Origin of the sequence: Archangium violaceum, assembly GCF_016887565.1 — a bacterium.
In the GTDB taxonomy this organism is placed as follows: Bacteria; Myxococcota; Myxococcia; order Myxococcales; family Myxococcaceae; genus Archangium; species Archangium violaceum_B.
Window position 1 is genome coordinate 3271233 of the sequence record NZ_CP069396.1, and the last position, 55008, is coordinate 3326240.

The window sequence follows — 55008 nt, forward strand, 5'->3', positions numbered from 1 at the left end:
CCCGCGCCCCTGGCGCAGGTGGTGGACGGCGCGCGCTACATCCGTCTGGTGAAGGCGGGCTTCGCTCAGCGGCGCAAGACGCTCTTCAACTCGCTCAAGTCGGACAAGTCGCTGGGCACGACGGAGCAGGTGCAGAAGGCGCTGGAGACGGCGGGCATCGATCCGACCCGGCGCGCGGAGACGCTCTCTCCCGAGGAGTTCGCCGCCATCGAGCGCGCGCTGGGGCCGGTGGCGCGGTAGCGCCAATCTGGCGTCCCACGGATCCTGGTGCTAACGAGAGGGGCGTTGGAGAGGATGATGAGACCCCTGCCCCTGGAGGCCCTGGAACCGGTACTCCACCGTTTCGGAGTGGTGTACGCGGTGTTCGCCCGCCCCGATGGGGAGGTGCTGCTGCGTTGGGGTGACTCCAGCCCGATTCCCCTCCTCGACGAGAACGCCTTCGTCGGGGCCACCCGGGACATGGCCCGCGTCTACCGCTCGCTGGAGCGGATGCTGCTGCCGCAGATGGACGTGCAGGGGGAGTACCTCGGCATCCGCTCGAAGGTGGGCGACCAGGTGGTGTACGCGCTCTTCTTCGAGACGCGCCGCTTCGAGGCGGCCACTCCCGTGGAGCGGCTGCGCACCGAGTACGCCTTCTGCAAGTCGCTCGGCAACGCGGTGGACACCGCGCTGCAGTCCTGGGTGGCCGCGCGTTAGCGGCTCAGGACTCCTCGCCGCCGAGCACCTTCAGCAGTCCGCCCTGTTGGGACAGCCAGGCGCGGAAGTCCTCCTCGGACAGCCGCATGCGCGCGAGCACGCCACGGAGGATCTCCTCCGGGGTGCCGTCCTGCCGGCGCTTGAGCTCCAGGGCCGTCTTGAGGAGGGCCACGCCATAGAGCGGATCGGCTTCCACCACCCGCTCGGGGGCCTTCGTCGTTTCGGTGGACGCCGTGCGGCGTGGTTCCAGCTCGATGACCGTCTTCGCCCGCTGCCTTCGATTCATCTCCCTCGGTCCCCGCACGGTCCACCTGTCCCGCACCGCGCGTGAGTCCCTGGTAGTGGACGTCCACCGAGGCGTCAAGGGTGGTGATGGCCTCGCGAGCCGGATCATTGCCCGGTCGCCACTCCCGTGTTCTATTCCGCGCCCCGTTTCTCGCGAGGTGGAGGTCTCGAAGCGGATGGACAACCGCTACATCGTGGTCGAGGGGCCCATCGGCGTCGGCAAGACGAGCCTCTCCAACATCCTCGCCGAGCGCTTCGGGGCCCGGCGTATCTTCGAGATCGTCGAGGAGAATCCCTTCCTCGCCAACTTCTACGCGGACCGGCAGAAGTACGCCTTCCAGACGCAGCTCTTCTTCCTGCTCTCGCGCTTCCGGCAGCAGGAGGAGCTGGTCCAGCAGGATCTCTTCAACTCGGTGACGGTGAGCGACTACCTGTTCGCCAAGGACCGCATCTTCGCGTGCCTGACGCTGGACTCGCACGAGCTGAGCCTCTACGAGCGCGTCTTCGAGGCGCTCACCCCGCGCGTGACGAAGCCCGACCTCGTCATCTACCTGCAGGCCCGGCTGGACGTGCTGCTCTACCGCATCAAGAAGCGCGGCCGGGAGTTCGAGCGTCAGTTCGACGCCGGCTACCTGGAGGAGCTCGTCCACGCCTACAACGACTTCTTCTCCCATTACACGGAGACGCCGCTGCTGGTGGTGGACACCTCGGACATCGACTTCGTCCACAACGAGGGGGACCTCAAGGGGCTGCTGGGCGCCATTGACCGGGCGCGTCAGGGCACCCAGCACTACCTGCCCACGGGCAGCAAGCGGCCCTGAGTGGCGCCCGGATGCCCGCCAGCCTTCACGAGAAGTCCCCGCGGCGCTCCGGAGCGCGTTAGAGTGTCCTGGACGGCTGCTCCCGTCGATCCCCCATGGGGACTGCGAGGGGTGTCCGTCGATTCACCGCGGGACGTTGAACTCTCACTCTCAGAGGAGGTGAACCGTGAAGGACAAGGTCACCATCCATACGCTGAAGCGCCTGAAGCAGAGCGGCCAGAAGATCTGCATGGTCACCGCCTACGATGCCACCTTCGCCCGGGTCTTCGATGACGCCGGAGCCGACGTACTGCTCGTGGGTGACTCCCTGGGCATGGTCGTCCAGGGGCATGACTCGACCCTCCCGGTCACGATGGACCAGATGGTGTACCACTCGGCTGCGGTGGTCCGCGGAACGAAGCGGGCGCTCGTGGTGGGTGACATGCCCTTCATGAGCTACCAGGTGTCGGTGGAGGACGCGGTGCGCAACGCCGGCCGCCTGGTCGCGGAGGGCAAGGTCGGAGCGGTGAAGCTGGAGGGAGGCGCCGAGTTCGCCGGGGTCGTCTCCGCCATCGTCCGCGCCAGCATCCCCGTCATGGGCCACCTGGGCCTCACGCCGCAGTCGGTGCACAAGATGGGCGGCTACGTGGTGCAGGGACGTGACGAGGACGCCGCGCGCCAGATTCTCGAGGACGCCATCGCGCTGGAGCGCGCCGGCTGCTTCTCGCTGGTGCTCGAGGGCGTGCCGCTGGAGCTGGCTCGCACCATCTCGCAGCGCCTCACCATCCCCACCATCGGCATCGGCGCGGGCAAGTACTGCGACGGGCAGGTGCTCGTCTGTTACGACCTGCTGGGGATGAACCCGGACTTCAAGCCCAAGTTCGTCAAGCGCTACGCCAACCTCCACGGCTCCATGACCGAGGCCGTTGGCACCTACTTCTCAGAGGTCCGCGCGGGCACCTTCCCGGACGAGGAGCACTCCTTCAAGTCCAAGCCCATCCGCCTCGTCGCCTCCCACCCCGAGGGCGAGCCCACCACCGCCGAGGGCACGGAGAAGATGGGCCCGGTGTACGGAGCTCCGGTCTAGCCCATGCAGCCACTCGTCCTGCGCACCGTTGCCGAGACCGCCGCCTGGGCGGAGTCCATCCGCCGCTCGGGTCGCCGGCTGGCCCTGGTCCCCACCATGGGATTCCTCCATGAGGGGCACCTCTCGCTGATGCGGGAGGGGCTGCGGCGCGCGGACGTCGTGGCGTCCTCCATCTTCGTCAACCCCACCCAGTTCGGTCCCACCGAGGACCTGTCGCGCTACCCGCGGGACATGGAGGGGGATTTGTCCAAGTGCGGCAGCGCGGGGGTGGAGGCCGTCTTCGCCCCCCTGCCCGCCGAGGTGTATCCCCCGGGGTATCAGACGTACGTGGACGTGGAGCAGGTGAGCCAGGGCCTGTGCGGCGCGCGCCGGCCCGGCCACTTCCGCGGCGTGGCCACGGTGGTGACGAAGCTGCTGTGCATCTTCAGGCCCCACCTGGCCCTCTTCGGCGAGAAGGACTACCAGCAGCTCCAGGTCATCCGCGCCCTCGAGCGCGACCTGAACCTGGGCGTGGAGATCGTCGGCATGCCCACCGTGCGCGAGCCGGACGGGCTGGCCATGAGCTCCCGCAATGCGTACCTCTCCAAGGAGGACAGGCAGCGGGCGCTCGCTCTGTCGCGCGGGCTGTCGGCGGCCCAGTCCCTGTGCCGGAATGGAACCCGCGAGGCCCCGGCCCTGGTGGGCGCGGTGCGCCGTGAATTGGAGGCAGCGGGTCTGCGGGAGGATTATGTGGAACTGGTGGATGCCTCCTCGCTGACCCCGCTGTCCGTCGTGACTCCGGGCCAGCCGGCGCGTCTGCTGGTGGCGGCCTTCGTCGGTACCACGCGGCTGATCGACAACCAGCCCATCGGAGGCTAGAGGCGCGAGCATATGGCGGGTGGAAAGGGCAAGGGCGGGTCGGAGCCCGGCATCAAGATCATCGCGGAGAACCGCAAGGCGCGGGCCGCCTACACCGTGGACGAGAAGGTGGAGGCGGGTCTCCAGCTCTCCGGCAGCGAGGTGAAGGCGCTCCGGGCCGGGACGGCCAACCTCTCGGACGCCTACGCCCTTCCCAAGGGCAGTGAGCTGTATCTGCTCAACGCCCATATCGGCGTGTACAACCCCTCCAGCTTCTTCACCCACGAGCCCCTGCGCGGCCGCAAGCTGTTGATGCACCGTGAGGAAATCGACCGCTGGACCACGAAGGTGCGGGAGCGAGGCTATTCCATCATCCCGCTCCTGCTGTATTTCAAGAACGGGCGGGCGAAGGTGGAGTTGGGGTTGTGCCGGGGTAAGACGCACGAGGATCGACGGCAGGACATCAAGGAACGGGAGACGAAGCGGGAGATGGACCGGGCGATGCGCCGTCGCTGAAACGCCCCCATCTCTCGTCGGCGCACGTCGATGGACAAGAAGGGTCCTGAAAAGAAGGCGCGGCTGCTGGCCGCGCTCGACAAGGGCATGGTGATGATCCACCTGGACGCGCGCCGTCCGGGGGTCCTCGTGCCTTCCTCGCTGCGCAACGAGGCGCACCTGCGTCTCAACCTCTCCTACCGGTTCGAGCCGCCGGATCTCTCGGTGGGGGAGTGGGGCGTCCGCTGCACCCTGAGTTTCTCGGGGAGCCGCTTCATGGTGGCGGTGCCCTGGTCCGCGCTCTTCGCCATCACCAGTCACGTCACGAAGGAATTCTGGATGTACCCGGACGACATGCCGGCCGAGCTCATCCAGCAGACGATGGTGACGTCCAAGGTGCCGGTACCGGTGTCGGAGGCGGAGCCGGCGTCGGAGCAGCCGCCCTCGCCGGTGGACAGGCCCCGGGCCATCCTCCGGGAGGTGGTGCGGCAGGAGGCGCCTCCTGAGCCCGCCGCTCCGGCCGCCGCCGAGTCCGAGGGCCCCAAGGACGATCCGCCCCCGCCGCGGCGCGGTCACCTGCGCCTGGTGAAGTGAGGGCGGCTGTCGCGCGCCCTCAGCGCTTGAGCAGCTTCACGTCCAGGGAGGCCGGCTGGCTTCCGGTGAAGGTGCCCTTCCAGGGCTTGTAGCCCTTGTGCGTCACCTGCACCGGGATGTCCTGGGGTGGGTAGGAGTTGTCGAGCGCCAGGGGCGTGGTGCCCAGCACCGTTCCGTCGATGGTCACGGTGGCGCCCTCGGGCTCGCTCGTGATGAAGAGCGTGGACGCGGGTCGTCCCGCCGCCATCTTGTAGCGGAGCTGGTCGAGCAGGGGCTTCAGGTTCGGCCAGGCCACCACGGCTCCGCCCAGTACGAGCAGCAGCACCGCCACGGTCGCCAGGGAGCGCGCCCACCGCGCGCCGAGTCCGGACCTCGGGCCGGGCTCATCGATCCGTGGGAAGTCGCTCTCCGGACGTACCCGCTCGGCCACCTGCAGCTCCTCCTCGGGCATGTCCAGCACCGAGCGTGGTGGGGCGGCGAAGGTGGCCTCGTATTGCTGCTGGGGCGCGGGCGTGGAGACGTCCTCGGCGAGCATGGAGAGGCCCGGGGCGAGCTCCCGGGCGCAGCGATCGCACGGCGCATGGGCCGAGGGCAGGGGGGCGTTGCACCGGGAGCAGCGGAACTCGCGGGGCCGGGCGGGGGCGGTGGGGGGCTGGATGAGCCGGCCGCTCGCGCTGAGCGCGGCCCCTCCGGGCTGCTCGGTCCAGTCGTCCGAGGGCTGGAGATCGAAGGAGGGCGACTCCACGGGCCGGGTGGCCAGGGTCAGGTGCCGGGTGGTCGTGTCCAGTTCGCCCAGATGGTCGGTGGTGTCGCCCAGCTCGAGCAGGGTGGGGGGCGGGTTGAGGTCGTTGATGAACGCGGCGAGGGACTGGGAGTTCGCGGGCTCGCCGGCCTGGGCCAGGTAGCGGGCCAGCGCCTCGGCCATGTCCTCGGGGCGAGGGAAGCGGGCCTGGGGGGCCTTGGACATGGCGCGCGCCACGATCGCCGCCAGCGGCGCCGGAGTGCCCGTGAGCGGCGGGGGCTCGCGCTGGGTGATGGCCATGGCGAAGGCCAGGGGATCCTGGCTGTCATGGGTGAGGAAGGGGTGCTGTCCGGCGAGCAGCTCGTAGAGGACGATGCCGAGGGCGAACTGATCGCTCAGGGCGGTGGCGGGCTGGCCCTGCAGCGTCTCCGGCGAGGCGTAGGGGAGCTTGCCCTTGAAGGTCCCGGGCTGGGTGCCCATGGACATGCCCTCGAGGCGGGCGATGCCGAAGTCCGTCACCTTCACCTCGCCCTCGCGCGAGACGAGGATGTTGGAGGGCGAGATGTCCCGGTGGGCCGTCAGCACGGGCTGGCCGGCGTGCATGCGGCGGTAGGCGTGGATGAGGCCCGCCAGTACCTGGGCGCCGATGTGGGCCACCAGGTGCGGGGGGAAGCGCTGGACGCGCCGGGCGGCGTGCCGCAGGAGCACGCCCAGGTCCCACCCGTTCACCAGCTCCATCACCAGGAAGAGGCCATTGGGGCCACTGCCCACGTCGTAGACGCTGGCGATGTTCTGGTGGTGCAGGTGGGTGGCCAGGCGGGCCTCGGCGAGGAACATCTTCGCGATGGTGGGCTCGCTGGCGAGGTGCGGGAGGATGCGCTTGATGGCCACGGGCTTCTCGAAGCCCTCCGCGCCGCGAGCCACGCCGAGGAACAGCTCCGCCATCCCTCCCGTGGCGAGGGGGCGCACCATCCGGTACCGGGACTCGTTCACGCGTTTCTCTCCGTGCGCTTCAGCCCTGGGGCTGGGTGATGTCGCGCAGCAGCTTCCAGGGGTAGATGCCGGTGCCGTGTCCGTCGCTGAAGACGAAGGTGAGCGCGTAGTTGCCCACCGGCTGCACCTGGGTGATGCGCAGGTCCGCGGGAACCCTGGCCGGGTCCAGCGTGCGCTTGTTGGTCCACTCGTCCACGCACCCGGCGCACGGGCACTGCTGGCGCAGGTGCTGCGCGGTGGCGTCCGTCTTCACCCCATCTTCCCAGGTGAGGTTGAGCCGGGTCTTCTCCGGCGACAGCTCCACCTCGGTGGCGGACACGGGGCGCGTGGTGGGCTTGATGCGATCCCAGAAGCTCAAGAGTCTCCCCTTTCAGGGCCAGAACGAAAGTGGCCCCTGCTTACCATCCCGGCGGTGGAATGGGGGGAGGGGGAAGCCAGGGCGCCTCACGAGGCCAGCTTGACGGGCAGGCGGTGGCCCTCCACGCGCACGCCCTTCTTCTCCAGCACCCGGCGCAGGGCGGCGACCACGGCCGGATCGAGCTGCTTGCCGCTGAGGTTGTCGAGGATCTCCATCGCCTTCTCCAGCGGCATGGCCTTCTGGTAGGGGCGGGTGGAGGTGCAGGCGTCGAAGGTGTCCGCGCAGCCGACGATGCGGGCCAGCAGGGGAATCTCCTCGCCCTTGAGGCCGTCCGGGTAGCCGGTGCCGTCCCAGCGCTCGTGGTGGTTGCGCACGCAGGAGCGCATGGCCTGCAGGAAGCTGATGGGCTTGATGATGGTGTCGCCGATGGCCGGGTGCTCGCGCATGATGGTCATCTCCTCGTCGGTGAGGCGCGACTGCTTGCAGAGGATGGACTCGACGATGCCGATCTTCCCGATGTCGTGGAGGATGCCGCCGAACTGCAGCTGCTTGAGCTCGCGCTCGGAGAGGGCCAGCTCGCGGCCGATCTCCACTGCCACGTCGCCCACGCGCTGGCTGTGGCCGCGGGTGTACGAGTCCTTGGAGTCGATGGAGTTGGCCAGGGCGACGATGGTCTCCAGGTAGCCCTGCTCGAGGCTCTCGTAGAGGCCGCGGTTCTCGTGGTCGTACGCGAGCAGCTGCTTGCTCATGTAGTTGAACGTCCGGGCCAGCTCGCCCAGCTCGTTCTTCTGGGGGACGTTGACCTCGAGGCCGAACTTGCCCTGGGCCAGCTGGAGGGCGCCCTGGGTGAAGCCCTTGAGGGGGCGGGTGACGCTGCGCGAGAAGACGGCGGCGAGCGCCAGGGCCACCAGGGTGGCGGCCAGCACGGTGAGCAGCAGCCGCCGCTCCATCGTCTCCACCTGCTTGTAGGCGAGCGCCACCGGCTGCTCGGAGACGATGGCCCAGTGCGGGTCGGCCAGGGCGGCGTAGGCGGCGACGACGGCCTCGTCGCCCTCGCCGAAGTTGCCCACGTGGAGGATGTCCGTGTCCGGGCTGCGCGCCAGGCCCTGGAGCAGGTGCGCCACCACGGGCCGCTGGGCCACGTCCTGGTTGGCCACCAGTCCGCCGCCACCGGCGAGCACACGGCCCTTGATGTCGGCGAGGTAGACGAAGCCGGTGCTGCCCACGCGCTCCTGGGCGAGCATGGCCTGCAGTCCGGCCAGGGACATGTCCGCGGCGACGTAGCCCTTCACGGGTTCGCCCACGGGGTAGAGGAACGTCACCACCGCCTCGCCGCTGGGGCGCCACACCACGTCGGCGTAGCGCAGGTCACCCAGGCCCTCCAGCAGCGCCACGGCGCGCGCCTCGTGCTCGGCCAGCGCGGTGGGTGGCACGTCGCTCACGGCGAAGGCCTGCAGCTTCGGCAGCCGCTTTCCATCCGGCCCGAAGAGGGTGATGGCCTGCACCTCTCGGCTCTGGTTGAGCACCGCGCTCAGGTACGTCTGCTGCTGCTCCAGCGGCAGGGCGAAGAAGTTGGGCACGCGCGCCATGCTCAGCACCGCGCGCGTGGGCTCCGCCAGGAAGGCTTCCGTCTTCTGCTTGAGCTGCTTGACGCGCTCCTGCGCCAGCTCCTGGGCATCGCGCACCAGCAGCTCGCGCGTGTCGGAGACGGACAGCCAGCCCACCATCACCGTGGGCACCAGGCTGGCCACCAGCATCAGCAGCAGGATGGTCTTGAAGAGACGCATGGGAGAGCTCCCGTGCTACTTCCACTTCGAGGGCTGCACCTGGAGATGGATGGGCTTGGCCGGCGCTTCCATGAGCTCGAAGCCCTGTTCGGTGGAGGCCTCGGAGCGCACGTCGCGGGCCACGGCGCGCACGCTCCAGCGGTAGCTTCCCGGAGGCAGCGAGGCCTTCAGCTGGGGCGCGGAGGCCGTCAGCACCCGCTTCTCACCCCGGGTGGGCACCAGCTCCACCTCGTAGCCCTCGGCGCCCTCCACCGCCTGCCAGGCGAGGAGGACGGAGCCCAGGCCGCCCTTGGCGAACTGCACGCTCAGCTTGAGCTTGTCGGCCGGCTGGGTGGGGTGGGGCGTGCCCAGCGAGGGCCGGGACGGCGGTGGCGGCTGACCCTTCTCCACGCGCACGCTCTCGCCCACGTAGACGGGCCGGGTGACGCCCTCGGCCTCCACGCGCACCGGCTGGCCGGACCTGGACTCCACCGTGGTGGCGCCCTTGTCGTCCACCGCCACGGTGAAGGCGGTGGGCTGCGATGCGCTCGCCGACAGCAGCTTCCACGCCCCGTCCGCCGCCTGGGCGGCGTCCTCGTAACGCGCGCTCTGGAAGTGGGCCTCGGCCTCCTTCAGCTTGGCCGCCGCCTCCTCGCGCCGCGTCACCTTGGAGTCCGCGTGCTTCACCGCGTTGCGCGCCGTCTCCAGCACGCTCTGCGCCCGCGCCCGATCCGGTCCCGGCAGCTTCAGCTTCGTGCCCGGAGCGACCGCGTCGTCCTTCAATCCATTGAGCGCCTTGAGCTCGCTGGCACCACCTCGGTCTCCCAGCGCGCGCTGGGCCACCTGGGCGAGCGACTCTCCTTCACGCACCACCACCTCGGCGGGCGCCAGCGTGAGCAAGGCCAGCAGGAGGGAACTCTTCATTGGAACACGATCTCCCTTCCGGCCCGAACGGTGGCCGCTGGAGTGGTGACCGAGAGCGACTGGCGGGCCGGATCCTCGAGCTCGGCGTCCACCCGTCCGCGGAGAACGGTCAGGTCCGTACGCACCTGCCCGGGCCTCGCGCGCGTCTCGGCGATGCCGATCAGCGCATCCTGGCCGAGGTTCACCACGCTGCCGTTGGCGAAGACGATCTGAGCTCCCGCGCCCGCCACGGTCCGCACCTTGTCGTTCTCGAAGAGGGGCATGCCCTCCTGGGCGGGGAGCCACTCATCTCCCGCCGCGCGTTTTACCTTCACGTCCCCTTGCAACCCCTTGAGTTGAGCACGCCGCACCGGCTCCGGTACGGCCGGCACATGCACTGCGGCCGCGGGCTTCTCGTCGGCGGGACAGCCCACCGACAGCGCCGCGAGCGCGAGGACGAACACACTATAGGACCAGCGACTGTTCACGAGATGAGTTCCAGTCCCCAGTGTACCGGGGATTGGACCCGGCACCCAGGGGCCCGGTCACAGGCGCTCGGTCGGTTCAGTCCAGTCGTCGATGTTGCAGGCACGGCAGATTCCTGCGGATGCGCGCGAGCAACTCGGGGTCCACCGGGGCGATCGCCAGGCCCTCGCCCTCGGAGGCGCGGGCCGTCACCAGTCCCCAGGGGTCCACCACCATGGCGTGGCCCCAGGTGACGCGCTGCGGGGAGTGCCGTCCGCCCTGCGCCGGAGCGAAGAGGTAGCACTGGTTCTCGATGGCGCGCGCCCGCAGCAGCACCTCCCAGTGGTCCTTGCCCGTCATCAGCGTGAAGGCGGCTGGGACGGCCAGCAACGTGGCGCCCTCGTGCGCCAGGCGCCGGTACAGCTCGGGGAAGCGCAGGTCGTAGCAGATGGACAGGCCCAGCCGGCCCAGCTCCGTGTCGGCCACCACCACGTCGGTGCCCGGCGCCACCGCCGCCGACTCGCGGTAGGGCGTGCCGTCGCCCACGTCCACGTCGAAGAGGTGGATCTTCCGGTACACCGCCAGCCGCGAGCCATCCGGTCCGAAGAGGACGGTGGTGTTGTAGAGGCGACCTCCGGGCGCGCCCGTCTCCAGGATGGAGCCGGCCAGGAGCGTCACCTTCCGCTCGCGCGCCAGCTCGGCCATGCGCGAGAGCGTCGGCCCGTCGAGTGTCTCCGCGGCGCCAGAGCGCTCGGACTCCGGTCCCATCCAGCTGAAGTTCTCGGGGAGGCCCACCAAGCGCGCTCCCAGGTCGGCGGCCCGCCGGACGAGCCGGGTGGCCGAGTCGAGGTTGTGGGCCTTGTCCGCGGTGGACACCATCTGTGCTGCGGCGAGCAGGTACATGATGGGGGCGTTATAACGATTCCCGTCCGTGGAAACCCCGGGAATCCCTGCCCCTGGGAGGACTGTTCGATGTCAGGACAAGGGGTGCGTCATCCTTTACACCCCGAGGTGGCGTGTGCTACGGACGCCGCCGACATTTTTCGACGCAGTTCCTCGAAAAGTGGGCCGTCGTGCCCGCTTTTCGTGTTTTTGGAGTCCGGAGTCTTTTAAGCGGCCTATGGCGGAGAACATCAAGCAAACGGTGGAAGCAAGGGCGCAAGAGCTGCTCGAGCCCATCGTTGCGGGCGAGGGGCTGGAGCTCCTCGAGGTGGAATTCGTCCGCGAGCGCGAGGGCTGGGTCCTGCGCCTGTTCATCGACAAGCCGGGTGGACGGGTGGGTCTGGACGAGTGCTCGCAGGTGTCGCGCGCGGTGGACACGGTGCTGGACGTGGAGGACATCGTCCCCCACGAATACAACCTGGAAGTGTCCAGCCCCGGGGTGAACCGCCCCCTGAAGAAGCTCGCTCACTACGAGCGGGTGAAGGGACAGAAGGTCAAGGTGAAGACCTTCGGGCCCGTCGGGGAGCCGCCGCGCAAGAACTTCACCGGAACGCTCACCGAGGTGGCGGCCGACGCCATCACCGTGGACGTGGAGGGCGCGGGCAACTTCCGCATCTCCCTCAAGGACATCGCCAAGGCCAATCTGGAGTTCGAGTTCTAGCAGTCCACATACAGGGTGCGCTCTCGCGCGAGCGCGCCCGTGGAACCTTTGGAGAAGATGATGCCCACGCCAGCCAACCCCAACATCAACCTCAACCTCGTCCTGGACCAGGTGGCCAAGGACAAGGGCATCGATCGGAGCGTGCTCATCGCCACGCTCGAGGACGCGATGACGACCGCGGCCAAGAAGCACTTTGGCCAGGAGCGCAACCTCGAGGCGAAGTACGACCCGGAGAAGGGCGTGGTCGAGCTCTTCCAGGCCATCACCGTGGTGGAGCAGATCACCGACCCCGTGCAGGCGGTCAACCAGATCTCCCTCGACGAGGCGCACAAGAAGGGCATGGAGGTGGAGCCGGGCGACGAGCTCGTGTTCCAGATCTTCTACCGTGACGAGGACGCGGCGGAGGCCAAGGCGCAGGACGATCAGTACGGGGACATCCTCCGGCTGAAGACGTTCCGCCGCGGCTTCGGACGCATCGCGGCCCAGACGGCCAAGCAGGTCATCCTCCAGCGCACCCGCGACGCCGAGCGCGAGAACGTCTTCAACGAGTACCGCGACCGCAAGAACGAGATCGTCACGGGCATCGCCCGCCGGTTCGAGCGCGGCAACATCATCGTGGACCTGGGCCGCGCCGAGGCGGTGCTGCCGGTGCGCGAGCAGGTGCCGCGCGAGACGTACCGCGCCGGCGACCGCGTCCAGGCCTACGTGCTGGACGTGCTGCGCGAGTCCAAGGGTCCGCAGATCGTCCTCAGCCGCGCCTCCGTGAACCTGCTGACGAAGCTGTTCGAGATGGAGGTGCCGGAGATCGCCGAGGGCATCGTGGTCATCGAGGCCGCGGCGCGCGAGCCGGGTGGGCGCGCGAAGATCGCCGTCTCCAGCCGGGACGCGGACGTGGATCCGGTGGGCGCGTGCGTCGGCATGAAGGGCAGCCGCGTGCAGGCGGTGGTGCAGGAGCTGCGCGGCGAGAAGATCGACATCGTGCCCTACGACGAGGATCCGGCGCGCTTCGTGTGCGCCGCGCTGGCCCCGGCCGAGGTGAGCCGCGTCATCATCGACGAGGCCAACCACGCCATGGAGCTCATCGTCCCGGATGACCAGCTGTCGCTGGCCATCGGCCGGCGCGGGCAGAACGTCCGCCTGGCGGCCCAGCTGACGGGTTGGAAGCTGGACATCAACAGCGAGAGCCGGGTGCGCGAGATGCGCGAGTTCGCCAACCGTTCGCTGGGCGCCCTTCCGGGTGTCAACGAGATGCTGGTCGAGACGCTCTACGCGCACGGCTTCCGTCGGGCCAAGGACATCGCCGAGGCCAATCCGGAGATGTTGTCGCAGATTCCGGGGGTGGACCCGGCGCGCATTCCCGCCATGCAGGAAGAGGCACGTAAGCAGATGTCGGTGGACGACGCGGAGCTGTCCAGGATGGAGCGGGAGCGCGAGCAGGCCCGGCAGGCCGAGGCTCGCCGCCATCCGGACGAGCTCAGTCAGACGGAGCGTCTGGCGCGCGTCAGGGGCATGGGGGAAAAGACCATCGAACAGCTGTCCCTGGCCGGTTACAAGACGGTCGAGGACCTCGCCAACGAGAAGGACCTGGCCAAGCTGGGCGACGTGCCAGGGGTGGGCATCAAGAAGGCCCGCCAGCTCAAGAGCGCGGCGGAGAACTATCTGGTGGAGGAGGCCAAGCTCCGGGCGGAGCTCAACGCGGAACGTGGCGCCTCTTCCTCCCCGGCGGCCCAGCCGGCGGGTGCATGATTGTCGAGGCCTTTAGCTCGCTTGGACGCCAGGGGGGATGCGCCTGAAGGCTCGTTCCGGTAGTAGAAGAAAAGAAGAACTCCCGGCGAACGCCGGACCGGTGCGATGCTGCATCGGTTGCGGCGCGAGGCGGGTCCAGGAGGAGCTCACCCGGTTGGTGGTGGGCCCCGAGGGCGGCGTGGTGGTGGACAGACGGAGGCGGCTCCCCGGGCGGGGGGCCTACCTTTGTGGTGTCGGGTGCCTGGCGGCGGCGGTGAAGCGGAAGGCCTTTGGCAGGGCCTTCCGGGGGAGGGCGGGTCCGGTCGATCCGTCGGTGCTCGGACAAGCGTTGGAGTCGGGCCCGGTGCGGTAGTAAGGAGCGGCCGGGGGGGAGTGGGTGTTAGCACCACTCGCACACATTTTTGGATTAGGGTGCTGCGCCCGGTAGCCGGCGGAGCAAAAGGCCAAGCAAGGTATGTCGAAGAAGCGCGTTCACGAAATTGCCAAGGAGCTCAAGGACCACGGGGTCGAGCTCGACAACAAAGAGGTCGTGACCGAGCTTGTTGGGCTCGGCTACGACGTCAAGAGCCACTCGTCCTCGCTCGAGGACGACCAGGCCACAGCCGCTGTCCAGAAGATCCTGGACAAGCGCAAGCCGAAGCAGGCCGCCCCGCCGGTGACAGCCAAGGGCTTCGTGGTGCGCCGCAAGGCCCCGACGAGCGCTCCTTCGTCCGCCGATATGTCGGCTGGCGATGAGGCGCCCACCGCCGAGGAGCAGCGTGCCGTCGAGGAACCGCGCGCCGCCGCTCAGCCGGCCGCGGAGGAGCTGCGCGCCGCCGCTCAGCCGCCCGCCGCTCAGCCGGCCGTCGAGGAGACGCGCCCCCCTGCTCCCGCCGCCGCTCAGCCGGCCGCCGAGCCACCGTCCGCCCCGGCTCAGCCCGTGGCCGCCGAGGAACCGCGGGCCGCTGCTCAGCCCGCCCCCGCCGCTGCTCCGGAGACCCCGGCCGCCGCGGCTCAGCCCCCTGCCGCTGCGGAGCAGCCGTCCCGCCCCGCCGCGCAGCCTCCCGCCGCCGCCGTCGAGGCGCCGCGGGCTGTCGAGCAGCCGAAGGCCCCCGAGGCCCCGGCCGCCGCCGCGCAGCCGCCGTCCAACATTTCCAAGGAGACGCCCAGCTTGTCTACCCGCCCGCCTTCGGCGGTCCCCCCCACTGTCCGGACGCCTTCGGCTGGTCCGTCTTCCGGTGCCTCGCGTGCACCGTCCTCGGGTGCGCCCGGCATGGGCGCCTCCGGTCGTCCCGGCGGTCCCGGCCAGGGTGGTCGTCCCGGTGGCCCCGGCCAGGGTGGTCGTCCCGGTGGCCCCGGCCAGGGTGGTCGTCCCGGTGGCCCCGGCCAGGGTGGTCGTCCCGGTGGCCCCGGCCAGTATCAGCGCAGTGGCCCCGGTGGTCAGGGTGGCCGTCCCGGTGGTCCCAGCCAGTATCAGCGTGGGGGTCCGTCCTCCACGGGTCCGGTGCGTCCCTCGGGGATGAGCTCCGGTGCGCAGGCCAGCGCCTCGCCCACCTCGGGCCAGCCCGGCCAGCCCGGCCAGCCGGTCACCATGGTGGGTGGCGTGCCCCACCAGCCGGTGGCGCAGGATGGCCGCTCGATGCGCCCCACGGCCACCCAGGCCGTCGTCATCTCGCGTCCGCTCATCCAGGTTCGCCGGGTGACGCCCACCGCGGGCCAGGGCCGTCAGTACCCCATGGCGCCGGGCAAGAGCGCCATCGGCGAGAAGCGCGAGTACAAGGTCGTCCCGGATCACCTGGGCCGCGGCCGTGAGCTCGTCGACGTCTCCAAGAACAAGGAGAAGGAGAAGGCCGGGCGCGGCAAGCGCGGGACTTCGGCCGCCGAGGGCGGTCCTTCCAAGCAGGAGATCTCCGACCTGGTGTGGGGTCGCGTCACCATCCCGGTGCGCGGCAAGAAGAAGAAGCCCACCAAGAAGGGCGCCAAGACTCAAATCACCCAGATGGCCGAGGAGAAGAAGGTCATCAAGATCCAGGAGGGCATCTCGGTGTCCGACCTGGGCCAGCGCATGGGTGTGCGCACCGCCGAGCTCATCAAGAAGCTGATGGGCCTGGGCAAGATGGCCACGGCCAACCAGGTCATCGACTCGGAGACCACGGAGCTGCTCGCCACCGACTACGGCTGGCGCGTGGAGAAGGCCGGCTTCGAGGTCGAGGACTTCCTGCCCGAGGTGGAGGCGCGTCCCGAGGACGAGCGTCCGCGTCCGCCGGTCATCACCGTCATGGGCCACGTCGACCACGGCAAGACGAGCCTGCTCGACGCCATCCGCGCCGCCAACGTGGCGTCCGGCGAGGCGGGTGGCATCACCCAGCACATCGGCGCCTACTCGGTGAAGACGTCGCGCGGTGACATCACCTTCCTGGACACTCCGGGCCACGAGGCCTTCACGTCCATGCGCGCCCGCGGCGCCAACGTGACGGACATCGTGGTGCTGGTGGTGGCCGCCGACGACGGCGTGATGCCGCAGACGGTGGAGTCCATCAAGCAGGCCAAGGCCGCCGAGGTGCCCATCGTCGTCGCCATCAACAAGATGGACGTGCCCGGCGCCAACCCGGACCGCGTGAAGAAGGACCTGGCCAACTACGAGCTCACCCCCGAGGAGTGGGGCGGTGAGACCATCATGGTGCCCGTGTCCGCCAAGCAGAAGATGGGCATCGACCTGCTGCTGGAGAACCTGGCGCTGCAGGCCGAGGTGCTCGAGCTCACGTCCAACCCGAGCCGTCCGGCGGTGGGCGCCATCATCGAGGCCAAGCTGGAGAAGGGCCGCGGTCCCGTGGCCACCGTGCTGGTGCAGGAGGGCACGCTCAAGGTGGGCGACGCCGTCGTCACCGGCACCCACTTCGGCCGCGTGCGCGCCATGAACAACAGCCGTGGCGAGGCCGTGAAGGAAGTGCTCCCGGGCTACTCCGCAGAGGTCATCGGTCTGTCCGGTGTGCCCACGGCGGGTGACGCCCTCAACGCGGTGGCCGACGAGAAGGCGGCCAAGGAGATCGCCACCCACCGCGCCATGAAGGGTCGCGAGGCGGAGCTCGGCAAGGCCGACACCCGCGAGACGCTCGAGCAGCTGTTCGCCAAGACCAAGGCGGGTGGTGGTCCCAAGGAGCTGCGGCTCGTCATCAAGGCGGACGTGCAGGGCTCGGCCGAGGCCGTCAGCGAGGCCGTCAAGAAGCTCTCCACCCACAAGGTCCGCGTGGAGATCATCCACTCGGGCGTGGGCGCCATGACCGAAGGCGACGTGATGCGCGCGGCCGCTTCCAAGGGTCTGGTGTTGGGCTTCAACGTCAAGCCGGAGTCGGGGACCGAGGCCGCCGCGAAGGCTCAAGAGGTGACGCTTCAGACGTATAGCATCATCTACGAGCTCATCGACGGCGTGCGCAAGGCCATGGAAGACCTCCTGGAGCCCATCCGCACCGAGCGCAAGCTGGGTCGCGCCGAGGTGCGCAACACCTTCAACGTGCCGAAGCTGGGCACCATCGCCGGTGCGGCGGTGCTCGATGGTGTGATGAAGCGTGGCGCCTTCGTCCGGCTGATGCGCGACAGCAAGCAGCTGTTCTCCGGCCGCATGGCCTCGCTCCGACGCTTCAAGGACGACGTGAAGGAAGTCGCCCAGGGCTTCGAGTGCGGTATCGGCATCGAGAACTACAATGATCTCAAGCCGGGCGACATCATCGAGGCCTATGAGATCGAGGAGACGCGGCCGAGCCTGAGCTAGTCCCTCCGGCCGTCGTTCTCCACTCACCGGAACGCACCCGGTGGCCCGCCGTTCCTGGCGCGGTCACCGGGAGAGGGGTTGGGTGCCATGTTCGTTTGTGTCGCGCGTCTGACCCTGCAGATTCCGGAGAGCGGCTCCCTCAAGGCCAAGCGGCAGGTTCTCCGCCGGATAACGGACCGCGTGAAGGCCCGGTTCAACGTGGCCGTGGCCGAGGTCGATGACCAGGATCTCTGGCAGAAGGCCTCGCTCGCGCTGGCGGTGGTGGGCAACGACCGCCGCCACGTCGACGAGCAGATGGAGAAGATCATCCACTTCGTGGAGGAGATGTACGTGGCCCCGCTCATCTCCCGTCAGACGGAGATCATGGCCTTCGGGGACACGCTCTACACTCTCCCCGGGCGGCCCCGGGCCGCTGAGCGGGACGAGGACGAAGAGGAGGACGAGGCCGCGGAGGAGGGTGAGGACGACGAGGAGGCCGGGCCGGAAGCGGACCTGGAGGATCTCATCGCGGGCATGGGCCGGAGCGATCGCTCCATGGCCGAGGCCGAGGGGATGGGTGACTGGGATCGCCGGCACGAGGGGCGGGAAGGTGAGCGGGCGGGCAAGGGGACGGAACGCTCGGGCGCTGTCTCGCTGGACGAGGCCCGGGCTCGTGCCCGGAGTCTGCGCAACCCGAGGGATTGGGAGAAGAAATGAGTACCAGCAATCGGCCGGAGCGTGTGGGGCAGGAGATCCAGGCGGCCCTCGGGAGGATGCTGACCCGGGGCGAGCTGAAGGATCCTCGCATCGGCTTCATCACCGTCACCGGCGTGAAGGTGTCGCCGGACCTGAAGGTGGCGCGCGTCTTCTACTCGATGATGGGCACCGAGGAGGAGCGCAAGGAGACGCAGAAAGGTCTCGAGGCGGCCAAGGGTTACATCCGCCGGGAAATCACCGAGGCGGTGAATCTGCGCGTGTCGCCGGAGGTCTTCTTCACCTTCGACGAGTCGGTAGAGCGGGGTGACCGCATCGAGCGGCTGCTGCGCGAGGTGAAGGAGAAGGAAGGCTGGTAGTCTGCATGGACGGCGTTCTGGTCATCGACAAACCCACCGGGCCCACCTCGTTCGACGTGGTGCGGCAGGTCCGGTTTCTGCTCAAGGTGAAGAAGGTGGGCCACACCGGGACGCTCGATCCGATGGCCACGGGGGTATTGCCCCTGTGCCTGGGCGAGGCGACGAAGGTGGCCGGCTTCATCACCGAGGGCGACAAGGCCTATGACGCGGTGGTGCGCCTGGGAGCCGAGACGGACACCCAGGATGCCGAGGGCAAGGTGGTGGCCGAGGCCCCGGTGCCCACGCTCACCTCCGCGCTGCTGGAGGAGGTGCTGGGGCGCTTCCGTGGCACCTTCGAGCAGGTGCCGCCCATGTACTCGGCGGTGAAGGTGGGCGGGAAGCGGCTGTACGAGCTCGCTCGCGCTGGCGAGGAGGTGGAGCGCGCCAGCCGCCAGGTGACGGTGTACGAGCTGGTGCTGCGCGACTTCAACGCCACGCAGCTGCGCCTGTCCGTGCGCTGCTCCAAGGGCTTCTTCGTGCGCACGCTCGCCTATGACATCGGCCGGGCGCTGGGCTGCGGGGCCCACCTGGAGGCGCTGCGGCGCACCATGAGCGGCCCCTTCGCCCTGGCCCAGTCGCTGCCGCTGGCGGAGCTGCCCGCCCTGGCGAAGGAGCCCGAGGCCCTGGCGAAGCGCTTGCTGCCCGTGTCCGAGGCCCTGGTGGACCTGCCGGCGGTGCGGGTGAGCGAGGCGGACGCGGCGCGCGTGTCCCACGGGGTGCCGGTGGAGGCCCCCGCCCATCCCGGCCGGGTGCGCGTGGTGGACCCCTCGGGGAAGCTGCTCGCCGTGGCCGAGGTGGTCCGCGGCCGGCTGCGCTACCTGCGGGTGCTCGTCTGATTCCGGCCTCTGTGTCTGTGTCCTTTCGGCCTCTCCCGTCCCCCCCAGGCGGCCAGCCAGACGCTAGAGGTTGACCGCCCGCACGGGCGATGCTTATAAGCCCTCGATTCGTTAGTAGGAGGAAGCCCGGTCTGTACCCCTCCGCGGACCGCGGCGACCGCAGTACCCACCCCCCGGAGCGGGCAGAGAGTCAGGAAGCACATGTCGGCATTGCATCAGGACCGCAAGGCAGAGGTCGTCTCGAAGTACCGCACCCATGAGACGGACACGGGTTCCCCCGAGGTCCAGGTGGCGCTGCTCTCCGAGCGCATCACCATGCTCACGGAGCACTTCAAGACGCACAAGAAGGACCACCACTCCCGTCGCGGTCTGCTCAAGCTGGTGGGTCAGCGTCGTCGTCTGCTCGACTACCTGAAGAGCAAGGACGCCAACCGCTACAAGAAGCTCATCGAGGGCCTCGGCATCCGCAAGTAGGCCCGCTGTCAATCGGGGCGCTGGCGCAGAAGTCAGCGCCCCGAGTCGTTCCAGGCAGTCGAAGCACGCAGTCGCAGCACCTTTGATTCGAGAAGAAGGAGCGGGGCGAGGGAGGGAGCAAGGGCGTGATGTGGACGGAGGTTTTGGTTTCCGTTCGGACGGGCCGACCCAGGCAGCCAGGTCGGCCCGTGCGATCAGGGATCAAAGCTCCGACTCATCCCTGCCGGCGCTTCCGAGGCGCCCCTCCGCAGTCACACCGCGGTTGCCCGTCTTTGCCTGTTCCAGGCCCGGCGACCGCATCACCCCACAGGCCTCGCAATGAGGCGCGTGGGCCCTCACCTTTTGGAAAAGGCAGGGCACGCGTCGCGTGGCCATCAGGCAGTTACAAGGCGAGACGGATATGCACTTGAAGAAGAGCGTCAAGATTGGCGACACCGAGCTGAGCATCGAGACCGGCCACATGGCCAAGCAGGCGGACGGCTCGGTGGTGGTTCGCTACGGCGACACCATGCTGCTCGTCACCGCGGTGAGCGCGCGCGAGAAGAAGGACGTGGACTTCCTCCCGCTCACGGTGGAGTACCAGGAGAAGCTGTACTCGGCCGGCCGCATCCCCGGCAGCTATTTCAAGCGCGAGGGGCGCCTGACGGAGAAGGAGACGCTGGCCAGCCGCATCGTGGACCGCTCCTGCCGTCCGCTCTTCCCGGATGGGTACGCCTACGAGACCCAGGTCATCGCGAGCGTCATCTCCGCGGACCCGGAGCACGAGGGTGACATCCATGGCATCACCGGCGCCTCGGCGGCGCTGTGGGTGTCGGACATCCCCTTCAACGGCCCCATCGCGGGCATCCGCGTGGGCCGCGTGGACGGCAAGCTCATCGCCAACCCCACGCTCAAGCAGCGCGAGCTGTCCGACATCGACCTCGTCATGGCCGTGAGCCGCGAGGCGATCGTCATGGTGGAGGGTGGTGCCGAGGAGGTGAGCGAGGCGGACATGGTGGCCGCGCTCGAGTTCGGCAAGCAGGCGGCCCTGCCCGCGCTGGACCTGCAGGACGAGCTGCGGCGCGCGCTGAACAAGACGGTGCGCAACTACGACCGCATCCCCGCGGTGGCCGAGGACCTGAAGGCCAAGGTGCGCGCGCTGGCCTGGGACGGCATCGTCCATGGCTACACCATCAAGGAGAAGGCGGCGCGCTACGAGGCGCTCTCCAAGGCCAAGAAGGAGGCCCTGGCGAAGCTCAAGGAGCAGCTGGGCGAGGGCTACACCTCCCAGGTGGAGAAGCACGCCAAGCAGGTGGTGGAGGACCTGAAGTACGAGCACATGCGCACGCTGACGGTGAACGGTGGCCGCATCGGCGCCCGTGGTCACGCCGAGGTGCGCAACATCACCTGTGAGGTGGGCGTGCTCCCGCGCACCCACGGCAGCGCCATCTTCACCCGCGGCGAGACGCAGGCGCTGGTGGTGACGACGCTGGGTACCTCCGAGGACGAGCAGCGCCTGGAGCTGCTCGGCGGCATGTCCTTCAAGCGGTTCATGCTGCACTACAACTTCCCCCCGTTCAGCGTGAACGAGACCAAGCCCCTGCGCGGCCCCGGCCGTCGTGAGGTCGGTCACGGCGCCCTGGCCGAGCGCGCGCTGCGCAACATGCTGCCCGCCAGCGAGAAGTTCCCGTACACGGTGCGGCTCGTCTCGGACATCCTCGAGTCCAACGGCTCGTCCTCCATGGCCTCGGTGTGCGGTGGCACGCTGTCGCTGATGGACGCGGGCGTCCCCATCAAGGCGCCGGTGGCCGGCATCGCCATGGGTCTGGTGAAGGAGGGTGACCAGGTCGCCATCCTCTCGGACATCCTCGGCGACGAGGACCACCTGGGCGACATGGACTTCAAGGTGTGCGGCACCTCGAAGGGCATCACCTCCATCCAGATGGACATCAAGATCACCGGTCTGACCACGGAGATCATGAGCCGCGCGCTGGAGCAGGCGCGTCAGGGCCGTCTGCACATCCTGGGTGAGATGCTCAAGACGATGGCCGAGCCGCGCAAGGAGATCAGCTCCTACGCGCCGCGCATCACCACCATCCAGATCCGCCCCGAGTTCATCAAGAACGTCATCGGGCCGGGCGGCAAGGTGATCAAGGACATCATCGCCCGCACGGGTGCGGTCATCAACATCGACGACTCGGGCCGGGTGGACATCGCCAGCGCCAACGTGGAGTCGGTGAAGGCCGCCATCGCCATGGTCCAGGCGCTCACCCGCGAGGCGGAGATCGGGAAGATCTACACGGGCACGGTGCGGAAGATCGCCGAGTTCGGCGCCTTCGTGGAGCTGTTCCCCGGCACCGACGGCCTCATCCACATCTCCGAGCTGTCCGACAAGCGCGTGAAGAGCGTGTCGGACGTGCTGAAGGAGGGCGATGAGGTGCTGGTGAAGGTGGTGAGCATCGACAAGACGGGGAAGATCCGTCTGTCGCGCAAGGAGGCCATGGCCGAGCGCGCCGCCGCTCAGCAGGGCACCCCCGCTCCCGCCGAGGCCGCCCCGGCCGCCGCTCAGTCCCCCGAGGCCACCCAGCCCGGCGCCAAGGCCTGAGGTCCTACCCTCCCTCCCTCCCTCCCTCCCTCTCCCTCTGGGAGAGGGTCGGGGTGAGGGTATAGGGGTGGACTCGGGTTCAACCTGTACCTGGTGCCCCAGGGATTTGAAAACCGTGACGGATACCCTCACCCTTTCCCTCTCCCAGAGGGAGAGGGGACATCCACGGTGAGGAAGCTGGTTGGACCCTCTCCCTCTGGGAGAGGGACGGGGTGAGGGTCTGGGGTGGACTCGGGTTCCCACCACCTCCGTGACTACTCGCTCCGCCCGAAGACCCTCTGGAAGATGTCGTCCACGTGCTTGATGTGGTAGCCGGCCGAGAAACAGTCCTCGATCTCCGCCGGCGTCATCACCTTGAGCAGATCCTGATCCTCCAGCAGCGCCTTGCGGAAGGACACGCCCTGCTCGTACATGCGCATGGCGTTGCGCTGGACGATGACGTACGCCGCCTGGCGATCCATCCCCTTGCGCGCCAGCTCCAGCAGGATGCGCTGCGAGTTCACCACGCCGCCGAGCAGCTCCAGGTTCTTCTGCATCTGCTCCGGGTAGACACGCAGGTTCTCCATCAGCCCCGCGAAGCGGTGCAGCATGAAGTCCGCGACAATGGTCGCGTCCGGGCCGATCACCCGCTCCACCGACGAGTGCGAGATGTCCCGCTCGTGCCACAGCGCCACGTCATCCAGCGCGCTCACCGCGTAGCCGCGCAGCAGCCGAGCCAATCCCGACAGGTTCTCCGAGAGGATGGGGTTGCGCTTGTGCGGCATCGCGCTCGAGCCCTTCTGGCCCGGGGTAAAGTGCTCCTCGGCCTCGCGCACCTCGGTGCGCTGCAGGTGGCGGATCTCCACCGCGAACTTCTCGATGCTCGCGCCCAGCAGCGCCAGCGAGGAGAAGAACTCGGCGTGCCTGTCGCGCTGGACGATCTGACTGGAGGCAGGCGCGGGAGACAGGCCCAGCTTCTTGCACGCATGCACCTCCACCGTCGGAGGCAGGTGCGCGAACGTGCCCACGGCGCCGGAGATCTTCCCCACGGCGATGACCTCGCGGGCACGCAGCAGACGGGCCTCGGCGCGGCGCAGCTCGTCGTACCAGATGGCCAGCTTGTGACCGAAGGTGATGGGCTCGGCGTGGATGCCGTGGCTGCGGCCCATCATCACCGTGCGCTTGTGCTCGAAGGCGCGCTTCTCCACCGCGGCCATGGCGCGTCCCACGCCCTGGAGGATGAGGTCCGCCGCGTCGCGCAGCGTCATCCCCAGCGAGGTGTCCAGCACATCCGAGGACGTCATTCCCAGGTGAAGCCAGCGCGCGCTCGGCCCGATGCGCTCCTCCATGAAGGTGAGGAACGCGATGACGTCGTGCTTGGTGGTGCGCTCGATCTCCTCGATGCGAGCGACATCCGCCTCGGTGAAGTCACCGGCGCGGGAGAGGCAGTCCTGGAGTGCCTCGCGCGGCGCGATGCCGTGCTCCACCATGCCCTCCAGGGCGGCCAGCTCCACGTCGCGCCAGCGGCGCATACGAGCCACGTCGGACCAGAGGGAAGACATCTCCTTGCGGCTGTAACGGGGAATCACTCGAAGACCCTCACGGGGAAGTCCCGCCTGGCCGCGAACCGGAGCAGCTCCAGCACTACGTCCTTGGAGCCTCCCAGCTTGCCGGCGGCGGAGAGGTTGACGGCCAGGTCCAAGCCCTCGGGCTGCGAGACCGCCAGCGCACCGGGATCGACCTTTTCGTGGATGATGCGATTGGCCAGCCGTCCCGCCTGCTGCCCGATGGCGGTGGGGCTGGGAGCGAGCGCCAGCGTGGCGCCCTCCCGCACCTGGCTGGGGGTGAGACCCACCAGCGGCAGGCGTTGGGCACTGGCGAAGGCGATGAGCTGCTGGACGACGGCGGCGTTGCCCACCGTCTTGTCGGCCACCATCAGCAGCGCATCCACCTTGTCCTTGGAGCCAGCGAGGACCTTCTCCGCCTTGGCCTGCCCGTCCGCCTCGAGCGGCACGATGGAGAGGCCCAGCGTGCCCGCGGCCGACTGCGCCGCCTCCACCAGCCCGGCGGAGAAGCGGGGGTCATGCAGGATGCCCACCCGCTTGACCGAGGGGGACAGGGACTTGAGGGCGGCCAGCTCGGGGCGGAAGTCGCTGGTGAGGGCGATGCCGGTGATGTTGGGGCCCTCCAGGCCGTACTTCTCGTAGTAGGGCACCATGGCGAAGAGCACGGGCACGTCCGGGCCCAGTGCGCGGCGAGCGGTGTTGGCCGCGAGCGGCCCGAGCGCCAGCACCAGCGCCGGCTTCTGCGCGGCGATGCGCTGGAAGGCGCGCTCCGCGGCCTGCTTGCTCTCCTCCAGCGTCACCTCCACCACCTCGGCGTGAACTTCTGCGCCGAACCCCGCCACCACCGCCGCGTAGGGCGCGAGCGCGGCGGACTTCACCGCCACCACCCGGGGACGGGCCTGCTGCGCGGTGGCCACCAGCGGCAGCACGACCCAGAGCAGGCACAGCCATCCGTACCGTCTCATCGAGACACCCCCGCGCAGCAACGGAAGCCCACCGAATGGGAACGCGAGCCCGGGTCACCGTTCTTCCGGGCCGCGCAGCGCGCCGCGTACTCGGGCCGCTCGAAGGAGCCACCCTTCTGCGTGCGATCCCGGGTATCGCCGTAGCGCGAATCGGTCCACTCGGCCACGTTGCCGGAGAGGTCCGCGATGCCGTAGCCCGAGCGACATCCCCCGAAGCGCCCCGAGGCGGTCAACTCCCGGTACTTCCCCTGGGCATCGGCCGTGTTGCACTTCTCCGCGTCGAACGCGGAGCCGTAGGGGAAGCGAGCGTTGCCAGGGCCCTTGCAGGCCTTCTCCCACTCGGGCTCGGTGCACAGGCGCTTGCCGAGCGTCTCGCACCCGACCTTCGCCTCCTCCCACGTCACGTTCACCCGGGGCGACTCGCCCGCCTTGTTGGGGAACTCGAACTCGTCGATGCAGAAGGAGGCCACCTGCATGGAGGCGAGCGGGAGCTCATCGAGGCCCACCGTCGGCTTGTCGGTGCCCATCTTGAAGGCCCCACCACTCACCAGGCGCATGCCCTGCGGACAATCCCCCGCGGGCACCACGACCCCCGACGGCTCCGCTCCGTCCGGGCCAGCACCACTCCCCTGCACCACGGTCTCGGAGGACTGACGATGCTTCCACAGCAACCCGTACCCCACCGCCAGTCCCACACCGAGCCCCGCGATCGTCAGCAGCACCAGCCCCACCGGAAGACGGGAGCGGGGCGCCGTCGCGGGAACGGGCGCGGCCCGGGGAGCCGTCCGTGCGGCGGAGGCCTGCGGAGCGGGCCGGGGCTCGGCACGCGGGGCCGGAGCCGGACGCGGCTTGGGAGCCGGACTCGGCGCGGACGCGGGCTTGTTGGGGGTGCCCATGATCCTCGCGAGCGTCTCCGCGTCCAGCGGCTGCGTGGCGTCCGGGGGAGGCGGCTCCTCTTCCCTGGCCTTCGCGGCGACCCGCTGCGCGATGCTCGCGGCGGACAGGGGCTCGGTGGGCCCACCCGACACGGGCATGTCGAGCGTGGGGGCGTTCGAGATGGGAGCCTCCAGGGTTTCCCGAGGAGCCTCCAGCGTGGTCGCCCGGGGCGCCTCCCGCGTGGGGCTGCCACCGTCCACCACGGGCACCTGGATCGTCGGGGCCGCCAGCGACGGCAGCTCCGTCGTGGGAACGGGCGGGGGCGGCATGTTCGAGCCCAGGTTGGACGCCGTCGCCAGCTCGGCCGTGAGGCTGAAGGGCACCTGCTTCGGGCGCGGGCGGGGAGGCACCGGAGTCTGCGCCACCCCCGCGGGCTTCGCCGACGCCGGCCTCGGACGCGACAGGGCCGCGGAGTACTCCGCGAGGAACTCACTCGCCGTCTTCGGCCGCGCGAGCAGGTTGGTGTTGGTGGCGCGCCGGTAGAGGGCCTCCACGCCAGGAGGCAGCTCGGACTCGTAGGCCAGCAGCTCCGGCACCTGCCCCTCCTCGGGCGTCTGGCCGGTGAGCAGCTCGCCGACGATGACGGCCAGCGAGTAGAGGTCCATCCGCGTGTCGAGCTCGCCGCCCTCGGCGTACTCGGGAGCGACGTAGCACCCCGTCCGCCAGCCCTTCTGGGCCTGGATGAAGGGCAGGCGGGGAATGCCCAGCGCCAGCCCGTAGTCCGTCACCTTCAGCATGTCCGGCAGGACGATGATGTTCTCGGGCTTGAGGTCCGAGTGCGGCCCGTACTTGTGGGCGCTGTCCAGGGCCTCGGCGAGCTGCGCGAGGAGCGGCTCCACCTCCTTGGGGGTGAAGCGCTGTCCCTGCGCCGTGCGCTGCTCGATCATCCGCCGCAGCGTCATGCCCTCCAGCAGCTGCGTGGTGAAGAAGGGCCGGTTGCGCTCCTCGCCCTCCTCGTAGACGCGCACGTGGTGGGGGTGGGTGAGCTTCTTGCCCGCGCGCAGCGCCAGCGAGAACTGGGTGCGCTCCTCGGGCATCTGCACCAGGCGGGGGTTGATGACCTTGAGCGCGACCTCGACGTCCATCTCCTGGTCGAGCGCGCGGAAGACGTGCCCCACCGGGCCCGGGCCGAGCACCTCGCGGATGGCGTAGCGCCTGGCGAAGACGTCACCGGGCTTGTAGGGCGCCTCCACGCTCCCGGGACGGCGGCGAGGGACCACGCCGCCCGGCGCCGCTCCCGCGAGCTTCAGCCCGCAGGTGGCGCAGGATTCGCTGTTATCGGGGACAGGGCTGCCGCAGCGGTAGCAGAGCAAAACGGTCGGACTCCCGGAGGTGGGGGGACGTAACGGGGCCCTCCAGAAGGCACCCGCAGTCCTCTTAACCCGTCGCGCTGACAGTGGGCAAGGAACGCGGGGTTCAACGCCCCGTCGAGCCGAAACCGCCCTCCCCTCGCTCGGTGGCCTCCAGCACGGCCACCTCCTCGAGGACCGCCTGTGTCACGGGCGCCACGACCATCTGGGCGATGCGCTCGCCCCGGCGCAGGATGAAGGGCTCGTTGGAGAGGTTGACGAGCAGGACGTGGACCTCTCCCCGGTAGTCCGCGTCGACGGTACCCGGTGGGTTCAACACGGTGAGGCCGTGCTTGAGCGCCAGCCCCGAGCGGGGCCGCACCTGGGCCTCGTAGCCGGGCGGTAGCGCGAGCGCGAGCCCGGTGGGAACCGCCGCGCGCTCCAGCGGCCCGAGGGTGAGCTCCCCGTCGATGTCCGCGCGCAAATCCATGCCCGCGGCGAGGGCGGTCTCGTAGCGAGGCAGGGGCAGCGGCTCGGAGTGGGTGCGCACGCGGCGCACCTTCACGGTGACGGGCGAGGACATGCGGCCCGCTGTACCACACACGTCACACGGGCGGCGTGGGCATTCAGCGCACCGTCTCGTCCGCCACGGCGTTGCGCCTGGGGCGGAAGCGAAGCGGATCCACTGGCTGCGCGGCCAGCTCGAGCTGGTAGTGCAGGTGGGGCCCGGTGGAGCGGCCGGTGTTGCCCGAGCGGGAGATGAGCTCACCGCGCGCCACGCGCTGCCCCCGCCGCACCAGCAGCTCCGAGTTGTGGCAGTAGGCCGTCGTCACACCGCGGCCGTGGTCGATGATGAGCACCTTCCCATTCACGGCGTCCTCGCTCGCGCGACGTACGACGCCATCCGCCACCACGTGTACCTCGGAGCCCTCGCGCAGGGAGAGATCCACGCCCGTGTGCAGCTTGCGCACGCCCAGCACGGGGTGGAGGCGGTAGCCGAAGGGACTCGACACCGGCGTCTGCTCGGGCACGGGCCACGCGAGACCAAAAGCCGTGGCCAGCGCGAGCGCCTGGGCGGCGGCCACGGTGGCGTCCTCGAAGCCGGGGGGCAGCTGCCGGGAGAGGCGCTCCAGACTCGGGGTACCGCCCTCGGCCGCCACGCGCTCGAGGGCATAGCGGGCCGGGACGCGGCCGGCGAAGACGGCGGTGAGGCGGGACTCGTCCTGGGGAAACGACGCGGCGAGGGCCTCGTGGAGCCGGCGGGCGGAGGCGGCACCTCGGGCCTCGTCCAGCAGGGAGGCGGGGGGGACGCCCAGCTCCTCGGCGAGTGCGAACGCGGGAGCCCGGGCCGCGGGAGAGAGGCCCTTCAGCGCCAGGTGGGTGCCATACGCGAGCGCCTCCGCGTCGGTGAAGGGCCGGAGGGGCGGCGTACCGGGTGCGAGCGAGGGCACGGACACGCCGGTGCCACTGACGCCGTCGTAGTAGGCCAGCAACGGGCGGGCGGTGCTGCGGCCCCCGAAGGCCCAGGCCGAGGCCCGTCGCACCAGGGCTCCGGCGGGCGTGTGGTGCCAGGCGGTCCAGAGGCACAGGAGGGCCAGGGAGAAGTCGAGCAGCCCTCGGGCATTGCGCGAGAACATGGGGCCTCCTCCTCAGCGAACGAAGGACAGCAGGGGCGAGGCATCGAGCGCGGCGGCGAGCGCGAGGGGAGCCACCAGCGCGGAGCCGGGCAGCCCGTACGCGAGGGCCCGGGCGAAGCCACGCGCATGGGCCTCGGAAGCCTCATCGGCGTGCTGGAGGTTGCGCAGCACCGCGCGCGAGCCGAGCCGCCACAGCAGCCCCACCAGGGCCGCGAGCGCGAGGCCCCGAGCCGCCCCATCCGCCACGCCCTCACCGAGCAGCTCGCGCCAGGAGAGGTACACCGTGCCCTGGACGAGCCGTGCCACGGTGCAGGCTCCAGCCACGGCCACGAGCGCGGTGGCGAGCGGGCGGATCCACCGCATCGAGGTGGGCTTGCGCAGGCACCGGGCCAGCATCGCGCGCCAGCCGTGGCGCGGAGCGACGTGGAGCATGCGCCAGGAAGGGACCTGGGGAGCCGACTCCTCGCGGTAGCCGAGCGCGGGCAACGCGAGCACCACGTCCGCCATCAGCTCCCAGGACAGGGCGAGGGCCCGAGCCAGGGTGGTGCGTCGCTCCAGGGAGAGCAGCTCCACGAGAGACTCGGTGAGGGAGTAGCGGCCCACGACGCGGTCGAACGCGGCATCGGCCAGGTCGACCACGGCGAGGAGCCGATCATCGAGCGTGTCCGCGGCGGCATGGACGCCCACGGCGATGAGCGCCAGCAGGCCGAGCGGCATGAAGGCCCAGCGGAAATGACCGAGGAAGCGCGAGAACGCGCTGAGAGGGCCCTCGGGCCGGGGGACGGTCGGCGAGCGGTTCACGCGAGGCTCCGGAAGAGGACCCGCGCATCAACGCACGAGCCCGCGGGAAGATCTTTCCCGGAGGGAGCCCGCAAAGGAAGACGCCCTCCCCCGCCAAAACGGAGAGAGGGCGTGGACCGTGGCCCCTTACCGGAGGCCGTGCCCCGCTCCCCTCTCCCTCTGGGAGAGGGCTAGGGTGAGGGTCGTCGCTCACCGTTACTCGTCGTCGCTCAGAGATACCCGCGCGCCTTCAGGTTCTTCTCGATGCGCGCGTGCACATCTCCCACGTTCAGTTCCAGTGTCGTGCCGGTAATCCGCTCGTAGGCCGCGATGTACTTCTCCGCGAGCGACACGCGCACCTCATCCGGAATCGCCGGCGGCGTGCCATGGCCCTGGAAGCCCCGCTCGCGGATGAGCCACTGGCGGATGTTCTCCTTGTCCAGCATCCGCTGGTCCTCGCCCTGGGCGAAGCGAGCCTCGTACTCATCGGCCACCCAGTAGCGGCTCGAGTCCGGCGTATGGATCTCATCGATGACGTACAGGTCATCGCCCACCTTGCCGAACTCGTACTTCGTATCCACCAGGATCAACCCGCGCGTACGCGCCCACTTCTGGCCCTCGAGGAACAGCCCCCGGGCCGCCTCGGTGATGCGAGCCCAGTCGCGCGCGCTGGCCAGGTTCTTCGCCAGAATCTCCTTCTCGGAGATGGGCTCGTCGTGCTGGCCGTACTGCGCCTTGGTGGACGGGGTGATGATGGGAGCGGGGAAGGCCTCGTCCTTGCGCATCGAGTCCGGGAAGGGCACGCCGTAGGCGGTGTGAGTGCCCTTCTGGTAGTCGCGCCACAGGCTGCCCGTCAGGTATCCACGGACCACCACCTCCACGGCGAAGGGCTCACAGGCGCGAGCCACCGTCACGTTGGCGTCCGGCACGTCCAGCACATGGTTGGCGACGATGTGCTTCGTACGCTCGAACCAGAACGTGGCCAGGCGGTTGAGCACCTCGCCCTTGAAGGGGATGGTGGTGAGCACGTGGTCGAACGCGGACAGCCGATCCGAGGTGACGAGGACGAGCCTGTCCCCCTGGCGGTAGGTGTCACGGACCTTGCCCTGGTAGTGCTGGCCCAGGGCGGACAGGTGCGTCTGCCGGAGAGTGTGCGGAAGCTGCGCGTGGAGTGCGGAGGTGTTCACGAGAGGCGCCTCGGGGCCCCGACGCGGGGCGCGAAAGGAGGCGCGACTCTACTGGACCGCGCCCGCCTGGGAAGCGGGACCGTAGGCCGCCGCCATGTACAGGAAAGCCGGATTGATGCGCAGGATTCCATCCACGTACGCCGCCGCGTACGGCGCGCCCGAGGCGCGATCCACCTGCACGACGCCCGCGGGATTGATCTTCCAGTGGGCGAGCAGCGTCCGGGCCACCAGCTCGGCCGCCTCGCGCTCGGAGAGACCCTGCAGGCTCTCGCGCCGATCCTCCGGCCAGCGCTCGCCCGCCCGTCCATCGAAGCTCAGCTGCAGCGGCGCGCCCGCGTCCGGCGACTGGAGCAGGTCCGTCCGGGGCTCGAAGCCCGGAGCGGCTACCAGCTCTCCGCTCTGACTGATGGGGAACAGCACCAGCGCCTGCGCGGACTGGCCCGACTCCACTTCGGAGAGGCGGGCCACCTCGCGGTACAGCTCCAGGCGGGTGGAGGGGCTCTCGAACTCGAGCATCTCGGGAGGGCTGGTGAGTGCCTGCCGCGCACCGATGGAAGCGCGCACGGGGGCACCCCCGACGCCACAACCCGTCAGGGTAACGAGAGATAGGAGCAGGCCAGCGACCCAGCGACGCATCACCCGGGAATATACCGATGCGGGTCTGACACGGAAAGCTAAACTCGGAGGCATGCTCGCGGCCGACAACATGACCGTCATCCTCCACCAGACGCGATCACCCGAGAACCTCGGGTCCGTGGCCCGGGTGATGGCCAATTTCGGATTCTCGCGTCTCATCTTGTCCGACCCCGCCACCTACGCCTTCCGAGGGGCCGAGCGGCTCGCGGTCAAGGGAGACGCGGTGTTGGACGCCATGTCCGTGGCCCGGAGCCTCCCCGAGGCCCTCAAGGACTGCGTGTACGCGGTTGGCACCACTTCTCGCACCCAGTTGGAGGGGCGCACGGCCCTCACCCCGGAGGAGGCGATGGCCCGGCTGGCGGATCACAGCCAGCGGGGGCGGGTGGCGCTGGTGCTCGGCGGCGAACAGCGGGGCCTGTCTAACGAGGAGCTGGCGTTCTGCACCGACATCCTCGTCATCCCCACCAGCGAGGTGCAGCCCTCGATGAACCTGGCGCAGGCGGCGGCGGTGCTGCTCTACCTGTGCTCGCGCGAGGGCCGGAAGCCGGCCGAGCAGGCGGCCCCGGCGGTGGAGGAGGGCGCGAAGATGGGGACGGTGCACGCGCTGAGCGAGCGGATGCGCCAGGTGATGCTGGAGGCGCAGTTCCTCAACCCGCAGGCGCCGGATCATATCCTGCGTGAGCTGGAGCGGAGTCTGTTGCGTGCGAGGCTCACCCAGCGCGAGGCGGAGCTGTGGCTCACGGCCTTCAAGCACCTGGGACGAGCGGTGGCCGGGGGCAAGGGCACTCCCGGGAAGGGAGCGCCCTCGCGAGGCCCGGACCGGAACGGCTAGGCCGCGGCGGCCTTCTTGTACGTCTCGTTGTAGTGCTTCTCGCACAGACCGCCCTTGAGCGCCTTCACGCGGCAGTCCGGCTTGGAGCAGGTGCGGTAGCGGGAGTGGGGCAGCTCACCCTGCCGCCACTTCTTGAAGTGGAAGAAGCAGTAGCTCTTGGCGCGGTAGGGGCGCTTGCAGCCCTCGACGCTGCACGCCTTCTTGCCACCGCCCTTGGACTGGCGCGGCCAGGCCTTCAGGGTCGTCTTCTGTGCATCAGCCATGGAAATGCTCCTGTTGCGAAACGCTGCCCCGCATCTCCATGCGGAGAACCCGCGAGGCTTGCAAAGGCGCTTCGTGTAGCGCTGGCCGTAGCGGAACGCAAGGAGGCAGGCGGGGATGCGGGCGCAACCCCCGTTTTCCGGCTACGGGGTGGGAGCTTTTCCACCAGGGGCACGCCCGTTCGCCTGCCCCTCGGGGCCTCCACCCCCCGTCCCCGGCTCCTCGACGGGGCCATGGGAGGACTGAGTGGCCACGGCCGGGGCCAGCTGCTCCACCTCCCCGGGCATGTCCTCGAGCCTCACCTTCATCTTCAGGGGCCGCTCTCCCCGGCGGACGTGGAGCACCACGTTCCGGCCCACCCCCCGGGCCGCCACCTGCCAGCGCAGCTTGTGGGCGCGCTCCACCCGGCCGGTGTCCAGGCCCTCGATGACGTCTCCCACCTGCAGCCCGGCGCGCGCGGCGGGGCTCCCATCCTGCACCTCGGATACCACCACGCCCCGGGCGTGGATCAGCCCGTAGGCCTCGACGACCGTGGGGGTGCAGTCCTGCACGGACACGCCCATCCACCCGCGGCGCACCTTCCCGTACTTGCGCAGGTGTGGAATCACCGCCTTGGCGATGTCCACCGGGATGGCGAAGCCGATGCCCTGGCCCGCCACGTTCACCGCGTTGGCGATGGCCACCACGTCCCCGTTCAGGTCCAACACCGGCCCGCCCGAGTTGCCCGGGTTGATGGAGGCGTCCACCTGCATGTAGTCGAAGTCGCCGTCCCGCCCGTTGGGCGTCACGTCCGTGCGGCCCTTGGCGCTCACCACGCCCGCCGTCACCGAGTGCGCCAGCCCGAAGGGGTTGCCGATCACCACGACGTAGTCCCCCACCTCCACCTGCGAGGCCGAGGACAGCTTCAGCACGGGCAGCTTCCGGGACGCCTTGATTTTCAACAGCGCGAAGTCCGTGCGCGTGTCCTCGCCCACCACCTCGGCGGGGAAGTCCTCGGTGTAGCCCCGCTCGGAGTAGACGGAGATGGAGATGTCCTCGGCGCCCTCGATGACGTGGGCGCTCGTGAGGATGTAACCGTCCTCGTGGATGATGAGCCCGGAGCCGATGCCCTTCTGCGACTCACCCTCGGAGCCCGGGGTGGTGCTCGCCTGACGTGTGGTGATGGACACCACCGCGGGCATGGCCGCCTGCGCTACCTGACTGAGGGCGGAGCGTTCCTTGCGGACGCTGCGCTGTTGCGCCTCCACCCACAGCCGCCGATTTCCCTCATGCTGGGCGCCCCAGGCCGGTGCTTCCAGGCCACACAACAGCGCCAGCGAGACCCCCACCCACCACCGTCCACCGACCATCGTCCCGCCTCCGCCCCAGCCACCTCGGGAGAAGCTAGGGAGGGGGGCTCGGGAGGGGAAGCGGGGCGGCCGGCGAAGGTGGGGAAAGCTACTTCTTCTGGGCGATGATTTTGTCGATCGCCGCGCGATCCTCGTTGGTGATGCGCTCGCGCGGCGCCGCCTTGGCCTGTTTCGTCGTCCGGTCGACGGCGACCTTGGCCTCGTCGATCGTCTCGCGCAGCCCGTCCTTCACCCGCTCCACCTGACGGTCCACCTGGGTCGGCTGGACGTAGCGCTTCCACTGCCGCTGCGCGTACTCCAGGGGGGATCGGCCATCGAAGTCCGCCGTCGCCAGGAAGACACCGAGCCCCACCGCGCAACCCGTCCACACCAGGAACTTCAGGAAGCCCATTGTTCACATCCTCCTACCACCTCATACATCGAGGAGGGGGAGGTGGCCAGTTTCCGGCGAGGGGAGGGGAAGAGCGCTGACAGCGAGCGGGGGGCCCTCTAAGGTGCGTCGGCCTTGCAGCCCGACGAGCTCTTCCAGGCCGCCCAGCAGCGTGCGGCGACACTGTCCCTTCCCCGAGCGCAGGAGGCGCAGGAGCAGCTGCGCGCGCAGGCGCTTGCCCTCTTCGCCCGGATGCCGGAGCCCCCGGTGTACCACCGGTTGGATGACCCGGCGAGGAAGGCGGCGGAGGGGTTGCTGCCGGAGCTGGAGAAGGTGCTGGCGCTGGGGCTGGCGGTGGAGCGGGACACGGGGCGCCGGGAGGGCACGGAGCGCATCCTCGAGGCGCTGAGGGCGCACGGCGAGGCGCTGGTGCACTCGGTGGACGGGCGGCTGGTGCAGGCCGAGGACGCGTGGCGGCGGGCGCTGGAGCTGGAGCGGGTGGCGCACCCCACGCGGGCGCTGGGGGCGAAGGAGACGGTGGTGTCTCCGGTGTTCGACCGGACGACGGGGGCGTCGCGGTTCGACCCGAGGCAGGAACCGGTGGCGCAGGTGAAGCTCATCTGCCCCAACACGGGCTGCAAGCGCATCAACGATTACGGGTATGTGCCGGGGCCGGGGACGCGCCGCTACGTGTGCCCGGCGTGCAACACGCCCTTCCTGGCGTACTTCGGCGAGCTGCGCGGGCTGGAGATCGAGCACAAGAGCAGCTCCAAGCGCTTCTTCTTCACGGTGGACGAGATACGGGGCGCGGGTGGCTCGCGCATCGAGTTCGAGGAGGCGAGCGGCGAGGACTTCCCGGTGGCACGGAGGGACTTGCTGGTCTTCCTGTACACCGAGGCGCGCGAGCTGAAGGCGGTGGTGAACCTGACGAACAACCGGCTGATGTGGATTTCGCCGGCCAGCTCGTGCTTCGTGGTGACGGCGGCGTTCGGAGAGGGAGCACCGGAGCTGGTGGCGTTCCGGGAGTTCCGGGACGAGGTGCTGAGGCGCCACGGGGTGGGGCGGGAATTCATCCGGGTGTACTACCGGTATGGGCCGGGGTGGGCGGAGTGGGTGGTGGCGAGGCCGGGGGTGAGGCGGGAGGTGAGGCGGGTGTTGAAGCAGGTGCACCGGGTATTGACGACGACGAGGAGTGGACGCACGTGACGGAGCAGGGAAACGCAGGCGACGGGCAGCGGCCTGACGCGGGGCAGGGGGGCACGGGGAGCGGGCCGAAGCCGGGACGTCACGGGTGGAGCTGGGTGCTGCTGTTGGTGACGGGGCTGTGCGGGGTGGGGGCGCTGGCGTACCTGGGGGTGCAGGAGGCGCTGAGGGCGAGGCTGGCCTCGGACGGAATGGCCGCGCCGACGATGAAGCTGGAGAGGTACGAGGGCGGGACGCTGTCGCTGGCGGACCTGAAGGGCAAGGTGGTGATGCTGGACTTCTGGGCGACGTGGTGCCCGCCGTGTCAGGCGGAGATGCCGTCGCTGGTGAAGCTGGCGAAGGAGTACGAGGGGAAGGGGTTGGTGTTCGTGGCGGCGAGCCGGGACGACATGCCGGACGCGCCGATGTTCGTGCAGGAGTTCATCCTGAGCCGGATGCCGGAGCTGGCGCCGTACGTGGTGTACGCGCCGGACGAGCTGGCGGCGGCCTTTCAGGTGACGGCGTTGCCGACGCTCTACTTCCTGGACAGGGAGGGGCGGGTGGTGGACGCGCAGCGGGGCATGCTGGACGAGGCCGCGCTGCGCCGGCGCGTCGAGCAGGCCCTGGGCTTGTAGTTTCGTAAAGGAGGGGCGGATGAACGCGGACGAGCTGGCCCGCATCCCGGGGGTGAACCCGGAGGTGCCGAACGCGGCGCGGATCTACGACTACACCCTGGGGGGGACGCACAACTTCGAGGCCGATCGCCAGGCGGCCGAGTACATGTTCTCGCTGGTGCCCTCCACGCGGAAGTGGATGCGGATGCTGCGGGCGTGTCTGCAGGGGGCGGCCCGGCGCTTGGCGTCGGAGGGCTTCACGCACTGGGTGGACTTCGCCTCGGGGCTGCCGACCGACCACGTCCACGCGGTGATGCCGGACGCGCGGGTGCTGTATTCCGACATCAACCCGCTGACGATCGCGCAGGGCCAGGCGCTCCTGGGGAACAACCCGCGGGTGCGCTACCTGGAGTGCGACATCAAGAAGGCGGGAGAGTTCCTCCAGCGGCCCGATGTCCAGGCGTTCCTGGGCGGCGAGCGCCGGCTCGCCATCGGAGGCAGCGGCATCGGCGTGTTCCTGTCGGCCGAGGAGAACCGGAAGTTCTACCGCGACCTGTATGACCAGGTGGCACCGGGCTCGAAGCTCTTCACCACGTTCGAGACGAAGGCCCCGGGCAAGACGACGCCCCGGTGGGAGCAGTTCGTGGGGATGTTCCAGCGGATGGGGGAGTCGTTCCAGCTGTACTCGCTCGACGAGTACCTGGAGTTCTGCGAGCCCTGGAAGCCGGACGGCATGGGCGTGCTGACGGTCCGGGAGTTCCTGGGCCTGCCCCCCGAGCACATCACCGAGGAGGACCACGAGGGCGTCGGCATCGAGTTCTACGCCGTCGTCCTGGAGAAGCGGTGACGGGGCGGGCTCAGAACAAGTGGCCGAAGTCCAGGTAGAAGCCCGTGGTGCCGTCGCGAGGGCTGATGCCGTAGTCCACGCGGAGGATGAAGTCGTTCTGCCAGGCGATGCGCAGGCCGCCGCCGCCGCCATAGCGGGGGATGCCTCCATCGGCGAAGCGGAGATCCGTCCACGCCTGCCCCGCGTCGAAGAAGGCCATGAGGGTGAAGTCCAGGCGCTGCTGCCAGGGTGACACCGATAGGAAGTTCCAGCGCAGCTCGCCGTTGGCGAGCGCCTTGGCCTGCCCCTGCAGCCGGTTCTTCAGGATGCCGCGCGCGGTGTACACGCCGCCGATGCCGCCCCAGCCGTCGAGCCACTCCACGCCGCCGAACGAGGAGAGGTGGAAGAAGGGCACGTCTCCGCCCATCACATCGACGAAGAGCCGGAAGGCGGCCACGAGCCGCTCGCTCACCACGGGGTGGTAGAAGCGCAGGTTGGCCGTGGCCCCCCAGTAATTGGAAGCACTCCCCGTGACGGTGGAGGCCCCGCGCAGCGCGAGCTCGTGGAACATGCCGCGCACCGGGGCGGGCTCGTTGTCGCGCGTGTCCAGGAGCAGGCTCGCCGTCACCTCCGCCGTGCGGAAGACGGACTCTCCGTCCTCCTCGCCGTTCAGCCCCGAGAGCAGCCCCGCGCGAGCGTCCTCCACCACCCGCGAGTCCCGTGCCTGTCCGAGGTCCTCCGCGCCGTAGCGCGTGCGAATCGAGGTGAGGCGAAAGCGGTAGCCCAGCGCCACCTGCCAGGGACCGCTCAGGGGCCGGCGCGCGTTCAGCACCACGCTCGGGAAGGTGCGCTGGTCGAAGCTGTAGTACCGCAGGCCGCGGAAGTCCGGGTTGCCCGGGCAGACATTCGGGTCCGACTCCAGCGCCTTCCGGTCCGCGCACGCGTCGAAGGCCGACACGTAGGCCGCCCCGCCGCCCAGGCCGAAGTACGGCGAGAAGCGGTCGTTGAGCAGGCCCAGGTTCACGCCCAGCCGCCAGGACGACGAGAGGAAGCCGGGCGCATCCAGCATGAGGCGGTGCTGGGCGATTCCTCGCGTGGACTGGAAGAACTGCCCCACCACGGAGTAGCGGTAGGGCCGTTGGCTGCCGTCGCCCGAGTCCACCAGCATCAGCCGCGCGCCATAGCCGAAGCCCTCGTCGCTGTTGAAGCTGACGAGCGGCAGGCCCAGCACGTTCCATCCCGTGCGGGGAGGCTCGGCGGGTGTTGGCGCCGCCGTGGTCACGGGCGCCTCGACGGCCTCCGGCGGGGGCTCCTGCGCCCATGCCGGAAGCGCGAACAGCGCGGCGGTCAGCACCACTACCCACGTCGTCGGAGTCGGATGATGCATGGAGGCCCCCCGGCCGGTTCCATCACTCGTTGGCGTACAGCGAGTCCATGAACTGGAGGATGAAGCCCTCGGCCTCGCTCTTGTCGGGGATGGCGCCCAGCATGCCGTACATGGCGGCGCTGCCGTCCGGGGCGGGCTCACCGGAGGCGAGGCTGGCGGCGCACGCGCGCAGGTCGGCGAGGAAGGGCTCGACCACGGCGGCATGGGCGGGCGTCACCATCAGGTGCAGGGCGGGAGGCATCATCTGCCGGTCCAGCTTCCAGCCGCGCGCCTCCATGGCATCGCCCAGCGCGTACACGTCCAGGGAGTCCGAGGAGAAGGCGAAGATGCTGAGCCGGGGATTGCCCAGGAGCTTCAGCCCGGGGATGGCGGCGATGCCCTCGCGCAGGGCCTTGGAGGTGTCGAGCACGGTGCGGGCCAGCCGCAGGTAGCCCTCCTCGCCGAGGTACTTGAGGACGGCCCAGGCCGCGGCGATGGCGCCACCGGGGCGGGTGCCGGCCATGGAGGGCGAGGCGTAGATGCCGCCGCTCCAGTTGGCGAAGGTGAAGAACTGGTGCCGGCGCAGCTCGGGGGTGCGGTAGAGGACGATGGAGGCGCCCTTGGCGGCGTAGCCGTACTTGTGCAGGTCCGCCGAGAGGCTGGTGACACCGGGCACGGCGAAGTCGAAGTCGGGGATGTCGTGGCCGAGCCGCTTCGCGAAGGGCAGGAGGAAGCCGCCGAGGCAGGCATCCACGTGGAAGAGGACGCCCTTGTCCTGGGCCAGGGCGGCGAGCTCGGAGATGGGGTCCATCACGCCGTGCGGGTAGGCGGGGGCGGAGCCGACGACGAGCACCGTACGGGGGCCGATGGCGGCGCGCATGGCGGCCACGTCCGCGCGGAAGTCGGGCCCCACGGGGACGTTGATGGCCTTCACCCCGAAGTAGTGGGCGGCCTTCTGGAAGGCGGGGTGGACGGTGGCGGGCAGCACCATCTCCGGCTCGGTGATGCCGCGCTCGGCGCGAGCGAAGTCCCGGGCCGTCTTGATGGCCATGAGGATGGACTCGGTGCCACCGGACGTCATGGTCCCCGCGGCGGTGTCGCCGTGGAAGAGCTCGGCCGCGATGGTGAGCACCTCGGCCTCGAAGCGCCTCAGGCTGGGGAAGGCCAGGGGGCTGAGGCCGTTCTCGGACATGAACTCGGTGTAGGCCTCGGCGGCCAGACGGCGGAGGTCCTCGCCCGCGTTGTAGACGAGGCTCCAGGTCCGCCCCTCCTGCCAGCGGGCATCCTCGGTGCGCATCTCGCGCATCCGCGAGAGCACATCCTGGTGGCTCAGACCCTGGGACGCCAGGCGGGGACTCTTCGACATCTCTACTCCGGGGAGTGGGGTAAGCGAGGTGTTTCCCCACACTATAGGGGGAATCGGAGTGGCCCACTGCGGGAGGCTCCTGGCTCGTGTCGGACAATCCTGATTTTCCTTGTATTCCAGTCCTCCCTTCTTCATGGTCGGATTCCCGTTCGCTTTGAAAAGGAGAGTCCGATGCGTGTCCTGAAATTCATGCTGATGGGAGTCGCGGTCGCTTCGCTGCAGGCGTGTGGTCCCCAGACGGAACCTGGCGGTGAGTCCATCGGCTCGAGCGTTCAGGACCTGGGGCGGCTCTCCATCAAGAATGCCGATCCCAGCGTCATCCGGGTCGACAGCACCTACATCTCCGTGGAGACCGAGGGAGGACGCATCTACGTCCGCATGGCCTCGTCCGTGGATGCGCTGTCGGGAGCGGTTCGCCAGCAGGTCTGGGGCAACCCCAACGGCTTCGCCGAGGTGTGGGCGCCCGAGCTCATCAAGGACGGCACCACCTACTACATCTATTTCACGGCTGGGGCGGGCAGTGCCCACCGGATGTATGTCATCCAATCCCAGTCGCCCAATACGGGCTACTCGCAGGCGGCTCCGCTGGCGCTGCCGGACAACAAGTGGGCCATCGACGGCACCGCGTTCATCTACAAGGGGCAGCGCTACTTCGTCTGGTCGGGCTGGGTGGGGGACACCAACGGCGAGCAGACCCTGTTCATCGCCCGGATGTCGAGCCCCACCACGGTCACGGGAGCCCGGTACGTCATCTCCCAGCCCCGGGAGTGGTGGGAGAAGGTGGATGTCAACCCGCCGACCCGCGTCAACGAGTCGCCCGAGGCCATCATCGATCCCAACGGGCAGCTCCACATCGTGTACTCGGCGAACGGCAGCTGGGATGTGAACTACTGCCTCGCGGATCTGCGCCTGAGGGCCGGGGGTGATCCCACCTACGTCTGGGATTGGTTCAAGTCCAATGGATGCCTCTTCGGCGCCAATGGCAGCATCATGATGAGCGGATGGGATCCCACGCTGTACGCCAAGGGCGTGGGCCACCACTCCTTCGTGCTGCTCAACGGAGATCCCAACACCAGCCCGCCCGCGGGCCCGGTGTTCCCGCTGGCGTACCACGGCGTGCCCAAGAGTGATTACCCCAACCCCTTCTGGTCGGGCCGCTACTGGTACTCCGGGAACTTCCAGTGGTGGGGCAACATCAAGTACACGCGCGGCGCGGAGAGCAACACGGGCTGGAGCCTGAAGTTCTACGAGTAGTCGGACACGAAGCGGGGAGGGGGACGGATGTCGCCCCCTCCCGCTCACGCCTCCGGACGAGCGCCTCTACTGCTTTCCGGCACCGCCCTTGCTGTCGCCCGTGCCCTTCTTCTCCGCCGGCACGGTGCGCGCGGGTGTCTCTATCTCGGACTTGATGAGACGGAACTCGACGCGGCGGTTCTTGGCGCGGCCGAGCGCCGTGCCATTGGTCGCGATGGGCCTGGACTCACCGAAGCCCTTGGCGCGCAGGCGCTCGGCGGCGATGTCCTTGGAGACGAGGTAGTTCATGACGGACTGGGCGCGCCGCTGGGACAGGTTCAGGTTGAGGGTGTCGGAGCCGACGTTGTCGGTGTGACCCTCGATGAGGACGGGCCCGAGCTCGGGGTTGCGTGCGAGCACGATGGCCACCTCGTCGAGCAGCTTGAGCGACTGCTTCTGGATGGTGGCGGAGCCCGTCTCGAAGAGGATGTTGCCCTTGATGCGGATGCGGTCGGACTCGACGACCACGAGCGGGGGGTTGTCGATGGGGCAGCCATCAGCCTCGGGCGTGCCGGACTGATCCGGGCACTCGTCGACGTTGTCGGGCACCTCGTCGCCGTCGGTGTCGGGGCAGCCGTCATAGCCCTTGGGGCCCGGCTTGTCGGGGCAGAGATCCTGTCCGTCGGGCACGCCATCCCCATCGGCGTCACCACAGCCTCCATGGGCCTGGTCGCCAACGGAGTTCGGGCACTGGTCCTGGCCGTCGACGATGCCGTCGCCGTCGTTGTCCGGCTCCGGGCAGCCATCGTTGTCCTGGAAGCCGTCGGTGTCCTCGAGCTCGTTGGGGCACTTGTCGAACGAGTCGCGGACGCCGTCGCCATCGGAGTCGAGGAACGTCTCCTCGTAGCGCAGAGCGAAGATGACGCGCAGCTCCTCGCGGCCGTAGCCACTGCCGAGCGTCACGCCGCGGCCCACGTCCAGCTCCAGGCCCCAGCCCTGGTAGAGGTGGGCGCGCACGCCGCCGAGCACCTCCCAGGGCGTCTTGAGGGAGTCGGCCTGGCGGAAGTTGAAGGGGGCGGAGGTGGGCGTGGCCAGGTGCATCTCGGCGATGGCCTGCACGTTGAAGAGGGGGCCCACGTCGGGCAGGTCCACGATGGCGCCAGCGCCGAAGGTCACCTCGTTGCCGACGTAGAGGTTGAGGTACTGGGCATGCTGGGGACGCAGGCGCAGGCCCAGGTTGCCGAGCACGCGCACGGGGCCGAAGGCGCGCTCCACGGCGAGCCGCGGGGCCACCAGGACGCTGCGCTCACCGAGGAAGCTGTCGCCGTCCCCGGTGGGCAGGCGCACCTCGGCGGAGAGGGCGACGCCCACGGGAAAGTCCTCGGGCAGCAGGAGGAAGGCGCGGGGCTGGAGCCGCACGTCGCCGAAGCCGTACCTGCTCACGCCGGCCGCGCCGGGGAAGTCCTGGGCATTGAGGGCATCGCGCAGCAACTGGAAGCGGTCACCCTGGGTGAGGGTGAAGGGCACGTCCGCGGCGAGCTCCAGCCGGCGGTGGAGCTGCCAGGCGAAGAGCGCATGCGCGTCGAGCCGGTAGGGGAGGAGATCCCCCAGCTTCTCGTCGCCCAGCTTGAGGGCGAGGATGCCGCGGTTGTAGTCGAAGAGGAGGGCGCCCCGGAAGCTGCCGGCGGGGTCGGCCGCGGCACCTTCGAGGGCGATACCACTCCTCTGGGCAGGGGTGGCCTTCAGCGGCACGGCGTCGAAGCCGCGCGCGAAGGGATCATGGTCCGCCCGCGCCGCCAGGCCGGCCAGCAGCAGGCACACCACTGCGAGTCGGGTTGCTGCGCTTCGCAAGGACCGCTCCCAGGGAGAGGCCCGGAAATTCGGGCCTGTCCTGGCGGCTCATACCATCCACTCCCGGGGGGCGGAAGAAAACCCCCCTCGGGAGTGTGCCTGGAAGGACTACAGCCGTGCGCTACTTCTCCATGAACGTCTGCGCGGGAACGACCTGGACGGCATCGGCCCGGATGGGGAGGGGCAGGGAGATGATGGCCTTGTCCTCGCTCAGGAGCTCGGGCGGCTTGGGCGAGGCGTAGGAGATGGGCGAGGGGGGCTGCTCCTTGAGCAGCTTCGCGAGCCCGTCGGCGTCCTGGGTGACGAAGGCGAAGTTGAGGGCCTCGGGGCGGATCTGCCGGCGGACGGCGGCCTGGACGGACTCGGGGGTCATCTTCGCGAGCGCGGCGCGGTACTGCTCCAGGAAGTCCGGCGTGCCGTAGAGGAGCGAGTCGATGGCGTACCCGAGCCGGCGCTGGTCGGTCTGCTCCCACAGGCGGGAGTAGCCCAGGAGGAAGCCACGGCGCAGCTCGAACTGGTCCTGGGGGATGCCCTGCTTCACCAGCCGGTCGAGGAAGTAGAGGGCGCCGCGGGTGGCGAACATGCCGTTGCCGGGCACCACCGGGCGGATCCACACGGTGATGTCCTGCTGGGTGCGCGCGATGTTGGTGCGGTTGTAGGTGGTGCCGGGCTGCTCGATGAAGTGCTCGGCGTAGGCGTAGTCGCCGTAGTTGAGGCCGCGCTTCTCACGCAGCTCGCCGAAGAGGACGCCGGAGGACTGGCGGTGCTCTCCGAGGTACGAGAGGGCGAAGGACACGGGGAAGAAGTCCGGGTCCCCGCGGCGCAGGGGCGTGACGTAGCCCAGGGAGACGGCGGTGGAGAGGGTGGGCTTCTGCACCACGAGGGCGCGGCCGGCGGTGGTGGGCACGGGCGGCAGCTCCACGCGGGGAGCGCCGGTGGCCGGGAGCGCGGACAGGCGCGAGACGACGGTCTTCTGGAGCGCCTCGTCCACGGGGCCCGCGAGGCCGATGACGAGCCGGTCCTGGGTGAAGACGCGGGCGGCATGGGCCTTCACGTCCTCGAGGGTGATGGACTCCAGGCCCTTCTCGGTGCCGCCGACGAAGTGCGCGTAGGGGTGGCCCTGGTAGAGGAGCGCGTCGAGCGCCACCTTGCCGAGCATCTCGTCGTTCTCGCTGCGCAGCCCGTTGCGCACGTCGCTGAGGGCGCGGGCGCGGAGCCGCTCGAACTCCTGGGGCGAGAGACGCGGCGCGAGGAGCACGTCGGTGAAGATGTCGAGGAAGCGGGCCAGGTGGTCCTTGTGGACGCGGCCGGAGAAGACGGTGAGCTCCTTGTCGGTGGAGGCGTTCAGCTCGGCGGCCATGGGGAAGAGGGCCTCGAGGAGCTGGGCGGAGGTGAGATTCCGCGTGCCACCTTCGGAGAGCACATCGGCGGTGAGGGCGGTGAGGCCCTCCTTGCCCTTGGGGTCATCCACCGAGCCCGCGTGGAAGACGAGCCGGAAGCTGACGATGGGGCTGGCGGGATTGGCCTGCACGACGAGCTGCATGGGCGCGGGCCGATGAAGGGGAACGGTGGGCACGGTGGCCGGAGCCTGGGGCTGGGCGGGGGCCTGCGCCTGCTCCTGCTGCGGGGCCTGGGGCGCGGGAGCCTCGGGCGGGGGAGCGGTCTGGGAGGTGGTGGCGCAGCCGCCGAGGCACAGCGCGGCGGAGAGGGCGAGGGAGCGGGAGATGAGGGAACGCATTACTTCTGACCTCCGGCCGTCTTGGGGGTGAGGGTGAGCACGGTGCGGTTGGCGGCGGTGAGGTACTTCTTGGCGAAGGCGACCAGGTCGGCGGGCTTCACCTCGGAGACCCTCTGGTAGTGGCGGGCGAGCGCGTCGGGCGTGCCGTAGATGCCGGCGTACACGGAGAGCTGGGTGGCCACGGACTTGGCCGTCTCCATGCCCATGAGGAGGCCATAGCGGGTGTTGCTCTTGATGGCCTCGACGCGGGAGGCATCCACCTTGCCGGTGGCGAGCTCCTTCACCGCGGCGTTGAAGGCGCTGGCCACGGCGGCGCGGTTCTCCTCCTTCTGGAGGACGGCGACGACGCTGAAGAGGTGCGGGTCGCGGTGGATGCCGAAGTCGCTGCCGATGTCCTGGGCGAGCTGCTTGTCCAGCACGAGCTCCTTGTAGAGGGGGCTGGTGGTCCCGACGAGGTAGTCGGCGAGCACGGCCTGGATGGCGGCGTTGGCGGTGTCGAGCCGGGCCGCGGGGGTGCGCCAGGCATGGAAGTGGCGGGGCTGGGTGCTCTGGGGCCAGTCGATGTGGACGGAGCGCTCCTTCGTCTGGGGCGGCTCGGTGGGCACGTTGACGGAGGCGACCTTGCGATCCCACGGGCCGTAGTGCTTGCGCACGGCCTGCATGAGCTTGGCGTCATCGAAGTCGCCGACGACGAAGAGGAGGACGTTGTCGGGGGTGTACCAGCGCTCGAAGAAGGTGCGGCTGTACTGGTAGGCCTGGGGCATGGCCTTGACGTCGTCGTAGTAGCCGAGCGTGGTGTGCCCGTAGGTGTGCTTGGTGAAGGCGGTGCGGCCGAGCTCCTCCTCGATCTTCAGGTAGGGCTGGGCGGCGTTCTTGTGGTACTCGCCGAGCACGGCGAGGGCCTCGGTCTGGAAGGAAGGCTCGGAGTACTCGAGGTTGCGGAAGCGGTCGGCCTCGATCTCCACGAGCTTCTCGAGACCGGCGGTGGGGCCGTACGAGTGGTAGACGGTGATGTCATCGGAGGTGAAGGCGTTGTCATCGAAGCCGTAGGTGCTGATGACCTTCTCGCGCTCGCCCTCGGGGAAGTTCTTCGTGCCCTTGAACATCATGTGCTCGAAGAAGTGGGCGAAGCCGGTGCGGCCGGGCTCGACCTCGTTGCGCGAGCCCACGCGCACCACGGTCTGGTAGGCGATGAGGCCGGGCGACTTGAAGGGCACGCGGACGACCGTGAGCCCGTTGGGGAGGCGGTCGACCTGCATGGGGTAGGGGAAGAAGGGGGAGGCGGGGACCTGCTCGGCGGCGGCCGGCAGGGCGACTCCCAGGAGGAGGAGCAGGAGGGGAAGGAGGCGTTGGGTCATGCGCGTTCTCATGTCGCTGAAGCACCCACGAGGTGGGGGCCGGAGAACGTAGCAGGCTGGTTGCTATTCCCACGGGCGGGCGGGCGTGGGAAGTGGGTGTTGGAGAACGACAGCGGGGTGCGTCAGAAGGATTGACCCGGTGCCGTCAGCGGTTAAGGTGGATGAAGCAACGAGGAAGTGAGCGAAGTTGAAGTGCCCGAAGGGGGCGACCTGGTTTCGACGGGGGCATGGAAGTTCGAGACGCGTGCCGAGCTTGTTGGTTCGCTCGTAAAACCACCGACAAAGACACAAAAGCCAACGACAACGTTGAGCTCGCGCTGGCTGCCTAACAACAGTTCCTAGTGCGCGGTCCTCCCGCTCTCGGCCCGTGGGGTGGGGTAGGACCGTCATAATGCGGGCTGGCCGTCGAGGGTGCCTGGACTCTCGGCGGTGAGATCATCCAGGACCGGCTCGTAGGATCCCGTCCGTGGGAGCCTGCGGGACGTAACAAACCGCGGACTACGCACGTAGGGTCAAAGGACGGAAGGCTTTCGGACGCGGGTTCGATTCCCGCCGCCTCCACTCTTCAGGGCCCCAGGTTCTTCGGAACCTGGGGCCTTTTTCTTTGTCGGCGCAGGTCATGGCCTGCCGGTGCCGCGGGCCGAGCGCCTCCATGTCCTTCTCCAGCCGCTTGTGAGGAGTGGTGGTCCGTCCGCGAGGTGCCGGGGGATGTCCTCCAGCGCCATCTCCCCGATGTACGGGAGGACATGGAGCCGGAGGCGAGACTCATCCGTCCTCAAGTCCGCGACGAGGCCCTTGCGCTGCTCCAGCCAGCACTGGGTGTAGCGGGCCAGGGTGACTGGGCCTTTCTCGGGCTCTCCGAACTCCACGTTGGCGGCGAGCCGGTCTTCCAGGCGCCGCAGGGCCTCGCGGGCCTGCTGCTCCTGGCCGACCTCGAATCCGCTCGGGCTCTGCGTCCATTTCCCATCCGTCCCTTGAACCGGAGCCAGAGCTTCTTGCCTCGCTTGTAGATGCTTCCCATGCGCTGTTTCCGAATAGAACCGCAGAGGTAGTCACAGGGTGGAACACCTATTCCGCCGTGTTCATTGCCTTGGTGCGCACTCGGTCGAGGATGCGTGCGACCTGCTCCTCGACGTTGGGAGTGGCATCCGTGCGAGTCCGCGAGCGACGTGCGAGGAATTCGTCGAGGTCTTCATGGCGGATGCGGTAGACGCGACTGCCTCCTGGTCGGCACGCCGGCAGGCCACCCGACTGGATCCATTTCCGGACGGTCGGCCTGGTCACGTCACAGTGGGCGGCGACCTCTTCCACGGTGAGCAGCGCCGGGATCGCTGGCGGGTCTTCCTGACGACGGTGCTTCCGTTGTTCAAGCTGCTGGAAGAGGGCCTGGGTCATTTCCGAGCGGATGAGGGGAGCTAGTTCCTCTTGGAAGATCCTGCGGATGGTCTCCCGGAACGCATCATCAAGCGGGGCGCCATACGGCACAGACGTGGTGCTCATGGCTGACTCCCGCGCATCTCCGCCTTGCGCTTGATGTCCCAGATGGTGCTCTTCGGGATGCCGGTGAGCTGGGCCACCTTGCGCACCGCGACGCCCTCGGCCAGCAACTTCTCGACGTGCTGGCGCTTGAGTGGGCCCGGCTGCCGGCGCTTCCGACGGGCCTGACCAGCCCGCACCTTCCGCTGGCGATCCGCTCCCTGCTGGCGCTGCATGGAGGCATAGGGCTGCGTGTCGGTCCAAGACGTGCAGATATTGGCGTCCCGGTTCTTCAAGCGCCTCTTGTTATCCCATCGAAAGACAGTGCGGCCCTCCTCCACCACTTCGTCGTTGATGCGCTTGTTCTCGTGCACGGCTTCCTCGGCGCTCATCAGACGCACGCGCTTCCGTATCGGGGCCACGTCGGCGCTGCCGGCCTTGATGCACATGAGGAGCGTCTCGGCGAACTGCGGCTTGTCCTCGATGGATGCGTGGCGAGCCACTCGCACCACTGCCCAGGTGTCGTCCTGGGCGAGGACGCTCTCTCCAGGGCGGATGCTGTCCACTCGCTGGAGCAGGCCGTAGACGCGAGCGCGCGAGGTGAAGGCGGCATCGGCCGCATGCTTGACCGGGAAGCCGCTGCCCACCGATTTGAGCGCCTCCAGGGCGGGACCGCTGAAGCCCGTATCCGCCGCGCACACCGGATTCACCGGATGAAAGGCTGCCGTTCCGCGAGTCCCCGGAAGCAATCCGGTACAACGCCCGCGTGCGCGCCGAGCGTCCCACGTGGACGAGCGTGGGGGAGCTGGCCGACCGCATCCTGAGCTTCGGCCCGGAGGACGTGGAGCGCATGGCCCGGAAGGTGCCCGAGCCGCTCAAGCGGATTCTCCACAAGGCCCTGCGCGGCAACCCGGACGAGCGCTACCAGAGTGGCGGTGAGATGAGGGACGAGCTGTGCGCATGGCTGAGCAGCCAGGGCAAGCGGTTCGGACGCTCCAGGGCAGCGGCGGAACTGAGAGCCGCCGCCGGCCTCCACACCTCACGCAGGCGAATACGTCCAACGCGAACGTCCTGCTGCGCACCTCCGCCCAGTCCACTCCCGACGGCCTCTCCTTCATCGGCTCCTTCCTGGTCGCTACCTCAAGCCTCGCGCTCGCCTCCTCCGCACCTGCTTGGGGGAGCGAGGTGTGCCCCATCACGTCCGTGGCGATCGCCTAGCCGCAGGTTAGCTGATGGATTGCAAACGGCATTGCCGGAGACTTGGGTTGGGGCTCGGCATCACAGGGTTTGCCCAAGAACACTTTACACAGGACCTTCTCGTTCTGGATAGTGCACGGAGTGTTTCTCAGACTGGAGCAGGATGGAAATCTCGCGCTCTTGGCTTTCGTCTCGCAGCCGAACTCGAGCTCGGACGAGTAGACCATGCCGCCGGACGAGACCACCAGATCGATCACGTTGGTCGTACCAGCCGCTAGCGAACCGCCGATCACGCTGTCCTTCGGCACATTAGCGTCTGGTTGTCGCGTCTCGGCGCCCGCTCGGAATCCTTTGCTCATCAGAGTGATGATCGCGCTGCCCAGCGGCTGGCCTCGCACCAGGTCGATGACCTGACCCGCGGTGGTGGTCGGCTGATCAGGAAACATCGGCCCCATGGGCGGTACGTCCGGCAGCGGAGTAGGGGGAGGAATCTCTGGCGTTGGAGCCGTCGGCGAACCTGGACAGTTCCCGACGAAGGCGAGTTGCGTAGTTCCATCGTCGCCGATCGTACGTCCATCCAGGAGCGTGACCCTGGCACTGAGCCTGGCGAAGTAGCTACCGTTGAAGCAAGGTGCGTGAGATACGCCGAAGCCGGTCTCGGAAAAGTAGGGTTGTTGGCGCACGACCTGAGGCGGCCTGAAAATGGACTCGGCGTCCACGCGCCTCGCTTGGGTGGATCCTTCTGGAACGACGAGCAGTTCGATGGATAAGCTGATGTTTCTGACTTCCGCGACACACTGCACAGACTGGTTGAAGGTGACCGTATCGGCGCGGAGGCCGAGCTTGAACGGCGTACGTGGGCCTGAGAAGCCGCACAAGGCGTCAGGAGGGAGCGATTGGGCGTGCGCCGAGACTGAAAGCAGCAGCAGGACCGCAACGGTCCAGAGAGCACGGCGAGAATGGTTAGGCATGCGAGATCTCCGATCGAGGTTGGTTGTTTACCGAGCGCCAGTAGTACGGAGCAGGTTCCTGGTTCGGTTCCATGCCCACCCAACGGTGATGGCGCACGCCGACCGGATCATCGATCTTGAGCCGGCCACGACGGCGGACGAATCGTGTTCGAAGGCACCCCGGCGCCCTCGTGGCAGCGAAGTCGACGCTGACCAGCGAGCACCTGGCGGCGCTCATTGGTGGTCCTTTGAAGGCTCGCCCATTGGGAAAAGAACGTCGCGGCGAGGTGCCCTCATCCGAACGGCGAGATGCGCGATGATCGCCAGCATGAGTACCGGGCTTGGTCAGACCATCATCTGCGGGATGAGGCCCTACGCCACCAGGGAATGGTCGAGCAGTGTGCCACCTGCTCCATCGCCGAAGCTGTCGAGTCGAGCGACGAGGTCCATGAACACGCCCGAAAAGAACGCCTGATTGGTGCGCTGCTGCCCTCGTCGACCACCTCCACCTGAGCGCTTTCATGTTGGTCCCTTTTGTTATTCGGTGGACGGCAAGAGATCGATCTACGGACGGCTCCCCATCTCCTCCAGCGCTGAGCAGGCGCCGCTCATGTCTCTTCCCCAAGACAGGATGCGCTCTCACCAAGTAGAGGAGAAATGGCCCGTTTGTGACGGCTCAGGGAAAAGAAAACCGCGTGACGCTTCCCCGGCCGGCCACCGGGAAGGTGTCAAAGAACCCGCTCCGGACGTGGTGAGGACCCGGCTCCACCAGGCCCGGGCACTCCTCCGGGACGAGCTGGAGACCCGGCTGGGTAGCCGGCTCGAGGGGGTGTTCTCCTTGCAGGCTCCGCGTTGCGAGTACCCAGCACCGAGGCCCTGTCATTGTTAATATTTATCGTGTCCCTTCCAGGTCTGAAGCAAGTGAAAGCACTATCGGCTGCCGTGGCTGCCCTCGCGCTGCTCACAGGTCCTCTCGCCTATGGTAAGCCTCCGATCCAGCCCAGGTAGTGCAGGTGCGCGAGGGGCCGCAGAGTGCGTGGCGCGATGACGACGCACACAGCGACGACGAAGACGGAGCCGGCGTGGTTGGCAGCAGCGCGGCAGCCGAGGTGGACACCGGAGGTAGCAGCGGAGGTGGTGCGAGCGTGGGAGGCGGAAGGAGGCACGCAGTCGGCCTTCATGCGCAAGTACGGGTTGCCGCGCGAGAGGCTGCGCTTCTGGACGCGCAGGCGAGAGGGAAAGGAGGGAGCGCGGACGGCCATGTCCTTCGTGCCCGTGGAGGTGGCGCCCGCCGAGCGGAGTGAGGCGGGGCGGGAGCCGGGGGAGGCGGTGCAGGTGGAGGTGGGCGGGGTGAGAGTGCGAGTGGAGGCGGGAGCCAGCCAGGAGTTGGTGGCGCGGGTGCTGCGGGCGGTGAAGGAGGTGCAGGGGTGCTGAAGCTACCGGAGGGGGTGAGAATCTGGATGGCGGCGCAGCCGTGCGACATGCGCAAGCAGGCCGACGGGCTGAGCGCGCTGGTGCAGGGCAGTCTTGGGCAGCAGCCGAAGTCGGGCCACCTGTTCGTCTTCTTCTCCAGGAGAAGGGACCTGGTGCGCATTCTCTTCTGGGACGCCAACGGGTACTGCACCGTCAGCAAGAGGTTGGAGGCGGGGCGCTTCCGGGTGCCTGAGCCCGTGGAGGGCCAGGCCGCGGTGCACCTGGAAGCGCGGCAGCTCGCGGAGTTGCTGTCGCTGGTGGAGGAGAGCAGCGCGGTGCGCCGACGCGAGGTGCACTGAGTCTTGGCTTGCGTGCCCGGCCTGACTTCGTGCATAGGCAAGGCGCGCATGACTTCCGCCGTCAGAGTCGAAGAAGCCAGGGGCCAGGAGCAACAAGCCCAGCCGCCCGCCTTCGAGGGGGAAGACATGGAGGCGGTGCGCGCCTACATGCTGCAACTGCTGACGGAGGGCCGCGGCGAGCAGGCCGTTGAGATGTTGTTGGGCCTGTTGGGCCGGCTGCGCGAGGAACACAGCTCCACGGTGGTGCGCCTCAAGGAGGCGCTGCGGCAGCCCGAGAGGGTGTCAAAGGACTCGACACGCGGGACTCAAGCCCCGGAACGAGACTGGGTATCCCTACGAATCCCCAAGTCTTTCCAAGGACTTGAAGCTGGCTCACCGAATGCATTGGGCCTGGCGACTCGTTCGTAGGGGATGGGGATGGGCTGGCCGTTGAGGATGTTCCAGGAGGAGGGTCTCTATTTCGTAACGTCCAGGTGTTTCCAGGGACGACTGCTGCTGCGTCCCAGCGCGGAAGTGAACGAGGTGGTGGGTGGGGTGTTGGCGCGAGCCGTCCAGCAGAGTGCCGGTAACGTGCGGCTGCACGCTTTCACCTTCGCTTCCAATCACTTCCACCTGCTGGTGTGGGCTCGTGGGGCCGCGCTCGCTTCCTTCATGCAGTACCTGCGCGCCAACCTCTCCAGGAAGGTGGGCCGGTTGGTGGACTGGAGTGGAGGCTTCTGGGAGCGGCGCTACTCAGCGGAGCCGGTGCTGGACGACACGGCGCTGGTGGGGCGGTTGCGCTACGTGCTGGCCCATGGAGTGAAGGAGGGCTTGGTGCAGAGGAGTGCCGAGTGGCCGGGACTCACGTGTCTGGCGCAGCTGCTGGGCTCGGCGAGGCGGATGTTTCAGTGGTTCAACTGGACGAAGCGCTGGAGCAAGAGAGGGAGCGAGGACACGGCAGTAGGGGAGGGGCGCTTCGCCGAGGAAATCGCCGAGCCAGTGGAGTTGGAGGTGGCGCCACTGCCGTGCTGGGAAGGGCTGGGGGAGGAGGAGAGGCAGCGCGTGGTTCGGGGACTCGTGGAGGGGGTGGAAGCAGAGGCTCGCGCACAGGACACGCCCGTCTTGGGGGCGCGAGCTGTGCGGGCACAGCACCCGCATACCCGGCCCGAGCGCCTCAAGCGGAGCCCTCGGCCGTTGGGGCATGCGTCGACGCGCCAGGCCTTGAAGGAGTTGCGTGAGCAGTACCGGGCCTTCGTCGCGGCATTCCGAGAGGCGGCGGCACGGTGGATGCGAGGGGATTTCTCGGCCAGCTTTCCGCTCTTCTCCTTTCCGCCGCGTGTCGTGCCGGGTCGCGTCACTCGAATTCTCTGACACCCTCTCGGCTCTTCCTGCGCGTTGCGGGTGAAGAACTTCCACCCCTCGGGGGCCCAGGTCCGCGTCAGGAGCTTCTTCTCGCCGGGCAGCTCGAGCGGGTTGTACGGGAGGCTACCGTGGACGGCGTAGGAGACGAGGCAGGCGGCGCCAGCGGCGAGGCCCAGGGCCACGGCGCCGAGGATTCGGAGCTGCCGCTGCGCGGGTTGCCCCGCGGAGGACGGAGTTTCTCTGTGAGACATGGAGGACCCTGAGTGGAGGAACGGCCCCACCGCGGCGTGAGGCCGGGCGGCGACGGCGACTCGCACTCAGGGAATGCATGCTCAGGGCCAGCGCACCGGGAGGGCTCGCCCGTGGGCAGGGGCCTCTCGGCTCCGCCAGGGTGTAGCGCGGGGTGTAACAACCGAGAGGAGGGTTGAGACCTTGGGCGCTACACCCGCGCTCCAAGGGGGGCCCAAACCCGCGACGGCGCACGTCTTTCGCTCAATCGTGAGTGACAACTCCGACCGGCGTGTGAACCGTCGTCGTGTGAGGCTCCGGCGTGAAGCGGCGGTGCGCGACGTAGGCAATGCCGGTGAGCAGCAGGAGCACGCCCGCCGGAGCGCTGTCGGCGAGACCGTCCCCCGAGGCGGTGTGCGCGACGAGGGCACCGCTCAAGTCGAAGAACACGCCCGCGAACGCCCATTCCTTCAGGCGCGGCCAGCGCGAGCCGAAGACGAACGTCACGGCGGCGAGCAGCTTCCAGATGCCCAGCTCGGTCGCGATGTACGGGGGATAGCCGAGGTGCAGTGCGGCCTGCATCGGGCGCGGCTGGTGGGTAACGTTGGCCACGCCCGAGATGAAGATCATCGCGGCCAAGAGGCCGGTGGGAATCCAGTACTTGAGTTTCGTTGTCATGGCTCTTGGATAAGAGGCACGCTATGGACTGTCCATGTCTCGGAAGCCAAAGAAGTTAGCCGAAACGCCAGCGCCGATGGAGCTCCAAGACCCGCGCGGCGACGTCATCGCGGATGTGCTCGGCGCGTCGCTCCTCCGCCATGCGCTCTACAGGTCGCTCGAAGCACACGCGCCGTGGGGCCTTCGCATCCCGCAGCAGCCGCGCGCGAGCTTCTACCTCGTCGCTCGCGGCAGCGCGCGCCTCGAGGTCGAAGGAGAGCGCGTCCACATGCTCTCGCCGGGCGAGGTTGCGTTCGTTCCGCATGGCACGCCGCACGTGATTCGTGACGCCGAGGGCTCGGCGGTCACGACCGCCTGCGACGGCCCGCTCACGTCGTGCCTCGTCCCGCGCCGCATCGGTGGGCACGGTGCGGCGACGACCGTCGTTGCGGGTTTCTTCGAAATCCGAAACGGACGGGAGCCGCCCATCCTCCAGAAAATGCCGTCGCTCGTCGTGCTGTCGTCGACAGACACCGTGTCGGGACCGTGGATCTCCGCCACGTTGCAGCTCGTCCTCGCGGAGAGCGCTGCGCCGAGGCCCGCGACCAGCGTCGTGCTCCAACGCCTCGCCGACGTGCTGTTCGTCCTCGCGCTTCGGTCGGTCGGAGCTTCCGGCCAGTGCAAGGCCCCCGGCATTCCCGCGCTCACCGACCCTCGCATCTACGAGGCGCTGAACCTGATGCACGCGCAGCTCAAAGAGCCGTGGACGGTCGTGTCACTCGCCAAGCGCGTGAACATGTCGCGCTCGGGCTTCGCGGCGCGATTCACGGAACTCGTCGGCGAGCCGCCGCTGCAATACCTCGCGCGCTGGCGCGTCACGCGCGCCGCCGAGCTGCTGCGCGACGGCGACGAGAAGATCGAGGCGGTCGCGAACCTCGTCGGCTACGAGAGCCTCCCGGCGTTCAGTCGCGCGTTCAAACGCTGGCAGGGCGAGAGCCCCGCGACCTTCCGGCGCGCGCTCGAACAGCAGGGGCTGCGTCGTCAGTCCCAGCGCCCCACGCCCCGGCGGAGCGCGCAGCGCCCCGAGCCGAGCAGGGCGACCACGAAGGCCCCCACCACGTAGAAGACGTACAGCTCCGCCACCCAGCCGCCCGTGGGCGCCAGCCGTCCGAAGTCGTGCGCGTGCACCAGGAGCACCGCGAACAGGACGTTGAAGCCGTAGACGAGCGCCCACAGGCGGGTCCACGCCCCCACGAGGATGAACACCGGCGCCACCACCTCCCCCACGTAGACGCCGTAGGCCATGAGCGTGGGGAGACCGTGCTCCGCCAGATCGTGCGCCACGTCTCCGGGTCCGTGCAGCAGCTTGTCTATCCCGTGGAACAGCATGAGGCCGCCCACGAGGAGCCGCAGGAGGAGCTTACCGAGGTCCTCCAGGCGCTCCCGTGGCGTATAGGCGGGATAGAGGGCATGTTGAGGGTGAGGGCTGGAGCGGAGGGGCCGAGGAGGGCCGCGGACGGGGGCCGCCCGAGCAGTGCGCCAGGCGGGTGGAGAAGCCGCGCAGCCCCTTGGGGAACACGCCGGCCCTGGCCGCCCTCCCATGAGGAGCGCGGCAGGGGCCTGGCTCTCTTGGCCCTGGCGGCTTGAGCTTCAACACCACGCGGCCTGGGGGGGCCCGCGCGTCGGGGCCAGGCTCGCACCTGCCGTGGGCAGGCCCAGGTGCTCCAGAATCGCTCGCCCCCCGCCCGCCTCGTTCACGTACGCCAGCACTCGCCGCCTGCCTCCACACCTCACGCAGGCGAACACATCCAACACGAAGGTCCTTCGTAGCAGCCCTGCCCAGTTCACTCGCGCTGGCCGCTCCTTCCTCGCTTCCTGTCTCGCCACCGCTTCAGGCGCCACGCTCGCCTCCTCCACTCCCGCTTGGGGGACCAGAAATGGCCGTAGCTTCGCGCCCGGAGCGA

Annotated in this window: 56 protein-coding genes and 1 other RNA gene (2 of these 57 running past the window's edge); 28 read left to right on the top strand and 29 right to left on the bottom strand. The window is 69.0% G+C overall.

Going from position 1 to position 55008, the window contains the following annotated elements; genetic code table 11:
* A protein-coding gene (gene rsmA, locus JRI60_RS13615) for a 16S rRNA (adenine(1518)-N(6)/adenine(1519)-N(6))-dimethyltransferase RsmA (protein ID WP_204226276.1) crosses the window boundary here: on the top strand, positions 1 to 240 show its 3' end. The gene continues 591 nt to the left of window position 1, outside the view; 240 of the gene's 831 nt are visible here — the last part of the coding sequence; the start codon falls outside the window, past its left edge; its stop codon occupies positions 238 to 240.
* A gap of 57 nt (positions 241 to 297) precedes the next feature.
* Entirely contained in the window at positions 298 to 696 is a 399-nt protein-coding gene (locus JRI60_RS13620) for a hypothetical protein (protein ID WP_204226277.1), read from the top strand.
* 4 nt (positions 697 to 700) lie between these two features.
* Here the strand turns inward: JRI60_RS13620 and JRI60_RS13625 are convergent, their stop codons facing one another.
* Positions 701 to 982 carry a hypothetical protein gene (locus JRI60_RS13625; RefSeq protein ID WP_204226278.1) on the bottom strand — a complete coding sequence of 94 codons (282 nt, stop codon included), beginning with the start codon at positions 980 to 982 and terminating at the stop codon, positions 701 to 703.
* Positions 983 to 1157: 175 nt separating this feature from the next.
* On the opposite strand from JRI60_RS13625, the gene JRI60_RS13630 reads away from it, so the two are divergent.
* The 5 genes from JRI60_RS13630 (at position 1158) to JRI60_RS13650 (ending at position 4794) form a co-directional block, all read left to right on the top strand.
* On the top strand, positions 1158 to 1802 hold the full coding sequence (locus tag JRI60_RS13630) for a deoxynucleoside kinase (RefSeq protein ID WP_204228931.1): 645 nt from the start codon (positions 1158 to 1160) through the stop codon (positions 1800 to 1802).
* A gap of 166 nt (positions 1803 to 1968) precedes the next feature.
* Positions 1969 to 2868: a 3-methyl-2-oxobutanoate hydroxymethyltransferase gene (panB, locus tag JRI60_RS13635; protein ID WP_204226279.1), complete on the top strand. Its 900-nt coding sequence runs from the start codon at positions 1969 to 1971 to the stop codon at positions 2866 to 2868.
* Positions 2869 to 2871: 3 nt separating this feature from the next.
* A complete protein-coding gene (panC, locus tag JRI60_RS13640; RefSeq protein WP_204226280.1) occupies positions 2872 to 3726 on the top strand; it encodes a pantoate--beta-alanine ligase in 855 nt (284 codons plus the stop codon).
* A gap of 12 nt (positions 3727 to 3738) precedes the next feature.
* On the top strand, positions 3739 to 4221 hold the full coding sequence (smpB, locus tag JRI60_RS13645; RefSeq protein ID WP_204226281.1) for an SsrA-binding protein SmpB: 483 nt from the start codon (positions 3739 to 3741) through the stop codon (positions 4219 to 4221).
* A gap of 30 nt (positions 4222 to 4251) precedes the next feature.
* Complete coding sequence (locus JRI60_RS13650; protein WP_204226282.1) at positions 4252 to 4794, top strand: ClpXP protease specificity-enhancing factor SspB; 543 nt, start codon at positions 4252 to 4254, stop codon at positions 4792 to 4794.
* 19 nt (positions 4795 to 4813) lie between these two features.
* Here the strand turns inward: JRI60_RS13650 and JRI60_RS13655 are convergent, their stop codons facing one another.
* The 6 genes from JRI60_RS13655 to JRI60_RS13680 all read right to left on the bottom strand — a co-directional run bounded on the left by JRI60_RS13655 (position 4814) and on the right by JRI60_RS13680 (position 10924).
* Positions 4814 to 6529 carry a serine/threonine-protein kinase gene (locus tag JRI60_RS13655; RefSeq protein WP_239470498.1) on the bottom strand — a complete coding sequence of 572 codons (1716 nt, stop codon included), beginning with the start codon at positions 6527 to 6529 and terminating at the stop codon, positions 4814 to 4816.
* Positions 6530 to 6548: 19 nt separating this feature from the next.
* On the bottom strand, positions 6549 to 6887 hold the full coding sequence (locus JRI60_RS13660; protein ID WP_204226283.1) for a DUF971 domain-containing protein: 339 nt from the start codon (positions 6885 to 6887) through the stop codon (positions 6549 to 6551).
* An 86-nt stretch (positions 6888 to 6973) separates the two neighbouring features.
* A complete protein-coding gene (locus JRI60_RS13665) occupies positions 6974 to 8674 on the bottom strand; it encodes an HD domain-containing phosphohydrolase (RefSeq protein ID WP_204226284.1) in 1701 nt (566 codons plus the stop codon).
* Positions 8675 to 8689: 15 nt separating this feature from the next.
* Complete coding sequence (locus tag JRI60_RS13670; RefSeq protein WP_204226285.1) at positions 8690 to 9577, bottom strand: LysM peptidoglycan-binding domain-containing protein; 888 nt, start codon at positions 9575 to 9577, stop codon at positions 8690 to 8692.
* Positions 9574 to 10044 (bottom strand): FecR family protein, encoded by a 471-nt coding sequence (locus JRI60_RS13675; protein ID WP_204226286.1) that lies wholly within the window; start codon positions 10042 to 10044, stop codon positions 9574 to 9576. Before JRI60_RS13675 ends, JRI60_RS13670 begins: the two co-directional genes overlap by 4 nt.
* A 76-nt stretch (positions 10045 to 10120) precedes the next feature.
* Positions 10121 to 10924, bottom strand: a complete 804-nt coding sequence (locus JRI60_RS13680) for a carbon-nitrogen hydrolase family protein (RefSeq protein ID WP_204226287.1) — start codon at positions 10922 to 10924, stop codon at positions 10121 to 10123.
* A 217-nt stretch (positions 10925 to 11141) separates the two neighbouring features.
* Here JRI60_RS13680 and rimP point away from each other — a divergent pair, with 217 nt between their 5' ends.
* The 9 genes from rimP (at position 11142) to pnp (ending at position 22103) form a co-directional block, all read left to right on the top strand.
* Complete coding sequence (rimP, locus tag JRI60_RS13685) at positions 11142 to 11624, top strand: ribosome maturation factor RimP (RefSeq protein WP_204226288.1); 483 nt, start codon at positions 11142 to 11144, stop codon at positions 11622 to 11624.
* A gap of 60 nt (positions 11625 to 11684) precedes the next feature.
* The gene (gene nusA, locus JRI60_RS13690) at positions 11685 to 13370 is read left to right on the top strand and encodes a transcription termination factor NusA (protein WP_204226289.1); all 1686 of its coding nucleotides are present in this window, start codon (positions 11685 to 11687) and stop codon (positions 13368 to 13370) included.
* A 100-nt stretch (positions 13371 to 13470) separates the two neighbouring features.
* Positions 13471 to 13722, top strand: a complete 252-nt coding sequence (locus JRI60_RS13695) for a DUF448 domain-containing protein (protein WP_239470499.1) — start codon at positions 13471 to 13473, stop codon at positions 13720 to 13722.
* A 102-nt stretch (positions 13723 to 13824) separates the two neighbouring features.
* A complete protein-coding gene (gene infB / locus JRI60_RS13700) occupies positions 13825 to 17118 on the top strand; it encodes a translation initiation factor IF-2 (RefSeq protein WP_204226291.1) in 3294 nt (1097 codons plus the stop codon).
* Positions 17119 to 17205: 87 nt separating this feature from the next.
* A complete protein-coding gene (locus JRI60_RS13705; protein WP_204226292.1) occupies positions 17206 to 17814 on the top strand; it encodes a DUF503 domain-containing protein in 609 nt (202 codons plus the stop codon).
* Positions 17811 to 18170: a 30S ribosome-binding factor RbfA gene (gene rbfA, locus JRI60_RS13710; protein ID WP_204226293.1), complete on the top strand. Its 360-nt coding sequence runs from the start codon at positions 17811 to 17813 to the stop codon at positions 18168 to 18170. Before JRI60_RS13705 ends, rbfA begins: the two co-directional genes overlap by 4 nt.
* Before the next feature lie 5 nt (positions 18171 to 18175).
* Complete coding sequence (gene truB / locus JRI60_RS13715; protein ID WP_204226294.1) at positions 18176 to 19045, top strand: tRNA pseudouridine(55) synthase TruB; 870 nt, start codon at positions 18176 to 18178, stop codon at positions 19043 to 19045.
* Between the two features lie 201 nt (positions 19046 to 19246).
* Complete coding sequence (rpsO, locus tag JRI60_RS13720) at positions 19247 to 19519, top strand: 30S ribosomal protein S15 (protein WP_204226295.1); 273 nt, start codon at positions 19247 to 19249, stop codon at positions 19517 to 19519.
* Between the two features lie 400 nt (positions 19520 to 19919).
* Positions 19920 to 22103, top strand: coding sequence for a polyribonucleotide nucleotidyltransferase (gene pnp, locus JRI60_RS13725; protein ID WP_204226296.1), 2184 nt, complete (start codon positions 19920 to 19922; stop codon positions 22101 to 22103).
* Positions 22104 to 22357: 254 nt separating this feature from the next.
* On the opposite strand, the gene purB is transcribed toward pnp, so the two are convergent.
* The 8 genes from purB to JRI60_RS13765 all read right to left on the bottom strand — a co-directional run bounded on the left by purB (position 22358) and on the right by JRI60_RS13765 (position 31005).
* Positions 22358 to 23671, bottom strand: coding sequence for an adenylosuccinate lyase (gene purB, locus JRI60_RS13730; protein WP_204226297.1), 1314 nt, complete (start codon positions 23669 to 23671; stop codon positions 22358 to 22360).
* Positions 23668 to 24612 (bottom strand): ABC transporter substrate-binding protein, encoded by a 945-nt coding sequence (locus JRI60_RS13735; protein WP_204226298.1) that lies wholly within the window; start codon positions 24610 to 24612, stop codon positions 23668 to 23670. The genes purB and JRI60_RS13735 overlap by 4 nt, the downstream gene beginning before the upstream one ends.
* Positions 24609 to 26768, bottom strand: a complete 2160-nt coding sequence (locus JRI60_RS13740; RefSeq protein WP_239470500.1) for a bifunctional serine/threonine-protein kinase/formylglycine-generating enzyme family protein — start codon at positions 26766 to 26768, stop codon at positions 24609 to 24611. Before JRI60_RS13740 ends, JRI60_RS13735 begins: the two co-directional genes overlap by 4 nt.
* A gap of 196 nt (positions 26769 to 26964) precedes the next feature.
* The gene (gene dut, locus JRI60_RS13745; protein WP_204226300.1) at positions 26965 to 27420 is read right to left on the bottom strand and encodes a dUTP diphosphatase; all 456 of its coding nucleotides are present in this window, start codon (positions 27418 to 27420) and stop codon (positions 26965 to 26967) included.
* A gap of 43 nt (positions 27421 to 27463) precedes the next feature.
* Positions 27464 to 28474, bottom strand: a complete 1011-nt coding sequence (locus tag JRI60_RS13750) for a M23 family metallopeptidase (RefSeq protein ID WP_204226301.1) — start codon at positions 28472 to 28474, stop codon at positions 27464 to 27466.
* Positions 28475 to 28486: 12 nt separating this feature from the next.
* Positions 28487 to 29191, bottom strand: coding sequence for a hypothetical protein (locus tag JRI60_RS13755; RefSeq protein WP_239470787.1), 705 nt, complete (start codon positions 29189 to 29191; stop codon positions 28487 to 28489).
* 293 nt (positions 29192 to 29484) lie between these two features.
* The gene (locus JRI60_RS13760; protein ID WP_204226303.1) at positions 29485 to 30441 is read right to left on the bottom strand and encodes a phosphoribosylaminoimidazolesuccinocarboxamide synthase; all 957 of its coding nucleotides are present in this window, start codon (positions 30439 to 30441) and stop codon (positions 29485 to 29487) included.
* A 48-nt stretch (positions 30442 to 30489) separates the two neighbouring features.
* Entirely contained in the window at positions 30490 to 31005 is a 516-nt protein-coding gene (locus JRI60_RS13765) for a hypothetical protein (protein WP_239470501.1), read from the bottom strand.
* Between the two features lie 124 nt (positions 31006 to 31129).
* Between JRI60_RS13765 and JRI60_RS13770 the strand changes: the two genes are divergently transcribed.
* Positions 31130 to 31909, top strand: a complete 780-nt coding sequence (locus JRI60_RS13770; protein WP_204226305.1) for an RNA methyltransferase — start codon at positions 31130 to 31132, stop codon at positions 31907 to 31909.
* Here the strand turns inward: JRI60_RS13770 and JRI60_RS13775 are convergent.
* The 3 genes from JRI60_RS13775 to JRI60_RS13785 all read right to left on the bottom strand — a co-directional run bounded on the left by JRI60_RS13775 (position 31906) and on the right by JRI60_RS13785 (position 33910).
* On the bottom strand, positions 31906 to 32172 hold the full coding sequence (locus JRI60_RS13775) for a vegetative protein (RefSeq protein ID WP_204226306.1): 267 nt from the start codon (positions 32170 to 32172) through the stop codon (positions 31906 to 31908). The genes JRI60_RS13770 and JRI60_RS13775 overlap by 4 nt on opposite strands.
* A gap of 141 nt (positions 32173 to 32313) precedes the next feature.
* The gene (locus JRI60_RS13780) at positions 32314 to 33519 is read right to left on the bottom strand and encodes a S1C family serine protease (protein ID WP_204226307.1); all 1206 of its coding nucleotides are present in this window, start codon (positions 33517 to 33519) and stop codon (positions 32314 to 32316) included.
* A gap of 88 nt (positions 33520 to 33607) precedes the next feature.
* Entirely contained in the window at positions 33608 to 33910 is a 303-nt protein-coding gene (locus JRI60_RS13785) for a hypothetical protein (protein ID WP_204226308.1), read from the bottom strand.
* Between the two features lie 114 nt (positions 33911 to 34024).
* On the opposite strand from JRI60_RS13785, the gene JRI60_RS13790 reads away from it, so the two are divergent.
* From JRI60_RS13790 to JRI60_RS13800, 3 genes are read left to right on the top strand one after another with little or no spacing between them, the layout of a single operon-like run.
* Complete coding sequence (locus JRI60_RS13790) at positions 34025 to 35095, top strand: CFI-box-CTERM domain-containing protein (protein WP_204226309.1); 1071 nt, start codon at positions 34025 to 34027, stop codon at positions 35093 to 35095.
* Complete coding sequence (locus JRI60_RS13795; RefSeq protein WP_430384381.1) at positions 35092 to 35706, top strand: TlpA family protein disulfide reductase; 615 nt, start codon at positions 35092 to 35094, stop codon at positions 35704 to 35706. The genes JRI60_RS13790 and JRI60_RS13795 overlap by 4 nt, the downstream gene beginning before the upstream one ends.
* A 19-nt stretch (positions 35707 to 35725) precedes the next feature.
* The gene (locus JRI60_RS13800) at positions 35726 to 36532 is read left to right on the top strand and encodes an SAM-dependent methyltransferase (protein WP_204226310.1); all 807 of its coding nucleotides are present in this window, start codon (positions 35726 to 35728) and stop codon (positions 36530 to 36532) included.
* A 10-nt stretch (positions 36533 to 36542) separates the two neighbouring features.
* Here the strand turns inward: JRI60_RS13800 and omp85 are convergent, their stop codons facing one another.
* Together omp85 and JRI60_RS13810 are read right to left on the bottom strand one after the other, a co-directional pair.
* Positions 36543 to 37898, bottom strand: a complete 1356-nt coding sequence (omp85, locus tag JRI60_RS13805) for an Omp85 family outer membrane protein (RefSeq protein ID WP_204226311.1) — start codon at positions 37896 to 37898, stop codon at positions 36543 to 36545.
* 22 nt (positions 37899 to 37920) lie between these two features.
* The gene (locus JRI60_RS13810; RefSeq protein WP_204226312.1) at positions 37921 to 39243 is read right to left on the bottom strand and encodes a pyridoxal phosphate-dependent decarboxylase family protein; all 1323 of its coding nucleotides are present in this window, start codon (positions 39241 to 39243) and stop codon (positions 37921 to 37923) included.
* 171 nt (positions 39244 to 39414) lie between these two features.
* On the opposite strand from JRI60_RS13810, the gene JRI60_RS13815 reads away from it, so the two are divergent.
* Complete coding sequence (locus JRI60_RS13815; protein ID WP_204226313.1) at positions 39415 to 40497, top strand: glycoside hydrolase family 43 protein; 1083 nt, start codon at positions 39415 to 39417, stop codon at positions 40495 to 40497.
* Positions 40498 to 40563: 66 nt separating this feature from the next.
* Here JRI60_RS13815 and JRI60_RS13820 read toward each other — a convergent pair whose 3' ends face one another.
* From JRI60_RS13820 to JRI60_RS13830, 3 genes are all read right to left on the bottom strand, one after another.
* Positions 40564 to 42327 carry an OmpA family protein gene (locus JRI60_RS13820; protein WP_239470502.1) on the bottom strand — a complete coding sequence of 588 codons (1764 nt, stop codon included), beginning with the start codon at positions 42325 to 42327 and terminating at the stop codon, positions 40564 to 40566.
* A 121-nt stretch (positions 42328 to 42448) separates the two neighbouring features.
* Positions 42449 to 44065, bottom strand: a complete 1617-nt coding sequence (locus tag JRI60_RS13825) for a M16 family metallopeptidase (RefSeq protein ID WP_204226314.1) — start codon at positions 44063 to 44065, stop codon at positions 42449 to 42451.
* The gene (locus JRI60_RS13830) at positions 44065 to 45423 is read right to left on the bottom strand and encodes a M16 family metallopeptidase (RefSeq protein ID WP_204226315.1); all 1359 of its coding nucleotides are present in this window, start codon (positions 45421 to 45423) and stop codon (positions 44065 to 44067) included. The genes JRI60_RS13825 and JRI60_RS13830 overlap by 1 nt, the downstream gene beginning before the upstream one ends.
* A gap of 201 nt (positions 45424 to 45624) precedes the next feature.
* On the opposite strand from JRI60_RS13830, the gene ssrA reads away from it, so the two are divergent.
* Positions 45625 to 45987, top strand: a transfer-messenger RNA (tmRNA) gene (gene ssrA, locus JRI60_RS13835).
* 504 nt (positions 45988 to 46491) lie between these two features.
* On the opposite strand, the gene JRI60_RS13840 is transcribed toward ssrA, so the two are convergent.
* The 3 genes from JRI60_RS13840 to JRI60_RS13850 form a co-directional block, all read right to left on the bottom strand.
* Entirely contained in the window at positions 46492 to 46923 is a 432-nt protein-coding gene (locus tag JRI60_RS13840; RefSeq protein ID WP_204226316.1) for a helix-turn-helix domain-containing protein, read from the bottom strand.
* Positions 46920 to 47609 (bottom strand): hypothetical protein, encoded by a 690-nt coding sequence (locus tag JRI60_RS13845; protein ID WP_204226317.1) that lies wholly within the window; start codon positions 47607 to 47609, stop codon positions 46920 to 46922. Before JRI60_RS13845 ends, JRI60_RS13840 begins: the two co-directional genes overlap by 4 nt.
* A gap of 504 nt (positions 47610 to 48113) precedes the next feature.
* On the bottom strand, positions 48114 to 49067 hold the full coding sequence (locus JRI60_RS13850) for a PASTA domain-containing protein (RefSeq protein WP_204226318.1): 954 nt from the start codon (positions 49065 to 49067) through the stop codon (positions 48114 to 48116).
* 288 nt (positions 49068 to 49355) lie between these two features.
* On the opposite strand from JRI60_RS13850, the gene JRI60_RS13855 reads away from it, so the two are divergent.
* The 5 genes from JRI60_RS13855 (at position 49356) to JRI60_RS13875 (ending at position 52168) form a co-directional block, all read left to right on the top strand.
* Positions 49356 to 49559 (top strand): hypothetical protein, encoded by a 204-nt coding sequence (locus JRI60_RS13855; RefSeq protein ID WP_204226319.1) that lies wholly within the window; start codon positions 49356 to 49358, stop codon positions 49557 to 49559.
* Between the two features lie 531 nt (positions 49560 to 50090).
* The gene (gene tnpA, locus JRI60_RS13860) at positions 50091 to 50480 is read left to right on the top strand and encodes an IS66 family insertion sequence element accessory protein TnpA (RefSeq protein ID WP_204226320.1); all 390 of its coding nucleotides are present in this window, start codon (positions 50091 to 50093) and stop codon (positions 50478 to 50480) included.
* Positions 50474 to 50818 carry an IS66 family insertion sequence element accessory protein TnpB gene (gene tnpB / locus JRI60_RS13865; protein ID WP_204226321.1) on the top strand — a complete coding sequence of 115 codons (345 nt, stop codon included), beginning with the start codon at positions 50474 to 50476 and terminating at the stop codon, positions 50816 to 50818. The genes tnpA and tnpB overlap by 7 nt, the downstream gene beginning before the upstream one ends.
* Positions 50819 to 50866: 48 nt before the next feature.
* Positions 50867 to 51226 carry a hypothetical protein gene (locus JRI60_RS53285; RefSeq protein ID WP_239470503.1) on the top strand — a complete coding sequence of 120 codons (360 nt, stop codon included), beginning with the start codon at positions 50867 to 50869 and terminating at the stop codon, positions 51224 to 51226.
* 9 nt (positions 51227 to 51235) lie between these two features.
* Positions 51236 to 52168, top strand: coding sequence for a transposase (locus JRI60_RS13875; protein WP_204226322.1), 933 nt, complete (start codon positions 51236 to 51238; stop codon positions 52166 to 52168).
* A gap of 483 nt (positions 52169 to 52651) precedes the next feature.
* Here JRI60_RS13875 and JRI60_RS13880 read toward each other — a convergent pair whose 3' ends face one another.
* Positions 52652 to 53065: a DoxX family protein gene (locus JRI60_RS13880; protein WP_108075084.1), complete on the bottom strand. Its 414-nt coding sequence runs from the start codon at positions 53063 to 53065 to the stop codon at positions 52652 to 52654.
* 76 nt (positions 53066 to 53141) lie between these two features.
* Between JRI60_RS13880 and JRI60_RS13885 the strand changes: the two genes are divergently transcribed.
* A complete protein-coding gene (locus JRI60_RS13885; protein ID WP_239470504.1) occupies positions 53142 to 54167 on the top strand; it encodes an AraC family transcriptional regulator in 1026 nt (341 codons plus the stop codon).
* Here the strand turns inward: JRI60_RS13885 and JRI60_RS13890 are convergent.
* Both JRI60_RS13890 and JRI60_RS53290 read right to left on the bottom strand, forming a co-directional pair.
* On the bottom strand, positions 54086 to 54433 hold the full coding sequence (locus JRI60_RS13890) for a DoxX family protein (RefSeq protein WP_204226324.1): 348 nt from the start codon (positions 54431 to 54433) through the stop codon (positions 54086 to 54088). The genes JRI60_RS13885 and JRI60_RS13890 overlap by 82 nt on opposite strands.
* A gap of 261 nt (positions 54434 to 54694) precedes the next feature.
* Positions 54695 to 55008, bottom strand: the 3' portion of a protein-coding gene (locus tag JRI60_RS53290) for a transposase (RefSeq protein ID WP_239470505.1). The gene runs 208 nt beyond the window's last position; the window shows 314 of its 522 coding nt (coding positions 209-522); its start codon lies beyond the right edge, outside the window; the stop codon is at positions 54695 to 54697.

Bases quoted from the DNA above. Each gene is read 5' to 3' on its own strand.
- JRI60_RS13620 (WP_204226277.1), top strand. From the start codon at position 298: ATGAGACCCCTGCCCCTGGAGGCCCTGGAACCGGTACTCCACCGTTTC.
- JRI60_RS13625 (WP_204226278.1), bottom strand. From the start codon at position 982: ATGAATCGAAGGCAGCGGGCGAAGACGGTCATCGAGCTGGAACCACGC.
- JRI60_RS13630 (WP_204228931.1), top strand. From the start codon at position 1,158: ATGGACAACCGCTACATCGTGGTCGAGGGGCCCATCGGCGTCGGCAAG.
- panC (WP_204226280.1), top strand. From the start codon at position 2,872: ATGCAGCCACTCGTCCTGCGCACCGTTGCCGAGACCGCCGCCTGGGCG.
- smpB (WP_204226281.1), top strand. From the start codon at position 3,739: ATGGCGGGTGGAAAGGGCAAGGGCGGGTCGGAGCCCGGCATCAAGATC.
- JRI60_RS13650 (WP_204226282.1), top strand. From the start codon at position 4,252: ATGGACAAGAAGGGTCCTGAAAAGAAGGCGCGGCTGCTGGCCGCGCTC.
- JRI60_RS13665 (WP_204226284.1), bottom strand. From the start codon at position 8,674: ATGCGTCTCTTCAAGACCATCCTGCTGCTGATGCTGGTGGCCAGCCTG.
- JRI60_RS13670 (WP_204226285.1), bottom strand. From the start codon at position 9,577: ATGAAGAGTTCCCTCCTGCTGGCCTTGCTCACGCTGGCGCCCGCCGAG.
- JRI60_RS13680 (WP_204226287.1), bottom strand. From the start codon at position 10,924: ATGTACCTGCTCGCCGCAGCACAGATGGTGTCCACCGCGGACAAGGCC.
- rimP (WP_204226288.1), top strand. From the start codon at position 11,142: ATGGCGGAGAACATCAAGCAAACGGTGGAAGCAAGGGCGCAAGAGCTG.
- nusA (WP_204226289.1), top strand. From the start codon at position 11,685: ATGCCCACGCCAGCCAACCCCAACATCAACCTCAACCTCGTCCTGGAC.
- infB (WP_204226291.1), top strand. From the start codon at position 13,825: ATGTCGAAGAAGCGCGTTCACGAAATTGCCAAGGAGCTCAAGGACCAC.
- JRI60_RS13705 (WP_204226292.1), top strand. From the start codon at position 17,206: ATGTTCGTTTGTGTCGCGCGTCTGACCCTGCAGATTCCGGAGAGCGGC.
- rbfA (WP_204226293.1), top strand. From the start codon at position 17,811: ATGAGTACCAGCAATCGGCCGGAGCGTGTGGGGCAGGAGATCCAGGCG.
- truB (WP_204226294.1), top strand. From the start codon at position 18,176: ATGGACGGCGTTCTGGTCATCGACAAACCCACCGGGCCCACCTCGTTC.
- rpsO (WP_204226295.1), top strand. From the start codon at position 19,247: ATGTCGGCATTGCATCAGGACCGCAAGGCAGAGGTCGTCTCGAAGTAC.
- pnp (WP_204226296.1), top strand. From the start codon at position 19,920: ATGCACTTGAAGAAGAGCGTCAAGATTGGCGACACCGAGCTGAGCATC.
- JRI60_RS13735 (WP_204226298.1), bottom strand. From the start codon at position 24,612: ATGAGACGGTACGGATGGCTGTGCCTGCTCTGGGTCGTGCTGCCGCTG.
- dut (WP_204226300.1), bottom strand. From the start codon at position 27,420: ATGTCCTCGCCCGTCACCGTGAAGGTGCGCCGCGTGCGCACCCACTCC.
- JRI60_RS13750 (WP_204226301.1), bottom strand. From the start codon at position 28,474: ATGTTCTCGCGCAATGCCCGAGGGCTGCTCGACTTCTCCCTGGCCCTC.
- JRI60_RS13755 (WP_239470787.1), bottom strand. From the start codon at position 29,191: ATGCCGCTCGGCCTGCTGGCGCTCATCGCCGTGGGCGTCCATGCCGCC.
- JRI60_RS13770 (WP_204226305.1), top strand. From the start codon at position 31,130: ATGCTCGCGGCCGACAACATGACCGTCATCCTCCACCAGACGCGATCA.
- JRI60_RS13775 (WP_204226306.1), bottom strand. From the start codon at position 32,172: ATGGCTGATGCACAGAAGACGACCCTGAAGGCCTGGCCGCGCCAGTCC.
- JRI60_RS13780 (WP_204226307.1), bottom strand. From the start codon at position 33,519: ATGGTCGGTGGACGGTGGTGGGTGGGGGTCTCGCTGGCGCTGTTGTGT.
- JRI60_RS13785 (WP_204226308.1), bottom strand. From the start codon at position 33,910: ATGGGCTTCCTGAAGTTCCTGGTGTGGACGGGTTGCGCGGTGGGGCTC.
- JRI60_RS13800 (WP_204226310.1), top strand. From the start codon at position 35,726: ATGAACGCGGACGAGCTGGCCCGCATCCCGGGGGTGAACCCGGAGGTG.
- omp85 (WP_204226311.1), bottom strand. From the start codon at position 37,898: ATGCATCATCCGACTCCGACGACGTGGGTAGTGGTGCTGACCGCCGCG.
- JRI60_RS13810 (WP_204226312.1), bottom strand. From the start codon at position 39,243: ATGTCGAAGAGTCCCCGCCTGGCGTCCCAGGGTCTGAGCCACCAGGAT.
- JRI60_RS13815 (WP_204226313.1), top strand. From the start codon at position 39,415: ATGCGTGTCCTGAAATTCATGCTGATGGGAGTCGCGGTCGCTTCGCTG.
- JRI60_RS13825 (WP_204226314.1), bottom strand. From the start codon at position 44,065: ATGCGTTCCCTCATCTCCCGCTCCCTCGCCCTCTCCGCCGCGCTGTGC.
- JRI60_RS13830 (WP_204226315.1), bottom strand. From the start codon at position 45,423: ATGACCCAACGCCTCCTTCCCCTCCTGCTCCTCCTCCTGGGAGTCGCC.
- JRI60_RS13840 (WP_204226316.1), bottom strand. From the start codon at position 46,923: ATGAGCACCACGTCTGTGCCGTATGGCGCCCCGCTTGATGATGCGTTC.
- JRI60_RS13850 (WP_204226318.1), bottom strand. From the start codon at position 49,067: ATGCCTAACCATTCTCGCCGTGCTCTCTGGACCGTTGCGGTCCTGCTG.
- JRI60_RS13855 (WP_204226319.1), top strand. From the start codon at position 49,356: ATGCGCGATGATCGCCAGCATGAGTACCGGGCTTGGTCAGACCATCAT.
- tnpA (WP_204226320.1), top strand. From the start codon at position 50,091: ATGACGACGCACACAGCGACGACGAAGACGGAGCCGGCGTGGTTGGCA.
- JRI60_RS53285 (WP_239470503.1), top strand. From the start codon at position 50,867: ATGACTTCCGCCGTCAGAGTCGAAGAAGCCAGGGGCCAGGAGCAACAA.
- JRI60_RS13875 (WP_204226322.1), top strand. From the start codon at position 51,236: ATGGGCTGGCCGTTGAGGATGTTCCAGGAGGAGGGTCTCTATTTCGTA.
- JRI60_RS13880 (WP_108075084.1), bottom strand. From the start codon at position 53,065: ATGACAACGAAACTCAAGTACTGGATTCCCACCGGCCTCTTGGCCGCG.
- JRI60_RS13885 (WP_239470504.1), top strand. From the start codon at position 53,142: ATGGAGCTCCAAGACCCGCGCGGCGACGTCATCGCGGATGTGCTCGGC.
- JRI60_RS13890 (WP_204226324.1), bottom strand. From the start codon at position 54,433: ATGCTGTTCCACGGGATAGACAAGCTGCTGCACGGACCCGGAGACGTG.